The 49,576-nt window shown below is 33.6% G+C and carries 39 protein-coding genes, 2 tRNA genes and 1 pseudogene; 28 read left to right on the forward strand and 14 right to left on the reverse strand.

Translation table 11 applies throughout. The features are described from left to right. Positions 1 to 1,199: 1,199 nt before the first annotated feature. The 8 genes from AC4FRF_RS08235 to AC4FRF_RS08270 all read left to right on the forward strand — a co-directional run bounded on the left by AC4FRF_RS08235 (position 1,200) and on the right by AC4FRF_RS08270 (position 13,074). Complete coding sequence (locus AC4FRF_RS08235; RefSeq protein ID WP_491159005.1) at positions 1,200 to 2,633, forward strand: MBOAT family O-acyltransferase; 1,434 nt, start codon at positions 1,200 to 1,202, stop codon at positions 2,631 to 2,633. Between the two features lie 317 nt (positions 2,634 to 2,950). Next, positions 2,951 to 3,853: a hypothetical protein gene (locus tag AC4FRF_RS08240; protein WP_491159006.1), complete on the forward strand. Its 903-nt coding sequence runs from the start codon at positions 2,951 to 2,953 to the stop codon at positions 3,851 to 3,853. A 1,452-nt stretch (positions 3,854 to 5,305) separates the two neighbouring features. Further along, positions 5,306 to 6,463: a glycosyltransferase family 4 protein gene (locus AC4FRF_RS08245; protein WP_491159008.1), complete on the forward strand. Its 1,158-nt coding sequence runs from the start codon at positions 5,306 to 5,308 to the stop codon at positions 6,461 to 6,463. 661 nt (positions 6,464 to 7,124) lie between these two features. Continuing rightward, positions 7,125 to 8,651, forward strand: a complete 1,527-nt coding sequence (locus tag AC4FRF_RS08250) for a glycosyltransferase family 2 protein (RefSeq protein ID WP_491159009.1) — start codon at positions 7,125 to 7,127, stop codon at positions 8,649 to 8,651. A 401-nt stretch (positions 8,652 to 9,052) separates the two neighbouring features. Continuing rightward, positions 9,053 to 10,075 (forward strand): exostosin domain-containing protein, encoded by a 1,023-nt coding sequence (locus AC4FRF_RS08255; RefSeq protein ID WP_491159010.1) that lies wholly within the window; start codon positions 9,053 to 9,055, stop codon positions 10,073 to 10,075. Next, the gene (locus AC4FRF_RS08260) at positions 10,072 to 11,070 is read left to right on the forward strand and encodes a glycosyltransferase family 2 protein (protein WP_491159012.1); all 999 of its coding nucleotides are present in this window, start codon (positions 10,072 to 10,074) and stop codon (positions 11,068 to 11,070) included. Before AC4FRF_RS08255 ends, AC4FRF_RS08260 begins: the two co-directional genes overlap by 4 nt. After that, complete coding sequence (locus tag AC4FRF_RS08265; RefSeq protein WP_491159014.1) at positions 11,067 to 11,855, forward strand: hypothetical protein; 789 nt, start codon at positions 11,067 to 11,069, stop codon at positions 11,853 to 11,855. Before AC4FRF_RS08260 ends, AC4FRF_RS08265 begins: the two co-directional genes overlap by 4 nt. Before the next feature lie 835 nt (positions 11,856 to 12,690). Further along, entirely contained in the window at positions 12,691 to 13,074 is a 384-nt protein-coding gene (locus AC4FRF_RS08270; RefSeq protein ID WP_491159016.1) for an endonuclease domain-containing protein, read from the forward strand. Positions 13,075 to 13,889: 815 nt separating this feature from the next. On the opposite strand, the gene AC4FRF_RS08275 is transcribed toward AC4FRF_RS08270, so the two are convergent. Then, positions 13,890 to 14,639 carry a hypothetical protein gene (locus tag AC4FRF_RS08275; protein WP_491159017.1) on the reverse strand — a complete coding sequence of 250 codons (750 nt, stop codon included), beginning with the start codon at positions 14,637 to 14,639 and terminating at the stop codon, positions 13,890 to 13,892. Positions 14,640 to 15,062: 423 nt separating this feature from the next. Here AC4FRF_RS08275 and AC4FRF_RS08280 point away from each other — a divergent pair, with 423 nt between their 5' ends. The 5 genes from AC4FRF_RS08280 to AC4FRF_RS08300 all read left to right on the forward strand — a co-directional run bounded on the left by AC4FRF_RS08280 (position 15,063) and on the right by AC4FRF_RS08300 (position 20,480). Next, positions 15,063 to 15,266 carry a hypothetical protein gene (locus AC4FRF_RS08280; protein ID WP_491159019.1) on the forward strand — a complete coding sequence of 68 codons (204 nt, stop codon included), beginning with the start codon at positions 15,063 to 15,065 and terminating at the stop codon, positions 15,264 to 15,266. Positions 15,267 to 15,369: 103 nt separating this feature from the next. Next, positions 15,370 to 16,494: a glycosyltransferase family 4 protein gene (locus AC4FRF_RS08285; RefSeq protein WP_491159020.1), complete on the forward strand. Its 1,125-nt coding sequence runs from the start codon at positions 15,370 to 15,372 to the stop codon at positions 16,492 to 16,494. Next, complete coding sequence (locus tag AC4FRF_RS08290) at positions 16,491 to 17,576, forward strand: glycosyltransferase (protein ID WP_491159021.1); 1,086 nt, start codon at positions 16,491 to 16,493, stop codon at positions 17,574 to 17,576. The genes AC4FRF_RS08285 and AC4FRF_RS08290 overlap by 4 nt, the downstream gene beginning before the upstream one ends. Beyond that, the gene (locus AC4FRF_RS08295) at positions 17,569 to 18,909 is read left to right on the forward strand and encodes an O-antigen ligase family protein (RefSeq protein WP_491159022.1); all 1,341 of its coding nucleotides are present in this window, start codon (positions 17,569 to 17,571) and stop codon (positions 18,907 to 18,909) included. Before AC4FRF_RS08290 ends, AC4FRF_RS08295 begins: the two co-directional genes overlap by 8 nt. 176 nt (positions 18,910 to 19,085) lie before the next feature. Continuing rightward, positions 19,086 to 20,480, forward strand: a complete 1,395-nt coding sequence (locus AC4FRF_RS08300; protein ID WP_491159023.1) for an exopolysaccharide biosynthesis polyprenyl glycosylphosphotransferase — start codon at positions 19,086 to 19,088, stop codon at positions 20,478 to 20,480. A gap of 5 nt (positions 20,481 to 20,485) precedes the next feature. Here AC4FRF_RS08300 and AC4FRF_RS08305 read toward each other — a convergent pair whose 3' ends face one another. After that, on the reverse strand, positions 20,486 to 21,628 hold the full coding sequence (locus tag AC4FRF_RS08305; RefSeq protein WP_491159025.1) for a lipoprotein N-acyltransferase Lnb domain-containing protein: 1,143 nt from the start codon (positions 21,626 to 21,628) through the stop codon (positions 20,486 to 20,488). A gap of 173 nt (positions 21,629 to 21,801) precedes the next feature. Here AC4FRF_RS08305 and AC4FRF_RS08310 point away from each other — a divergent pair, with 173 nt between their 5' ends. Beyond that, positions 21,802 to 22,524 (forward strand): CDP-alcohol phosphatidyltransferase family protein, encoded by a 723-nt coding sequence (locus AC4FRF_RS08310; RefSeq protein WP_491159026.1) that lies wholly within the window; start codon positions 21,802 to 21,804, stop codon positions 22,522 to 22,524. Next, on the forward strand, positions 22,508 to 23,368 hold the full coding sequence (locus AC4FRF_RS08315) for a glycoside hydrolase family 25 protein (RefSeq protein ID WP_491159027.1): 861 nt from the start codon (positions 22,508 to 22,510) through the stop codon (positions 23,366 to 23,368). Before AC4FRF_RS08310 ends, AC4FRF_RS08315 begins: the two co-directional genes overlap by 17 nt. Positions 23,369 to 23,470: 102 nt before the next feature. Here the strand turns inward: AC4FRF_RS08315 and lptB are convergent, their stop codons facing one another. The 3 genes from lptB to AC4FRF_RS08330 form a co-directional block, all read right to left on the reverse strand. Then, a complete protein-coding gene (lptB, locus tag AC4FRF_RS08320; protein WP_491159028.1) occupies positions 23,471 to 24,211 on the reverse strand; it encodes an LPS export ABC transporter ATP-binding protein in 741 nt (246 codons plus the stop codon). A gap of 89 nt (positions 24,212 to 24,300) precedes the next feature. Beyond that, on the reverse strand, positions 24,301 to 25,107 hold the full coding sequence (gene tatC, locus AC4FRF_RS08325; protein WP_491159029.1) for a twin-arginine translocase subunit TatC: 807 nt from the start codon (positions 25,105 to 25,107) through the stop codon (positions 24,301 to 24,303). Beyond that, positions 25,107 to 26,072: a KpsF/GutQ family sugar-phosphate isomerase gene (locus AC4FRF_RS08330; protein ID WP_491159030.1), complete on the reverse strand. Its 966-nt coding sequence runs from the start codon at positions 26,070 to 26,072 to the stop codon at positions 25,107 to 25,109. The genes tatC and AC4FRF_RS08330 overlap by 1 nt, the downstream gene beginning before the upstream one ends. 85 nt (positions 26,073 to 26,157) lie before the next feature. Here AC4FRF_RS08330 and AC4FRF_RS08335 point away from each other — a divergent pair, with 85 nt between their 5' ends. Next, entirely contained in the window at positions 26,158 to 28,353 is a 2,196-nt protein-coding gene (locus AC4FRF_RS08335; RefSeq protein WP_491159031.1) for a RecQ family ATP-dependent DNA helicase, read from the forward strand. Between the two features lie 99 nt (positions 28,354 to 28,452). Here AC4FRF_RS08335 and AC4FRF_RS08340 read toward each other — a convergent pair whose 3' ends face one another. Next, a complete protein-coding gene (locus tag AC4FRF_RS08340) occupies positions 28,453 to 28,692 on the reverse strand; it encodes a hypothetical protein (protein WP_491159032.1) in 240 nt (79 codons plus the stop codon). A gap of 143 nt (positions 28,693 to 28,835) precedes the next feature. Here AC4FRF_RS08340 and AC4FRF_RS08345 point away from each other — a divergent pair, with 143 nt between their 5' ends. Then, positions 28,836 to 30,416 (forward strand): NAD(P)/FAD-dependent oxidoreductase, encoded by a 1,581-nt coding sequence (locus tag AC4FRF_RS08345; RefSeq protein ID WP_491159033.1) that lies wholly within the window; start codon positions 28,836 to 28,838, stop codon positions 30,414 to 30,416. A gap of 15 nt (positions 30,417 to 30,431) precedes the next feature. Here the strand turns inward: AC4FRF_RS08345 and msrA are convergent, their stop codons facing one another. Both msrA and msrB read right to left on the reverse strand, forming a co-directional pair. Continuing rightward, positions 30,432 to 31,046 carry a peptide-methionine (S)-S-oxide reductase MsrA gene (gene msrA / locus AC4FRF_RS08350; RefSeq protein WP_491159034.1) on the reverse strand — a complete coding sequence of 205 codons (615 nt, stop codon included), beginning with the start codon at positions 31,044 to 31,046 and terminating at the stop codon, positions 30,432 to 30,434. A gap of 25 nt (positions 31,047 to 31,071) precedes the next feature. Beyond that, positions 31,072 to 31,623 (reverse strand): peptide-methionine (R)-S-oxide reductase MsrB, encoded by a 552-nt coding sequence (msrB, locus tag AC4FRF_RS08355; protein WP_491159035.1) that lies wholly within the window; start codon positions 31,621 to 31,623, stop codon positions 31,072 to 31,074. A gap of 305 nt (positions 31,624 to 31,928) precedes the next feature. On the opposite strand from msrB, the gene idi reads away from it, so the two are divergent. From idi to AC4FRF_RS08390, 7 genes are all read left to right on the forward strand, one after another. Next, positions 31,929 to 32,456 carry an isopentenyl-diphosphate Delta-isomerase gene (gene idi / locus AC4FRF_RS08360; RefSeq protein WP_491159036.1) on the forward strand — a complete coding sequence of 176 codons (528 nt, stop codon included), beginning with the start codon at positions 31,929 to 31,931 and terminating at the stop codon, positions 32,454 to 32,456. A gap of 28 nt (positions 32,457 to 32,484) precedes the next feature. Further along, positions 32,485 to 32,895 (forward strand): 6-pyruvoyl trahydropterin synthase family protein, encoded by a 411-nt coding sequence (locus tag AC4FRF_RS08365; RefSeq protein WP_491159037.1) that lies wholly within the window; start codon positions 32,485 to 32,487, stop codon positions 32,893 to 32,895. After that, positions 32,895 to 33,344 (forward strand): peroxiredoxin, encoded by a 450-nt coding sequence (locus AC4FRF_RS08370; protein WP_491159038.1) that lies wholly within the window; start codon positions 32,895 to 32,897, stop codon positions 33,342 to 33,344. The genes AC4FRF_RS08365 and AC4FRF_RS08370 overlap by 1 nt, the downstream gene beginning before the upstream one ends. Positions 33,345 to 33,438: 94 nt before the next feature. Beyond that, positions 33,439 to 34,404 carry a type I phosphomannose isomerase catalytic subunit gene (locus AC4FRF_RS08375; RefSeq protein WP_491159039.1) on the forward strand — a complete coding sequence of 322 codons (966 nt, stop codon included), beginning with the start codon at positions 33,439 to 33,441 and terminating at the stop codon, positions 34,402 to 34,404. A 56-nt stretch (positions 34,405 to 34,460) separates the two neighbouring features. Next, a complete protein-coding gene (locus tag AC4FRF_RS08380; RefSeq protein WP_491159040.1) occupies positions 34,461 to 34,727 on the forward strand; it encodes a hypothetical protein in 267 nt (88 codons plus the stop codon). Between the two features lie 79 nt (positions 34,728 to 34,806). Further along, positions 34,807 to 34,880: transfer RNA gene (locus AC4FRF_RS08385), tRNA-Thr, on the forward strand. 64 nt (positions 34,881 to 34,944) lie between these two features. Then, positions 34,945 to 35,018: transfer RNA gene (locus AC4FRF_RS08390), tRNA-Thr, on the forward strand. Positions 35,019 to 35,141: 123 nt separating this feature from the next. Here the strand turns inward: AC4FRF_RS08390 and lgt are convergent. The 5 genes from lgt to AC4FRF_RS08415 all read right to left on the reverse strand — a co-directional run bounded on the left by lgt (position 35,142) and on the right by AC4FRF_RS08415 (position 40,032). Then, positions 35,142 to 36,071 carry a prolipoprotein diacylglyceryl transferase gene (gene lgt, locus AC4FRF_RS08395; RefSeq protein WP_491159041.1) on the reverse strand — a complete coding sequence of 310 codons (930 nt, stop codon included), beginning with the start codon at positions 36,069 to 36,071 and terminating at the stop codon, positions 35,142 to 35,144. Positions 36,072 to 36,136: 65 nt separating this feature from the next. After that, on the reverse strand, positions 36,137 to 36,391 hold the full coding sequence (yidD, locus tag AC4FRF_RS08400) for a membrane protein insertion efficiency factor YidD (RefSeq protein ID WP_491159042.1): 255 nt from the start codon (positions 36,389 to 36,391) through the stop codon (positions 36,137 to 36,139). Between the two features lie 14 nt (positions 36,392 to 36,405). Beyond that, on the reverse strand, positions 36,406 to 37,884 hold the full coding sequence (gene cysS, locus AC4FRF_RS08405; RefSeq protein ID WP_491159043.1) for a cysteine--tRNA ligase: 1,479 nt from the start codon (positions 37,882 to 37,884) through the stop codon (positions 36,406 to 36,408). Between the two features lie 80 nt (positions 37,885 to 37,964). Beyond that, positions 37,965 to 38,636 carry a GTP cyclohydrolase I FolE gene (gene folE, locus AC4FRF_RS08410; RefSeq protein WP_491159044.1) on the reverse strand — a complete coding sequence of 224 codons (672 nt, stop codon included), beginning with the start codon at positions 38,634 to 38,636 and terminating at the stop codon, positions 37,965 to 37,967. 199 nt (positions 38,637 to 38,835) lie between these two features. After that, on the reverse strand, positions 38,836 to 40,032 hold the full coding sequence (locus AC4FRF_RS08415) for a pyridoxal phosphate-dependent aminotransferase (RefSeq protein ID WP_491159045.1): 1,197 nt from the start codon (positions 40,030 to 40,032) through the stop codon (positions 38,836 to 38,838). Positions 40,033 to 40,156: 124 nt separating this feature from the next. On the opposite strand from AC4FRF_RS08415, the gene AC4FRF_RS08420 reads away from it, so the two are divergent. Beyond that, entirely contained in the window at positions 40,157 to 41,482 is a 1,326-nt protein-coding gene (locus AC4FRF_RS08420; RefSeq protein WP_491159046.1) for an aspartyl protease family protein, read from the forward strand. A 47-nt stretch (positions 41,483 to 41,529) separates the two neighbouring features. Here the strand turns inward: AC4FRF_RS08420 and AC4FRF_RS08425 are convergent, their stop codons facing one another. Then, positions 41,530 to 41,919 (reverse strand): DUF1573 domain-containing protein, encoded by a 390-nt coding sequence (locus AC4FRF_RS08425; RefSeq protein ID WP_491159047.1) that lies wholly within the window; start codon positions 41,917 to 41,919, stop codon positions 41,530 to 41,532. 195 nt (positions 41,920 to 42,114) lie between these two features. Between AC4FRF_RS08425 and AC4FRF_RS08430 the strand changes: the two genes are divergently transcribed. From AC4FRF_RS08430 to AC4FRF_RS08440, 3 genes and pseudogenes are all read left to right on the forward strand, one after another. After that, on the forward strand, positions 42,115 to 44,748 hold the full coding sequence (locus AC4FRF_RS08430; RefSeq protein ID WP_491159048.1) for a valine--tRNA ligase: 2,634 nt from the start codon (positions 42,115 to 42,117) through the stop codon (positions 44,746 to 44,748). Positions 44,749 to 45,741: 993 nt separating this feature from the next. Then, positions 45,742 to 46,947 (forward strand): 3-oxoacyl-[acyl-carrier-protein] synthase III C-terminal domain-containing protein, encoded by a 1,206-nt coding sequence (locus AC4FRF_RS08435; protein WP_491159049.1) that lies wholly within the window; start codon positions 45,742 to 45,744, stop codon positions 46,945 to 46,947. Positions 46,948 to 47,507: 560 nt separating this feature from the next. Next, a pseudogene (locus tag AC4FRF_RS08440) lies at positions 47,508 to 49,576 on the forward strand (hypothetical protein); the annotation flags it as partial.

The following is a 49,576-nucleotide window of genomic DNA, read 5'->3' on the forward strand; positions in this document are numbered from 1 at the left end:
TAAAAGTTTTCATTTACCACCATCGTATTCCCCTCTCGAGAGGGGTTAGGGGTGTGTAAGAAAATTAAATTATAAAACAAAAGCTCTCATGTAGCACAATCCTATTCCTCTCTAGAAATCGAAGATGCAATGATTCCTAAAAATAAAGCTGTTTATGTATAATAATCTGCTATTTCTTTTTCCACCCTTTAGGGATGGGGCAAGAAAAAGAAATATCAAAAGCGTCCTGCTTTTTTTTCCCTTTTAGGGGGTAGGAGTAAAAAAAGAAAGCAATAATCGTCCAGTTTTTTTCCAGGCTTTAGGGTGGGGAAAGAAAAAAGAAGTTTAACTATTTAGCATTAGTCGAAAATCTAAATGTTACCACCAAACGCATTCCTCTATTAAGAGGAGCTAGGGTCGTGTTCGCATCGTTTGTCTTAGTGGGATTTTCCCATTTTAAGAAAAACATAATAATTTGCACATTCGGATTCCCCTCTCGAGAGGGGTTAGGGGTGTGTAAGAAAATTAAATTATAAAACAAAAGCTCTCATGTAGCACAATCTTATTCCCCTCTAGAAATCGAAGATGCAATGATTCCTAAAAATAAAGCTGTTTATGTATAATAATCTGCTATTTCTTTTTCCACCCTTTAGGGATGGGGCAAGAAAAAGAAATATCAAAAGCGTCCTGCTTTTTTTTCCCTTTTAGGGGGTAGGAGTAAAAAAAGAAAGCAATAATCGTCCAGTTTTTTTCCAGGCTTTAGGGTGGGGAAAGAAAAAAGAAGTTTAACTATTTAGCATTAGTCGAAAATCTAAATGTTACCACCAAACGCATTCCTCTATTAAGAGGAGCTAGGGTCGTGTTCGCATCGTTTGTCTTAGTGGGATTTTCCCATTTTAAGAAAAACATAATAATTTGCACATTCGGATTCCCCTCTAGAGAGGGGCTAGGGGTGTGTTAAAAACGTAAAGGTATAAACCTAAAGCTCTCAATTAGCACAATCCTATTCCCCTCTGGAAATCGAAGATGCAAGAATTCCAAGAAAATAGTAAATAGAGTTATAAGGGTTAGGGCTGTGTTAGAATCCTAAGGATCATTTGTATCGTTTCAACAATTTATTCAACCATTTAAAAAAGAACAAAATTTTATCCTAGATTTGTCGCCTCAGATTGTCACCCTGAGCTTGTCGAAGGGTATAACCCATAACCCATAACTGATTAATGTTTTTCAACTCCTTGGCATTTGCCATTTTCCTCCCCATAGTATTTATACTGTATTGGTTTGTTTGCAATAAAAACAAAACCACACAGAATACTTTATTGATACTCGCCAGCTATTATTTCTATTCCTGTTGGGATTGGCGTTTTTTGTTCTTGTTGGTTTTTTCCACTTTCTTAGATTACTTTACGGGAATCCAAATTGAAAAAAGCCAGAAAGAAGGCAGTCGAAAATTTTGGTTTTGGCTCAGTATTGGTATCAATTTAGGCTTTCTGGGGATGTTCAAATACTATAATTTTTTCGCCGCTTCCTTTGCTGAGCTCATGCAAAGTTTTGGTTTAAAATCTTCGCCCTTTTTATTAGATGTCGTTTTGCCAGTGGGTATCTCATTCTATACCTTTCACGGTCTGTCGTACGTAATTGATATTTATTACAAAAGAATCAAAGCCGAGTACAATTTTGTCGATTATTCCCTGTTTGTGAGTTACTTTCCGCTTTTGGTAGCCGGTCCTATCGAAAGAGCAACTCATTTATTACCTGAAATAAAAGAAAAAAGAAGTTTTGATTTCGAACAGGCTAAAGCTGGAATCTACCAATTATTATGGGGATTAGTTAAAAAAGTAGTAATTGCAGATACCTGCGCGACTTATGCCAATGCAATTTTTGATCATTATGAAGCAATGAATGCATTATCGCTTATTTTAGGGGCTGTTTATTTTGCTTTTCAAATTTATGGAGATTTCTCCGGTTATTCGGATATGGCATTGGGGATGTCAAAATTGTTTGGATTAGAATTATTGCGAAACTTTAATTATCCTTATTTCTCTAGAGATATTGCCGAATTCTGGCGTCGTTGGCACATTTCGCTATCCTCATGGTTTCGGGATTATTTGTACATTCCATTAGGAGGAAGCAAGGGAGGCATGTGGATGAAAATCCGCAATACCTTTATCATCTTTTTGGTAAGCGGATTTTGGCATGGAGCCAATTGGACTTATGTAGCTTGGGGATTCATCAATGCGGTGTACTTTCTGCCTTTACTTTTGCGAAAGTCCAACAGAAACAATTTGGATACCGTGGTTTTGGATAAAAGTTGGGAATCAGTCAAAGTAGTGCTGCATATTGTACTCACTTTTGCACTAAGTTGTCTGGCTTGGGTCTTTTTCAGAGCTAAAACCATTACCGACGCTTTTTTGTATTTAAAAAAAATGCTGACCAATGGAGAATTCACTTCACAGTATTTAGACAATGAACGTTACAATTATGAACTAATACTCCTGATTTTGGTTTTTGTCATGGTCGAATGGAACAACCGTACCAAAGTCGAACCCATTTCAGGCAAGTACCAAACCATTAAATTAGCACTCTGTTTGGCAACCATTATAGCTTTAGGAACCTATACAGACTATAAAGAATTTATCTATTTTCAGTTTTAAGTTTAAATTTTCGTTTTTCCCCAGCCCTAAAGGGAGCTGAAAATTTATAAGTTTGGAAAGAACAAATATTATTCCTTTCTTTTTTCCACCCTTTAGGGAGGGGAAAGAAAAAAGAAATTACAAAAGCATTCTAGTTTCTTTTCCCTTTTAGGGATGAGGCAAGAAAAATTAATATTAATAACGTCCTGCTTTCTTTTTCCCTTTAGGGGTAGGGTAAAAAAAGAAAGTAACAAAAGTCCTGCTTTCTTTTTTCCTTTAGGGGCAGGGGTAGGAAAAGAAACTTAGAGTTTGGAAAGAAAAAAGAAAAATAATCAACAATGAAACAATTCCTAGTATTCACTATAAATACAATCATCACAATAGTGGTATTAGCAGTAATCCTAGATTACGCTTACACCACTGTTTACCTTCATTCCAACAATCGCAACAAAGTCGACTATGTTTTTAATTCAAAAGCAAAGAATTACGATGTTGTAATTCTAGGATCATCTCGTGCCAACAACCATTTTGTTAGTGAAATGTTCGAACAAAAAGGCTTGAAAACTTTCAATTATGGAATGAGTGGTGGCCATCTTTTTGAAGCCGATTTATTGTTGAAATTAATGTTGGAACGCAACTATAAAATCAAAACAGTCATTCTGGAAGCCGATTTGAATTTGTCGAACGAACATCAGGCCGAAGGTGTTGCTGCCAGATTTTTGCCTTATTTTCACGTTTCTGAAACCGTGAGAAAACATTTTGAAAATGAAGTCGATTTTAATGAAATGTATTATATTCCATTTTATCGTTATTTAAAATATGAAACAAGAATTGGTTTTAGAGAAATGTTTTTTAGTTTGATAAAAAGAAAATCAAAGTTGCTAAATCATGGAGGCTATTATGCTCTGGGTGATAAAAAAGGAAATATGAAAAACAATATTCAAAATTTAAAACCTTTGCCGCAAAACAAATATTATGAAGAAATCAAACGTATGTGTAAAGCCAATAACATTAATTTTATTGCTGTCATGACGCCCATGTGTGAGAACGTAATAGGAATGAATTATTTTGAAAAAGTACATCAAGCCTATCCCGAAATTCACAATTACGAGAATGTCGTAATTGAAAACAAGTACTTTTCTTCCTGTGGACATATGAACGATAGCGGAGCAAGAATATTTACAGCAAGAATTATCAATGATTTTTTATTGAATAAAAATAAAAGTGCTGGAATAAAGTAAAAAGCTGTTTATGTATAATAATCCCTTATTTCTTTTTTTTCCAGCCCTAAAGGGAGACGAAAATTTAGAAAACCTTGAGTGTTTATCGTTCATGATAAAGATTAACATCCTGCTTTCTTTCTCCCTTTAGAGGCAGGGCTAAAGAAAGAAAGCAATAATCATTCATTTTTTTCCACCCTTTAGGGAGGGGCAAGAAAAAAGAAATAACAAAAACATTTTAGTTTCTTTTCCCCTTTAGGGGCAGGGGTAAGAAAAGAAACTTAGGGCGGGGAAAGAAAAAAGGAATTGAACTATTTAGCATTAGTCGAAAATCTAAATGTTACCGCCAAACGAATCCCCCTCTCGAGAGGGGCTAGGGGTGTGTTAGCTGATTTTGTTTTTAGCAAAAAAAAACATCCTGAACGATTAGCCTATCAATACCACCAAACGAATTCCCCTCTAGAGAGGGGTTAGGGGTGTGTTAAAAGCGTAAAGGTATAAACCTAAAGCTCCCAATTAGCACAATCAAATTCCCCGCTGGAAATCGAAGATGCAACGATTCCTAAATATAAAATAGAGTTATAGGGGCTAGGGGTGTAAAATTAAAATCGCAAACAAGAATCGCCCTGCTTTCTTTCTCCCTTTAGGGGTAGGGGTAAAGAAAGAAAGCAATAATCATCCATTTTTTTCCACCCTTTAGGATGGGGCAAGAAAAAAGAAATAACAAAAACATTCTAGTTTCTTTTCCCCTTTAGGGGCAGGGGTAGGAAAAGAAACTTAGGGCGGAGAAAGAAAAAAGAAATTGAACTATTTAGTATTAATCGAAAATCTAAATGCTACCACCAAACACATTCCCCTCTCGAGAGGGGCTAGGGGTGTGTTAAAAGCGTAAAGGTATAAACCTAAAGCTCTCAATTAGCACAATCACATTCCCCTTTAGAAATCGAAGATGCAACGATTCCTAAAAATAAAATAGTAAATAGAGTTATAGGGGCTAGGGGGGTAAAATTAAAATCGCAAACAAGAATCGCCCTGCTTTCTTTCTCCCTTTAGGGGTAGGGGTAAAGAAAGAAAGCAATATTTAGGATGGGGAAAGAAAAAAGAAATAACAAAAAACATTCTAGTTTCTTTTCCCCTTTAGGGGCAGGGGTAAGAAAAGAAACTTAGGACAGGGGCAAGAAAAAAACAAAACCAAATCGGGATATAATGAAATAAATTGGAGTGAGTATAAAATGGAGAATAGTTTTCATTTAGCACCATCGCATTCCCCTCTCGAGAGGGGCAAGGGGTGTGTTAGCTGATTTTGTTTTTAGCAAAAAAAAACATCTTGAACGATTAGCCTATCAATACCACCAAACGAATTCCCCTCTCGAGAGGGGTTAGGGGTGTGTAAAAAGCAATAACACAACTTATTCGTTTTAATTATTATTTTACAACTAAGTTTCCTATAATTGTAAGATAGAAAATCCACTTATGCACATCGCCTTCTTAACCCCCGAATATCCTCATCCCAATGTAAATCATGCTGCGGGAATAGGAACCAGTATTAAAAATCTAACTTCGGCCTTAGTCAAAGAAGGAATTACGGTTACAGTATTGGTGTACGGACAAAAAACGGAGCAGGTTTTTGAAGAGAACGGAATTAAATTTCACCTAATCAAAAATAAAAAGTATAAATGCTTAGGTTGGTTGTTACACAGAAAACACATCAATAAGTATTGCCAAGCCGTTATTGAAAAAGAAAAAATAGATTTAATAGAAGCACCTGATTGGACAGGGATAACTGCTTTTATGAAATTTACAATTCCATTGGTCATTCGTTTGCATGGCAGTGATACCTATTTTTGTCATTTAGAACAACGCCCACAGAAAATTAAAAATTTTTACTTTGAAAAAATAGCCATGCAAACGGCAGACGCTTTTATTGCTCCCACGAATTTTGCTGCAAAGCTATCCCAAACCCTTTTTAAAATAAAAAATAAAACGATTAAGACCATTCCTCATGGATTAGACTTATCTCAGTTTGAAAACAAATCAGTTGAATCATACCAAAAAGGAGTACTACTTTATGTAGGGACCATAATACGCAAAAAAGGGGTTTTAGAACTTCCCCTCATATTCAATAAAGTTCGAAAAGACTATCTTGAAGCCCAATTGCTTTTAATTGGTAGTGATGCGACAGATAGTAAAACAAATTCCAAATCTACCTGGCAGTTGATGCAGACTCAATTTTCAAAAGACGATGTAGGTCATGTTAGTTATTTGGGTAAAAGGACTTATGAGGAGGTACAGGAATATATTAAAAAGGCTCATGTCTGTATATTTCCGACCTTTGCCGAAACCTTAGGGATGGTAACCATTGAGGCTATGGCCATGCAAAAGGCAGTAGTGAATTCTAGTATCGGCTGGTCACAAGAATTACTAATCGATGGCGAAAGCGGCTTTTTAGTACATCCTTCACAACATGATGCCTTTGCTGAAAAAATAGTAGAATTACTGCAAAATAATGTTTTATGCCAAAAAATAGGACTACAAGCAAGAGCAAGAGTAGAAGCCAAATTTGATATAAAAAAAATAGTAAAAGAAAATATCGAATACTATCAGCAACTGATAAAAAGTACCAAAGATTGAATTTTGATATAGGTTGACTTAAGTTTTCCTTATGTTGGGCTGTCATCCAGAGCCTGTTGAAGGGTGAGAGCTTTCTTGAAAATGCATCAAAATTACACCCTTTAGGGTTAGGGGAAATTAATTTTGATGAATTTTAAAGTCCTTAAAAATGAATAAATAACAAGCTAAAACAGATAACACAATCTACAAGTAGTGAATTCCTAATATTGTTTCATTTTGATTATTAGCTACTATTAATCTGTGAAAATCAGTGCAATCCGTGGTAAAACAAACAGTCACCCTTAGCCTGTTGAAGGGTGAGAGCTTTCTTGAAAATGCATCAAAATTACACCCTTTAGGGTTAGGGGAAATTAATTTTAATGAATTTATAAAGTCCTTAAAAATGAATAAATAACAAGCTAAAACAGATAACACAATCTACAAGTAGTGAATTCCTAATATTGTTCCATTTTGATTATTAGCTACTATTAATCTGTGAAAATCAGTGCAATCCCTGGCAAACTAAACGGTCACCCTTAGCCTGTAGAAGGGATAGAGCTTTCTTGAAAATGCATCAAAAGTACACTTTTAGATGTAGGGGAAAGTATTTTGCTGAAAGAGTGCCTATTAATCTGTGAAAATTAATGTAATTTGCAGTGAAAAAACAAAGGATTAGTTTAGGATGATTATAGCCTACCATGAAAAGAATAAACTGCTAAAAGTAACTAGAAATGAAGAACGTTTATCTTTTTCTTCTAATACAATTGCAGCGGCATTAGTAGACCTAGCTGATGCTTACCCGCAGGATTGGATCATTTGGTGTGCATCAGACTTGGAGTCCAAATTAAATAAAACTCATTTGCCAACCATTTTTCACCATCACAAAATTATGGCTTCTTATAATGTTGGCAGACAATATTATATTCCTACTGCTATAGGTTATGTAGAAGAATCCCCTTTTATCAAAGTCAATAAAAAAGTAAGCTATCCTACTTGGCTGATGAGTAGTGAAGTAGGAGGAGTACATGCTACTGTTTTAAAGAAAATGGGTACTAAACTAGTAGAGAATAATTTAGATTATTTCTTAAACTCTCTGGCCAAACTAGGAATGCTTGCAGGACTTTTTTGTTATTCAGAACCAGCTTTGTTAACTGCTATTCCCAATCCATTAAAGTCAAAATCAGCAAGCAGTAATTATGTGTTGTTCCGATTTGTAAAACAACATTACAAAAAGCGTTGGTTGTTATTATTGGCACTCAACTTAGCACTTTATGAAAAACGATTGCCAATACTTCCTTTTTGCTATGCGCTGTTTTTTAAAAATAGGAAAAACGCTGCTCTGAATGTAGCCGAAATCGCTGTTTGTTCTCATTTAAAAACAGTAGTACAAAAGACAATAGATGTAATTATTCCTACTATTGGACGAAAACAATACCTCTGTGATGTTTTAAAAGACTTAGCTCAACAAACCCATTTGCCCCATAAAGTAATTATTGTGGAGCAAAACCCGTTGGAAGCAAGCATTTCCGAATTGGATTATCTTACAACAGAAAGCTGGCCATTTACCATCAAACATATTTTTACCCACCAAGCAGGAGCTTGCAATGCCCGAAATTTGGCTTTAGCCGAAGTAGAAAGCGAATGGGTATTTATGGCTGATGATGATATTCGATTTGATTTTGATTTTTTTGAAAAAGTAATTGATAGAATAAGGAAGTATGGAATTAAAGTACTAACTACTTCCTGTCTTCAGCCAAATGAAATTCAAGTATACAAAACCACACACCAATCAGGAATTTTTGGTTCAGGCAATAGTTTTGTTAAAACAACTTGTTTGTCTAATATAAGTTTTGATAAAGCACTGGAGTTTGGTTATGGGGAAGATACCGATTTTGGTTTGCAGTTACGCAATCAAGGACATGATATTATATATTTCCCCGATTTGAAAATAACCCATCTCAAAGCCCCAATGGGAGGGTTTAGAATAAAAACACCCAAAAAATGGGAATCAGAGCACATACAACCCAAACCATCACCAACAGTATTGTATGTAATGCAAAAATACTACAGTGGACAGCAATTAAAAAGCTATAAATTGGTTTTGTTCTTAAAACTGTTAAAAAAAGAGTCACCGGCTAATTATGTTACTTTTTGTAAAACCTTCAGGCAAAAATGGAACTGTAGTGTTTATTGGGCTAACAAACTATAAGGATAGAGGATTTAATAAAAACTAATGTGTAGTTGTAAATTGTTTTGAAAATCCAAGTAGTATATGAAGTCATTTATGTCAGGCTGAGTTTGTCGAAGCCTTTTTAATTAAAAAGCAGTTTGATATATAATTTTATTTAAAAAACAATAATATAAATGGAAATATATAAATAAATTTAAGCACTTTTAATTCCCCTCTAGAGAGGGGTTAGGGGAGTGTTTTGCCGATGTTTATTAGCGATTCTCTTGAATAAACAACAATAAAAGTTGTTTTTGTGTAAATCAATAAAATAAAGAATATAATAGGAAGCAAATGAGGTATGAATTTCTAGTTTTAGAGACGATTCTTTAACAAAAGCTATCAAAAATCTAATACAAGGAATATAATTAATTTAAAATTAAATGCTAAAAATTTATACAGAACAAAAGTATCTAAGTGCACAAAACAGAAGAATTGTTTTTCCCTTGCTCTTTGATTTATGGTATTTGCCTAATAACAATTTATTAGAAAAATATCAAATCGTTGCAACTATTGAAGAGGCGGATATAGCTGTGGTTCCAGTTGATATTGCCTTTTATCACAAGAACAACAAACAACAGGAATTAGACAGTTTTATAACTAGTGCATTGGGTTTGGGCATAAAAGTATGGCAGTATTCAGCAGGAGATTATGGTAAGAGTGGCAATAATGCAGTGCATACTTTTAGGCTGGCTGGTTTTGACTCTAAATTGAATGCAAATACTTTTATCCTGCCTTCATTTATTAATGATCCCTATACAAAACACAATCAAAGTTTTCGTTCCTTAGCCAAAGAGGAACAACCACAAATAGCTTTTGTGGGGCATGCCTCAAATGCTTGGGACAAAAAACTAAAAGCATACCTGGTTTTTATAGTGTATAATGTCAAGCGTTGGATGAAAAAAGTGGATACCGATTATCAGCCTTTTTACCCTTCGGCCAGAAAGCGTTTTCAGTTGTTGTCATTATTAGAAAAAAGTACTGCTGTAAAAACCGATTTTATTTTGAGGAAACAATACAGGGCCGGGGTAAAAACAGCAGAACAAAAAAGGCAAACAACAAGGGAGTTTTTCGAAAACATGGAACGCAATCCCTATACTTTTTGCTTGAGAGGTCTCGGGAATTTTTCGGTACGTTTTTATGAAACCTTAGCTATGGGACGCATCCCCTTGGTTGTAGATACTGATTTTAGATTACCTTTGAACCAAAAAATCAATTGGTCAGAATATTGTATCATAGTTCAGGAAGATAAAATAATGGAGACTTTAATCGAGTTTCATCAAAAGATTAGTCCTGAAGATTTTGAAAGAATGCAAACCAACAATAGAACATTATGGAAAACGCATTTAGAAAGACAAGCTTATTTTTTAAATATCCATACCATTTTTAAAGAAAAGGCCCAATGAAGTTCTCTTTAATTATTTGTACGTACTTGCGTCCCAAACCTTTAATAGATTTATTAGAATCTGTTAAAGAACAGTCTCTTTATCCTGATGAAATCCTAATAATTGATGGCTCTACAAACCAAGCAACAGCAGCCCTTTTAAACGAAAAATCATTTTCAAATCTAAAGTATTTCCTGGTAACAGCCGAAAATAGAGGATTGACCAAACAACGGAATTTTGGAATATCAAAAGTAGCGGCACAATCCGATATCGTTTGTTTTTTAGATGATGATACAGTTTTAGAAACAAATTATTTTGAAGAAATTATAAAAACCTTTAAAACTAAAGAGGATGCTGTAGGTGTTGGTGGGCTGGCTATAAATGAATACAAATGGCAACTTCAAAACCCTAATACTAATTACAATAAGAAAAAATACTATTGCTTTGAAAACTATGTGTACAAAGAAGGTTTACGCAATAGACTTAGAAACTATTTAGGATTGGCTTCAAAACTTCCACCAGGAAGGATGCCAAGTTTTTCACATGGTAGAACTTCTGGATTTCCAATGACAGGAAAAACATATGAAGTAGATTTGTTAATAGGGATGTCTATGGCTTTTAGAAAAAGCATTTTTAAAGACATTCAATTTTCTAAATTCTTTGAAGGCTATGGCTTGTATGAAGACGCCGATTTTTCTTTGAGAGCCCTAGCCTATGGCAAAAATTACTGCAATACTAACGCAAGACTTTCTCATTTTCATGCCAAATCAGGCAGACCCAACCAATACCATTATGGAAAAATGGTAGTGAGAAACGGCTGGTACGTTTGGCGAGTAAAAAATCCCAATCCTAGCTTAAAAGACAAATGGAAATGGTATGCCATTACCATTTTATTAGCATTAATTAGATTGTCAAATGCAATGACAACAAAAAATAAAAAAGTAGCTTTTACGGAATCCATAGGGCGTTTGCTAGCCTGTGTGGATTTAATTTTTAATAAACCAATAAGTAAATGAAAGTATCAACTTTTTTTAGTATGCGTAATTACGAATATATGTTTTATATTATTAAACCTTTTCCAAAAAATGTAATTAAGCAGCAGAATTGTTTTAAAAGTTTTAAAAATCTTAATAGTATTATCGATTACATTAAAGTGAGAGATTATAATAAAATTGTAGTTGTTGCAAGCGGTCCTTCAGCTAAGGGGGTAAGGTTAGAAAAAGGTACCTTGTATTTTACAACTAATAATGCTTTAAAATTAGTTAAATCAATGCCTTTCATTTATGTTGTTAATGATTCGTATTATCTTATGAAATATTTAAAAACATTTAAAAGTCCAATAGAATGGCAAGGAACTTTTTTTTGGTATGTTTCTACCAAATCTAAAGTGAAAGAGTATAGTGTAAATTTTTTAAAAAAATATTTAATTTCAAAATCTAGAAGTAAAAAGGAATTTTTAATTACAAATGTTAATGAACCATATTGTTTAAAAGGTATTCATGATGAGATAGTAATGTATTTAAAGTCAAATTTAGATATTAACTATTATGGAGTAAATTCAGGATTCGTTACTTTAGTTTTGGCATATGTAATTTGTTCTATTACAAATACTGACATAGAAATTTACGGATTAGATATGGGGGAAAATGGTGGAGGTTATTTTGATAAAAACATAGAAGTAGGTAAAAGTATCAATAGTGAAGAAAATAAAAGAATTGTTCAAGAATTTTTATTAAAAATATACCAGTCTAATATTAAGATTACTAATTATTCTAATTTTATGAATTACCAAAAATATTGATTTATGTCAATGATAAGGAAACCATAAAGAAAGCAATTGACGACCTAATCTTTAATACAGATTTGAAGGCACAAATCGAATCTCAAAGCAGGAAATACTTTGAAGTATATCTCACTCCTGAGATGGTTATTAAAAGAATTGTAGCATATAACAAAAGTTAATGATATCAATTAAATCAGTATACCATAAGTCTATTAGAAGAATAAATCGCAATCCCTTATTCAATTCTAATACTGAAAACAGTTTGGATGGGGCTCAATAAATTTTCTATTCTTTAGGACAGAAAAAAAGAGTACTAAGTTTTCATTTTACCCAAGACCTAAAGAAAGCCGAGAAATCCCCAACATTCTAGATTAACAATAACGTTCTGATTTCTTTTCCCCTTTTAGAGGCAGGGGTAAAAAAGAAATGCAAAAAAAACTTTAGGGGCAGGGGTAAAAAAAGAAATAACAATTCACCCAGTTTTTTTCCACCCTTTAGGGGCAGGGGTAAGAAAAAACTTGAGGAGGAAGTGATAAAAAAAAAAGAGTACTAAGTTTTCATTTTACCCAAGACCTAAAGAAAGCCGAGAAATCCCCAACATTCTAGATTAACACTAACGTTTTGATTTCTTTTCCCCTTTAGGGGCAGGGGTAAAAAAGAAATCTACCTTTAGGGCGGGGGTAAGAAAAAAACTTTAGGGACAGGGGTAAAAAAAGAAATGCCAAAAACACCCAGTTTTTTTCCACCCTTTAGGGCGGGGCAAGAAAAAAAAATTAGGAAAAGTTAGAAGTAAGACTTTTAAGGTGAGAGAATAAAAGAATATTTTTTAATTTGTTTAAACTATTTTAGTGTTATGGACAAAAATAAAAATCAATCCGACAATATGTGGAAAGGCGCAACTCCACAGATTTTTTCAAATGCAAAAAAGTTAAGACAAAATCAAACAGAAGCCGAAGAGAAACTTTGGATAGCCGTAAAAGACAATCAAATAGATGGATATAAATTTAGAAGACAACATCCACTGAGTATTTATGTGGCTGATTTTTATTGTCATGCACTTAAATTAGTAATCGAAATCGATGGCGGATATCATTTGGATGAGGAACAATTACTTTTAGATAAAAAAAGAACAGCCGATTTAGAATTTCAGGGATTAAAAGTAATCCGATTTACAAATGAACAAATAATACATAATTTAGAAGAGGTATTAGAAAAAATTAAATTGTTTATAAAATAAAAATTCTTTATTTCTTTTCCCCTTTAGGGGCAGGGGTAAAAAAAGAAATAACAAAAACATCCAGTTTTTTCCACCCTTTAGGGCAGGGGCAAGAAAAAACTTGAAGAGGAAGTGATAAAAAAGAAAGAGTACTAAGTTTTCATTTTACCCAAAACCTAAAGAAAGCCGAGAAATCCCCAACATTCTAGATTAACACTAACGTTTTGATTTCTTTTCCCCTTTAGAGGCAGGGGTAAAAAGAGAAATAACAAAATCACCCAGTTTTTTTCCACCCTTTAGGGCAGGGGAAGAAAAAAACTTTAGGGGCAGGGGTAAAAAAGAAATAACAAAATCACCCAGTTTTTTTCCACCCTTTAGGGCGGGGGTAAGAAAAAAACTTTAAGGGCAGGGGTAAAAAAGAAATGTCAAAAACACCCAGTTTTTTTCCACCCTTTAGGGCAGGGGCAAGAAAAAAACTTTAAGGGTAGGGGTAAAAAAGAAATGCCAAAAACACCCAGTTTTTTCCACCCTTTAGGGCAGGGGAAGAAAAAAGCTTTAGGGGCAGGGGTAAAAAAGAAATAACAATTCAGCCAGTTTTTTTCCACCCTTTAGGGCAGGGGTAAGAAAAAAACTTTAGGTGCAGGGGTAAAAAAGAAATAACAAAATCACCCAGTTTTTTTCCACCCTTTAGGGCAGGGGAAAGAAAAAAACTTTAGGGCAGGGGCAAGATAAAATTTTTGAGTGCAGTCCATTCACACAACTCCCTATACCCACACCGTTAAAAAATAAAACCCCGCAAATTTTTGCGGGGTTTTGGAATACCAATTACCAAACTGTTACAGTACCTCAATCAGGTTAAGCACATTGTAATTGCCATTGCGCAACGAATACGGTAGGCCATTTACTTCTTGATAAAACTCAATCAGCAGCAGGTTAAACTGGAAAGCGCTGGCCGCTGGTACCACAGCAGGAGTCAGTACCACGGTAGAAGGCGTGTTGTCCAATGCAAGAATGGTATCAGGACTAAAACTATGGCTAAAGCTCCCGCTAACAAAATCTAGGGTACTTATTCCCGAGCGAAAACCCACATGGGTAGCGCCTTCAGGATACAACAGCTGCTCCTGAGTGACCAAATCGGCAATAGTCACTACGCCTGTAGCCGCATCCAGTGTGTAGGCCGCATGAAGTACTGTAGCCAGACTGGCTTTAGCATTAAAATCAAAGCCTTTTAAAAGCGACTTGCCGGCAGCAGTCTCCAATCCGTTGGGAACATTGCGCTTACCTCTTTTCGAACTGCTGTCCAAATCCTTAATCTGATTCAGCAATTGAAGCATTCTGCCCGATAACTTGGGGTCTTTGGCACGGTTGAGCAAAATCCCGATAGAATCCCGTATCAGTTTTCCCGATTTTGCAGTCGAACCAAATTCGCTGATGTTTTCTCGGGTTCGGGCAAAAGCAGGATCATTCATAATCCTTTTTTTGTTGATTCCCCCTTTTGAGCGTACCAGATAACCGCCTTGTGACTTGTAAAAAGTCAGATCATTCAAGGTACCTTCCAATTTGATAAAACTACTTACTTTTCCCATAATATAAATATTTAATAGGTTAATAATAGTCTAAAGGTAGGGGCTAATATATTTACAGTCAATGTTTTGGTACGATAATGAACGTTTAAAATGTTTTTGCTTTATTTGAGCCAATAGGTTTGTTTTAGAGCAATTAGTGCCCAAAGTGATATTTTAATAAAAAAGGTGTAATAAATCCTATTTTGTACAATAGGGAACAAAACAAACACTTTTTACCAACTTTTTTTATGGAGGATACTCCATACATACTCCATACATACTCCATACATACTCCATACATACTCCATACATACTCCATGACCCGTCCTGAAATGTATTTTTGGATGAATTATATATTGTTTTTAAGAAAAAGTTTATAAAAAAATAAACAACTAAGAAAAATATTGCTAAATTTGTGATTGTTAGATGATTAAAAAATTTGTTATGATAAGAATTGTAATTTATCCCAGTGATATTATGGCGCTTACTAATAAAAGCAATAGTTATGCGCGAAAAGAAATTCAACGTGTCAAGAAAGCGTTGAATAAGCAAAGTCATCACATGCTAACCATAAAAGAGTATTGCGAATACTATGCTTTTGATATCAATGAAGTAACTGCTTTATTAGATAGATTTGAAAGGAAATAAAGTTTACTCCTAACTTTTAACTCTTAACTCATAACCATTTTATAGCTATATTTGCTAAGCTGGTAAAAGACTGATACTAGCAAAATGATTACAAATTGAGTAGATGAAATTTGCCATAATAACCCATGTTGTTCATTCCCATAGCAAGAATCAATATTTTGCTTATACACCCTATGTACGGGAGATGAACATTTGGTTAAAATATGTTGATAAGCTAATAGTAGTAGCCCCAATAATAGTTCATAAGGAACCAACAGCAATTGAAAGCTCCTATGAACATCAGAATATTGATTTTAGAAGAGTTCCAAATTTCAACATAACCAGCTTTAGAAACGGATGCATAGCGGTTTGTAAATTTCCTAAAATTGGCCTAACAATTTTCAAAGCCATGCAACAGGCAGACCACATTCACCTGCGTTGTCCTGGGAATATTGGTTTATTGGCTTGTTTGCTTCAAATACTATTCCCTTCTAAACCTAAAACGGCCAAATATGCTGGAAATTGGGATCCTAAAGCTCCACAACCTTGGACTTATCGCTTGCAAAAATGGATATTGAAGAATACTTTTCTAACTAAAAACATGCAGGTTTTAGCCTATGGCCAATGGCCCAAACCATCTAAGAATATCAAAACTTTTTATACCGCTACTTATTCTGAAACAGAAAGAACAGCCATTCCTAAAACCATAACTTCTGATACAAAAATAAAATTCTTGTTCGTGGGGAGTTTGGTACAGGGTAAAAATCCGAGCTATGCCATTCAATTATTGGAACAACTCAAAACAAGCAATTCCAATGTAGTCTTGGATGTTTATGGAGAAGGAATACTGAGACAAGATTTAGAAAAATATATTCAGGTAAATAAACTTAGTAACGATGTTGTTTTACATGGAAATCAAAATCAGGAAATACTAAAAAAAGCCTATCAACAAAGTCATTTTGTAGTTTTGCCATCAGCCAGTGAAGGTTGGCCGAAGGCTATTGCGGAAGGGATGTTTTGGGGTTGCGTGCCTATCGCTACAGCCGTTTCCTGTGTACCTAATATGCTTGACTATGGCAATCGGGGGCTATTATTACAAATGGATCTGGACAGAGATACAGCTGCAATACAAACATTAATAACTAATACTGAAGATTATCAAAATAAAAGTACCGAAGCGATAAATTGGTCTCGGAAATATACTGTAGAGCGTTTTGAAACGGATATTCAAAAATTACTAAAACCATGAGAGTCTTGCAACTGATAGATTCCCTGGAAGCAGGTGGCGCCGAGCGCATGGCGGTGAATTACGCCAATGCACTGGCGGTTGAAATTGAATTTTCGGCTTTGGTAGCCACTAGAAAAGAAGGGATTTTGAAAAATCAATTGCTGGAAAATGTAGATTATTTATTTCTCGATAAAAGAAAAACGCTGGATTGGAAAGCAGTGGCAAAACTTCGGGAGTATATGTTAAAACAGCAGCTCAGCATTATACACGCGCACAGTTCTTCTTTCTTTTTAGCTGTTGTAGTAAAACTGACTTTGCCAAGTATTAAAATCATTTGGCATGATCATTATGGCAATAGTGAATTTCTGGAAGAAAGACCCAAATACATTTTGCAATTGGCATCCTTTTTTTTCAACGGAATAATTGCGGTAAATGAAAAATTGAAAAGTTGGGACTTAGCTTCTTTGCGTTGTGAAAACGGTATTTATTTAGCTAATTTTGCTGGGCATGAAAAGCAAATGAAATTACAAACTCAATTGCATGGTCAGGAAGGGAAAAGGATTGTTTGTTTAGCTAATTTGCGTCCACAAAAGAATCATTTCTTATTATTAGATGTGGCTTCTAAATTAAAAGTGTCCCACCCGGATTGGAGTTTTCATTTGGTAGGGAAGGATTTTCTGGATAATTATTCCCAACAATTGAAGGCCTGTATCCAACATCAGCAATTAAAAAATCAGGTATTCTGGTATGATTCCTGTACTAATGTAGCAGCAGTTTTAGAGCAAGCACAAATTGGAATTTTAACTTCTAATTCAGAGGGGTTGCCAGTAGCGCTTTTAGAATATGCTTTACATAAAAAAGCTGTTGTTGTAACAGCTGTAGGTCAAGTAGGGGATATTATAGAGGATAATCTAAATGGTTTTATAGTGCCATCAAATGCTAAAGAATTGTTTTATCAAAGACTGGTTGAACTAATAGAAGATAAAGCTCTCCAAGAAAATTTTGCTGAAAAATTGCATCAAAAGCTAATGGCCCAATTTGCATCAGCTTCCATTATAAAAAAATACATGCATTGGATAAGAACAACAATCGTACATGAATAAATCCGAAATTAATTATATTAGTCTATTGCTGCTTCATGTTGGTATAGCCTTCGTGATTTTTTACATTCCTTTTTTGTCTAAAATATATGCACTCGCAATTGCTATATTGGGAGGCTATTATATTATCTCGAACAACAATCGAAATAATGAAGTGCTCTATGTTTCGGCTTATCTTATTGGAGTCGAAGTTTTTTTAAGAATGACTGGTGGGAATCTGAACAATGAATATGTCAAGACAGTAGTGTCATTGTTAATGTTATTGGGTTTTGTATTGAGTGGTTTTTCTAAAAGTAGTATTGTGTATTGGTTTTATTTTTTGTTACTCATACCCGGAATGTTGGTGACCATGAGTAATCAGGATTTGGACGTAGAAATTCGTAAAGCCATAACTTTTAATATTTCAGGTCCTGTTTGTTTAGGATTATCAGCCTTATATTGTTATCAGCGTCAAGTTACTTTTAGTCAATTGCAAAATATAGTAGTCTTTTTTGGATTGCCCATTATTAGTACTTTAGTTTACTTGATTTTGTATCATCCCTCAGTTAGAGATGTAGTTACGGGCACCCAATCTAATTTTGCCACCTCGGGAGGTTTTGGTCCCAATCAAGTATCCACCGTTTTAGGCTTGGGAATGTTTGTCTTTTTCTGTCAGTTTGTTTTTATATCAAAATCAAGGAATATGACTATTTTAAATGGTTTTCTATTTGTTTTTGCAAGTTATCGAGCGCTGGTTACTTTTTCAAGGGGAGGAGTAATTACGGGCTTTGCTATGATAGTTTTTGTACTTATTGCTGCCTATTTATTTAGTAATGGCTCAGGAAAAAGAAAAGTGAAATGGATTATCATTCTTAGTGGTATTATGGTGTTGAGTATTTGGAGTTATAGTGTTATTCAAACAGATGGTTTGATATCCAAACGCTATGCCAATCAGGATGCTGCTGGTCGTGAAAAAAGTGATCGTTTGGGGGGGAGAGAAGCAGTATTAGGAACCGAATTGGATCTTTTTAAGGAGAATCCTATTATGGGGGTTGGTATAGGAATGGGAAAATCCTATCGCGAACAAATGCTGGGACAAGAAGTAGCTTCGCATAACGAAATTACCCGTTTGTTAGCGGAACATGGAATGTTTGGTGTGATTATTTTATTGATATTGTTTGGTACTCCTGTAATTCTCTATCTGAATAATTATCAAAATATTTATTTCTTTTCCTTTTATATTTTTTGGTTGTTGACCATCAATCATGCTGCTATGCGTCTGGCAGCTCCTGCTTTTTTATATGCTTTAACTTTATTGAAGGTTCAGATTAACCCCGTTCCTAAAGCTGTTAATTAATTTGAATTGGGCTTTTAAAAGTTGTTTGTTAGTATTTAAACTGAAATTCAGGTTGTTGAAAGAGTATATTTTAACATTTGTAAATAGTTTGTAAACTTCGTAAAGAATTAGGGCTTAAAACACATTTTAAGTTGAATTTTTTCACTATTAGAACTATATTGCTAACAAAAAATAGAATGCCAAAAAGTAAAATACATTTTGAGATTTCTGAAAGAAAAATGATTCTGCATCTCGTAGATGTCATTAGCATTCTATTGGCTTTGTACATCGTTGGTCATTTTTTTGAATTAACTTATTTAATAGCTTCAGTATCAAATTTTGTAAACGCGCTAGTTTTAATCCTATATCTAAAAGTAATAGGGACTATTTTTGAACTCTATAATCTTCAGGTGGCTAGTAATGAATTTCAAATTATCAGGAGTGCAATATTGACGGTTACTACAACTGTTTTAGCCTATTTTTTAACACCTGTTTATTCTCCGGAATTACCTAGTAACCGACTTCAAATTCTTACCTTTTTATTGGTTGTTTTCTTTTCATTGATTTTGTGGCGGGTATTTTATGTCCGGTTTTTAGCCTCAAATCGTTTCCTGCAAAATGCTTTATTGGTATGCGATGAAGAACAATTGGATGAATTGATTTCAGGATTAGAAAATATAGACCCTCATTATAAAATTGTCGCTTTTGTTAGTGATTTCAAACAAAGAAATGCTGATGAAACTTTTCATTCTTATGTAAAACGTGTTGCTACAGTGGATTTGATAACTTTTGTAAAAGAAAATCACATCACCGAAATTGTGGTAGCTACTCAAAAAACAGATCGTATTACTGCCGAATTGTACCAACAATTATTGAAATTGTTAGAATCAGGAAAGCTAATTAGAGAATATTCGCAAGTGTATGAGGCTAAGACGCAACGCCTTCCCGTACAGTATGTAGAACGTGATTTTTATCGTTTTTTTCCTTTTAGTCGAAGCAATCAAAACCGTTTGTATTTATGGATAGTTCGAATATTGGAAATCTTCATTTCTATACTTGGTCTAGTAATTACAATGTTATTGATTCCGTTTATCTTTTTAATCAATTTAATAGCTAATAGAGGAAGTTTGTTCTATACCCAAGAACGTGTGGGTAAAGACGGAAAACGGTTCAAGATTTTAAAGTTTAGAACAATGATTGAGCAAGCTGAATCGGAAACTGCTGTTTTTACCACTGTAAATGATAACCGAATTACCGCTTTTGGAAAGTTTATGCGAAAAACAAGAATGGATGAATTTCCTCAGTTTCTAAATATTTTAAAAGGCGATATGGCAGTTATTGGTCCACGTCCGGAGCGACCTTTTTTTGTAAAAGAAATTGCCGAAATAATGCCTTTTTATGAAACAAGGCATATTATAAAACCAGGTCTTACGGGTTGGGCTCAGGTCAATTATTCTTACGGAGAAACAATAGAGGATAGTTTGATTAAACTACAATACGATTTGTATTACATCAAGCACCGAAGTTTTTATTTAGATTTTAATATATCCTTAAAAACCATCACTACCATTTTGTTTTACAGAGGGCAATAAGCTTTTTAAATAATAATTGGAATTGCTTTTTTGTTCTTTAAAGCTATCTGAATTAAGAAGTAAATGGAGCTTAGTATCAAAGGCAATACGATTAACAAATGTGTTTTATTGATTAATACCACTAAATATACCAATAGACAAAACAGATTGAATAGGCTTAAACGATAGGACCAAAGGCTGTTTTTCTTGATGCAAAAAACAGCTAAAATCAATAATGTTGGATTAAATAAAAGCGTGTTGTAATTGTTAGCTAATTCCAAATGATTGGAATAAAACCCCATGAATAGGAAGAACAATCCTAATAGTCCCATTGTAGAAAAATAAAAATAATGGGTTCTTTTTTTATTCCAAATTACTAATAATGCAATGATTATCAGGTACGAATAAATGTTGTTCCACCAAGAAGTTGGATGTGTTTCCTCAAAATGTAAAATGTTTTTGTTTTTAGCTACCAGAGGCTGATTTTTATACTGAATGAGTGGTAAACTTTTTTGTAATTCTAAAGGTAAAAAGAGATGGGTGCCTAGTTGGTCTACCTTTGAACCAAAAATAATACTGGTTCCTAATTTTTCATAAAAATGATAATCAAAATAAGGGTATAAAATGCTTCGGTAAGTCAAGTTGGTGTCTGCTTTTTTAGTGATAACAGTACTTCCCAGTGTTTTGTTGATAATGTCAACTACCATTGAAGTACAGTTTTTGTCAATGAATTTATAAGTATAATGACTGTCACCTGAGGCTAATGAAGTATTTAGATTTTCAAAAAGTTGTTGTTTCAGTTCAAGAGGAATGTTGAGTTCTTGTTCATCAACCGAACGCTGTTCGTAAGCATATTGGTTAATAAAATCGGTATAGCGATTCACAACCGCAAAATATTGAAGGTCTCCTTTAGCAAATTTTGGAACAAAATTAGGTGTGTTAAAATCAAATGCACCATAATTATACACTGCATCCACAAAATTAGCATTGTCTTTAATTCGAATTGCGGTATGACCAAAAAGGGAATAGGATTCGTTGCCAAGTCCACAAGTAATCACACTTACTGTAGCCTCTTTGGATAATTGAATGTTTTGTGCCCAAATAGCATTGAAAAAACTAAGAAAGAATAAAAGAAATGCCGTTTTTTTTAATTGGAAAATATGCGCCATAGTGATTGTCTTTGCTTTTTTTTCAAAAGTATCATTTTTTAACGAGCTAATTTCTTTCTTGTTTTAAATAAATAGTGAATAAATGATGTTGTTGAAAATTGATGTTCTTGAAAAGCGTACATAATGCGGAATTATCTTAAATTTGCTAAGCTATTCTTAAAATCAAATAGAAAATGAATATTAAAAAACACGTCCCTAACAGCATTACCCTACTGAATCTATTTTGCGGTTGTATTGCCATGGTTTTTGTAAGCAATCAAGATTTTGAAATAGCTTTCTTCTTTGTGTTTTTGGGAATTTTCTTTGATTTTTTTGATGGTTTTTTTGCCCGTTTGTTTAAAGTTACGGGCGAATTAGGTTTGCAATTGGATTCTCTGGCTGATATGGTAACTAGTGGAGTGGTTCCTGGTTATGTGATGTATTTTTTATTATTGAATAGTCAACACGAAATTTCAAACTGTCTTTATATGCCTTTTTTAGGTTTTGTCATTACTATGGGATCTTGTTATCGCTTGGCATTTTTTAATATCGATACGCGTCAATCGGAATCGTTTATAGGTTTGCCAACTCCGGCTAATTCATTATTTATTCTAAGTTTGCCTTTGGTAATTAAATATTCTGATTCTTTATTTGTTTTAGAATTATTAAGCAGTCAGTGGTTTTTGTTAGTGATTACAGCTTTTAGTGCTTATATCTTAAATGCCGAAATTCCTTTGTTTTCCTTGAAAATCAAGAAGTTTACTTTAAAAGATAATTTGCTTCAAATTATTTTCTTGACTCTTTCAGTTCTATTGCTTGTGTTTTTTCAATATGCAGGAGTTCCAATGGTTATTGTTAGTTATGTGTTGTTGTCGGTTGTGAATAATAGGTTTTCTATAGATGGCAAAACAAAATAATCGTCGGCGTCCTGTTTCTCGAAAATCCTCAAAAAAGATTTCCATATTTCGGAAAAAAGTTATCCAAGGCTTAATTATCGTTTTTGTTTCTTTAGTTTTTTTAGGAATTGCGTATCATTATCGAAATGGATTAGCTTATTATTTGAGTTTTAAAACCGATAAGATTTTGGATAAAGCCGCGAGGGAAAAACAAATTTCCGATGTTCGTAATTATCAGGTTTTAGAGAAAAATGAAGTCAAAGCTATTGGTATTGATGTTTCTGAATACCAAGATGAAATAGAATGGAGTGAAGTAAAAACTTTAGATAATGATTATAAAATTTCCTTTGTTTTTATACGCGCTACTGTAGGTGATGATCGATTGGATAAACGATTTGAAGAAAATTGGCTCAAGGCCAAAGAAAATCACATGGTTCGAGGTGCTTATCATTATTATCGCCCCAATGAAAATTCATTGGAACAAGCCGAGCTTTTTATCAAAACCGTTCGTTTAGAAAAAGGCGATTTGCCTCCAGTTCTGGATATCGAGCGATTGCCCGAAAATCAGTCTATTGAACGTTTGAAAATTGGTCTTAGACGTTGGTTAATTGCAGTCGAGGAACATTATAAAGTAAAACCTATAATCTATACCGGAGAGCGTTATTATGATGATTTCTTAAAAAAAGAATTCTCTGATTATTTGTTTTGGATAGCCAATTATAATTTTTACAGAGAAAAAATGGAGGAAGATTGGCTTTTCTGGCAATTTACTGAAAAAGCATCTGTGTTAGGAATAAAAGGCAATGTAGATGTGAACATTTTTAATGGCGATTTGCAGCAACTGCAATATATTACAAAAGAATAGTAGATTCAGATTTCAGATTTCAGATTTCAGATTTCAGATTAAGAATGATAAACATCCTGTCTGTGTGCTGTTTTCTGTTTTCTGAATTCTTTTTTCTTTCTTCTAAAACTCCAGTTTCTTTTTTCTTAATTCGAAGTTTTGTCCTAGATAGACTCTTCGTACCATTTCGTCTTCTACTAATTCTTCTGGTTTTCCAGCTTTAAGTATTCCACCTTCAAACATTAAATAAGTTTTATCGGTGATAGCAAGGGTTTCTTGAACGTTGTGATCGGTAATTAAAATTCCGATATTTTTGTTCTTCAATTGGGCTACAATTCGTTGAATGTCTTCTACAGCCACAGGATCTACTCCTGCAAAAGGTTCATCAAGTAAAATAAATTTTGGATCGGTAGCCAGACAACGCGCAATTTCGGTTCTTCTACGTTCTCCTCCTGATAGTAAATCGCCTCGATTGGTTCTAATGTGTTCCAAACTAAACTCGGCAATCAGGCTTTCCATTTTAGCAATTTGCGCTTCTTTTGAAAGTTGAGTCAATTGCAAAACACTCAAAATATTGTCTTCAATACTAAGTTTTCTAAATACAGAAGCTTCTTGTGCTAGATAACCAATTCCTTGCTGAGCTCTCTTGTACATTGGAAAATGAGTAATATCAGTGTCGTCAAGGTAGATGTTTCCGGTATTTGGTTTGACCAATCCAACAATCATGTAGAAAGAAGTGGTTTTTCCGGCGCCATTAGGGCCTAGTAATCCAACAATTTCTCCTTGATTTACTTCTACCGAAATACCTTTTACAACACTTCTTTTTTTGTATGTTTTTACTAAATTATTGGCTCTTAAAATCATCTTATGCTTGGGTTTTAACTAACTGTATAACTGCTTCTTCGACAAATTAACGAATATCCTAATAAACAAATAGAGGTATTAACAATTAATTATTGTTTTTCTTTTTTGGATACAAAAACAGAAATAAAAATACTGGCTTCGTAAATTAAAAGCATCGGAATCGCTACTATGGTTTGGCTCACTACATCTGGAGGGGTAACAATAGCGGCTATAATTAATACAATTACTATGGCATATTTTCTATATTTTCTTAAAAAGGCGGGAGTAACCAGCCCTAATTTGGTAAGAAAATAGATAATTATAGGTAATTCAAAAAACAGACCACTGGCTATTATGGAGGTTTTTACCATCCCAATATAAGAATCCAAGGTGAATTGATTGATTACAGTAGGGCTAATGGTGAAAGTGGCTACGAAATTAACAGACATTGGGATTACTACGTAATAGCCAAAAATTACACCTAAAAAGAATAATAAAGAAGAAAAGAAGATAAATATTTTAGCATTCTTTTTTTCATTATTATATAGAGCAGGGCTGATAAATTTCCAAACTTCCCATAAAATATAAGGGAAACTCAATATGAAGCCAAAAAGTACACACATCCAAATGAATACATTGACCTGACCTTCCATTTCGGTATTTTGAATGATAAAAGGCATTTCGGTAATGCAGATGCTATCGGCAAAACCTAGGCTATGTGATAGTTCGCAAAAATAAACATACGTAAAAAAGCTAGGTCTTGTAGGGCCAAAAATGATCGTATCAAATAGATAGTCACTTATAAAATAAGTCAAAATTGCCATTGTAATTACAGCAATAGTACTTCGAACTAATAACCATCTTAAATCTTCAAGATGATCTAAAAACGACATCTCGTTTGTGTTTTTTTTTGCCATTATAGAATTCCTTCTTTTAATATGTCATGTAAATGTAAGACTCCTTTGTATTCATCATTGTCAATAACAATGAGTTGGGTAATGGAGTGGTTTTCCAAAATTTGTAAAGCATCAATAGCCATGGTCTCTGATGAGGTTGATTTTGGATTTTTAGTCATAATGTCTTTCGCAGTCAAATCAGTAAATGTATCTCGGTCGTTTAACATTCTACGAATATCGCCATCGGTAATAATTCCAACTACTTTGTCGTTTTCTATTACGGCTGTCACCCCAAGTCTTTTCTCAGAAATTTCAAAAATAACTTTTTTAATAGCAGTATCTGGACTAACAGTTGGTTTCTGACTGTGTTCAATCATATCTTTCACTCTTAGTAATAGTTTTTTGCCTAAAGCACCTCCTGGATGGTATTTGGCAAAATCTTCGGCCTTAAAATCACGCATTTCCATCAAGCAAATAGCAAGTGCATCTCCCATAACTAATTGAGCCGTGGTGCTGTTTGTAGGAGCTAAGTTAATAGGACAGGCTTCAGCATCAACAGTGGTGTTTAGAACATAATCGGATCCTTTTGCAAGAGCAGAACTACTGTTTCCACTAATTGCTATTAACGGATTTCCATCTCTTTTTAATAATGGAATAAGCGCTTTGATTTCAGGACTGTTTCCGCTTTTAGAAATGCAAATGATGACATCGTCTTTTTGAATCATTCCTAAATCGCCATGAATGGCTTCGGCAGCGTGAAGAAACATCGAAGGTGTTCCGGTAGAGTTGAAGGTGGCTACCATTTTTTGACCAATAATAGCGCTTTTCCCAATCCCAGTAACCACTAATCGGCCTTTGGATTGAAAGATAATTTCTACAGCTTTTGAGAAGTTTTCATCTAAGTAATTTATAAGCTTTACAATGGCTTCACTTTCAGATAATATGGTTTTTTTGGCAATGGCCAATATGTTTTCTTTGGATATCAAAACAGAATGTTTAAAATTTGCGTGTGTAAAAGAAATTTGTATCTTTATGTGATGCAAATTTATACAAAATACCAGATAATAAAGAATGAATTCAAACGAAATTGATATCCATAAAGAATTAAAGAAATATTTTGGCTTTAGTCAATTTAAGGGATTACAAGAGCAAGTGATTACGAGCTTAATGAAGAAGCAAAATACATTTGTGATAATGCCTACAGGTGGAGGGAAATCGTTGTGTTATCAACTACCTGCTTTAATTCAAGAAGGAACTGCGGTAGTAGTTTCTCCATTAATTGCTTTAATGAAAAATCAAGTTGATGCAATTCGAAGTTTGTCTTCTGAAAATGGCATCGCTCATGTTTTAAATTCTTCACTTACCAAAACCGAAACAGCTCAGGTAAAAAAAGACATCACTTCAGGACTAACTAAATTGCTTTATGTAGCTCCTGAATCCTTGACTAAAGAGGAAAATGTTACTTTTTTAAAAAGTGTTACTATTTCTTTTGTTGCAATAGACGAGGCGCATTGTATCTCAGAATGGGGACATGATTTTAGACCAGAATATCGAAATCTAAAAAATATAATCAAACAATTAGGTAATGTTCCAGTTATAGGACTCACCGCAACAGCTACTCCTAAAGTGCAAGAGGACATTTTGAAAAATTTAGAAATGTCTAATGCGGTTACTTTTAAAGCATCTTTTAACAGACCGAATTTGTATTATGAAGTACGGACGAAGACTAAAAACGTGGAATCGGATATTATTCGTTTTATTCGTCAGCATAAAGGTAAATCAGGGGTTATTTATTGTTTGAGTCGCAAAAAAGTAGAAGCCATTGCCGAGGTATTAAAAGTCAATGGTATAAGCGCGGTTCCTTATCACGCTGGACTGGATGCTAAAACCAGAGCCAAACATCAGGACATGTTTTTGATGGAAGATGTAGAAGTGGTGGTGGCTACGATTGCCTTCGGAATGGGAATTGATAAACCAGACGTTCGATTCGTAATTCATCATGATATTCCTAAATCATTAGAAAGTTATTATCAGGAAACAGGACGTGCAGGACGTGATGGTGGCGAGGGACATTGTCTTGCTTATTATTCTTATAAAGATGTAGAGAAATTAGAAAAATTTATGTCAGGTAAACCAGTTGCCGAGCAGGAAATTGGTTTTGCTTTGTTACAAGAAGTAGTGGCTTATGCAGAGACGTCTATGTCCCGAAGAAAATTTTTACTGCATTATTTTGGGGAAGAATTTGATAGCGAAACTGGAGAGGGAGCTGATATGGATGATAATGTCAGAAATCCAAAAACCAAAGTTGAGGCGAAAGATGAAGTGGTTAAGCTCTTGGAAGTAGTTCGTGATACCAAACATTTATATAAGTCTAAAGAAATTGTTTTTACCTTAATAGGGCGTGTTAATGCTGTTATAAAAGCGCACCGTACCGATTCGCAATCTTTTTTTGGTTGTGGGGTAAAACATGACGAAAAATACTGGATGGCTTTGTTAAGGCAAGTTTTAGTAGAAGGCTTTCTGTCAAAAGATATTGAGACTTATGGTATTGTAAAAATCACCCAGAAAGGGTTGGATTTTATTGCTAATCCAACTTCATTTATGATGTCAGAAGATCATGAATACAGTGATGCGGAAGACGAAGCGATAGTAACTGCAGCTAAATCTGCTGGTACTGCCGATGAAGCCTTGATGGAAATGTTGCGTGACTTACGTAAAAAAGTAGCTAAAAAATTAGGGGTACCTCCTTTTGTGGTTTTTCAGGAGCCTTCATTAGAAGATATGGCTTTGAAGTATCCAATTTCTCAAGCTGAGTTGATTAATATTCATGGTGTTGGGGAAGGAAAAGCTAAAAAATATGGTGCCGAATTCATTGCTTTAATCAATAGGTATGTTGAAGATAATGACATTATAAGACCAGATGATCTGGTTGTTAAATCTACTGGGACTAATTCGGCTAATAAGTTATATATTATTCAAAATATTGACAGAAAATTATCTTTAGATGATATTGCTAAGGCAAAAGGCTTAACAATGGATGCGCTGATTAAGGAAATGGAGCAAATTGTATATTCGGGAACTAAATTGAATATTAAGTACTGGATTGATGATATGCTTGATGAAGATCAGCAGGAAGAAATTCATGACTATTTCATGGAATCCAAAACCGATAAAATAGAAGAAGCCTTAAAAGAATTTGAAGGAGATTACGATATTGACGAATTGCGATTAATGCGTATCAAATTTATCAGTGAAGTAGCAAATTAGATTTATATTGCGGTCTTAAAATTTTAGATTTCAGATTAATTCCTTTTAATAAAGTGTTAATCTGATTTTTTTTGCCTTCTGCTTTCTAAAATCTGCGCTCTATTCGGTAAAAAGTTCCCCACGATGTGGTTTTAAGGCATCTCTTACCTGGATCATATTTTCATCAGTAACTACCATGAAAGCTATGGCTTGCATTTCGCCATGTACCTCAAATCCGGTAATGTTTAAAGGAAGTTTCTCTATCGCAATATATTCTTTTAAATGTATTTCGTGGTGTTCTGCCGTTTTTGCAGCAGCAGGTCCGCGGAAATCCCAAATCAATTTTATTTTTCTAGACATTTTTTATGGTAATAGTTTCAATTTAGCAAAGGTACAAAGTCTATTTTGAAAATGCTGTTTGTATAAGTCGACTAATTTCGGTTCAAAGTGTTATTTTTGCAACTTCTTTCATAAAAAGAAAGCTAATAGATAAATAAGATATCATGCCCAAAGAACTTTTACTTCAGGTAACTCCAGAAATTGCTGCAAATGAATTGTTGCTTAAAGACTATTTGTCCAAACAAATAAAAGTGATTCCGCAGGAAATTGAGCATGTTAGTATTTTAAAGCGTTCGATTGATGCACGACAAAAAGCGGTTAAAATCAATTTGAAAGTACTTATTTATCTTAAAGGAGATACTTTTCAGGAAAATATATTACAACTTCCTGATTATCCTAATGTTTCCAATGCTCAGGAAGTAATTGTGGTAGGTGCAGGACCGGCGGGACTTTTTGCAGCATTACAACTGATAGAATTGGGTTTGAAACCAATTGTTATTGAACGTGGAAAAGAAGTGCGTGGACGTCGTCGTGACTTAAAAGCAATTAATAGGGATCATATTGTAGATGAGGATTCTAATTATTGTTTTGGAGAAGGAGGAGCCGGAACCTATTCGGATGGAAAATTATATACCCGTTCTAAAAAAAGAGGCGATGTCAACCGGATTTTAGAATTATTAGTAGCTTACGGAGCTACTCCTGATATTTTAGTCGATGCACATCCGCACATTGGAACTAATAAATTGCCTAAAATTATAGAAGATATCCGTGAGAAAATTAAAGAATGTGGCGGTCAGGTCTTGTTTGAAACACGGGTAACCGATATCTTAATTAAGAATAATGAGGTAGAAGGTGTTGTTGTTCAGAACGGGGATCGAATTTTAGCCAATAAATTAATTTTGGCTACGGGGCATTCAGCTAGAGATATTTTTGAATTATTGGATAGAAAAAAAATATTTATAGAAGCAAAACCTTTTGCTTTAGGCGTAAGAGCCGAACATCCGCAATCCTTAATTGACAGCATTCAGTATAGCTGCGATTTTCGTGGAGAATTGTTGCCACCCGCGCCTTATAGTATCGTAAAGCAAGTAGGCGGTAGAGGAATGTATTCTTTTTGTATGTGCCCCGGTGGTGTTATAGCGCCTTGTGCGACAAGTCCCGGTGAAGTAGTGACTAATGGATGGTCGCCTTCTAAACGAGATCAGGCAACAGCTAATTCGGGGATTGTAGTTGAATTAAAATTAGAAGATTTTAAACCATTTGCTAAGTTTGGGGCTTTGGCAGGAATGGAATTTCAAAAAAGTATTGAACAAAAAGCATGGCATCTGGCAGGGCAGACTCAAAAAGTTCCTGCGCAAAAAATGATTGATTTTACCCAGTCTAAAGTTTCAAAAGATATTCCTAAAACATCTTATGTTCCTGGAACTACGCCAGTAGAGTTAGGACAGGTTTTTCCCGGTTTTTTAACGCAAATATTACGTGAAGGGTTTACTGCTTTTGGGAAATCCATGCGTGGCTATCTGACTAATGAGGCTATTTTACATGCTCCTGAATCGAGAACATCGTCGCCAGTAAGAATTCCAAGAGACGGAATCACATTGGAACATCTGCAAATAAAAGGGTTGTATCCCTGTGGTGAAGGAGCTGGTTATGCGGGTGGGATTATTTCGGCAGCTATTGATGGTGAAAAATGCGCTTTAAAAATTGGCGAATCTTTAAATAAAAATCCCCGAATAATTACTTAGTCGGGGATTGTGAAATTATTTCTTTTTCAATCGGTCTTTAAAAACCTTTTCAAATTTTTCTAATTTGGGTTGGATTACTAATCTACAATACGGTTTGTTTTTGTTGTATTCGTAATAATCCTGATGATAATCTTCGGCTTTGTAGAATTTTCTAAAAGGTTCTATTTTGGTTACAATTGGGTTATTGTATACTTTGTTTTTGTTTAAATCATTGATGATGTCTGTGGCTGTCTTTCTTTGTTCGTCATTTCTATAAAAAATTACCGAGCGATATTGTGTTCCTACATCTGCCCCCTGACGATTCAATGTGGTTGGGTCGTGAACGGTAAAAAACACTTTTAGAATTTCGTCTAAATTGGTTTTGCTTTTATCAAAAGTAATTTGAACTACTTCGGCATGTCCTGTTTTTCCAGTACATACTTCATCGTAACTTGGGTTAACTGTTGTTCCTCCTGAAAAACCGGAGACGACAGTTTTTACCCCGTCAAGATTTTCAAAAATAGCTTCAATGCACCAATAACAACCTCCCCCAAGAGTTATGGTTTCTGTGCTAGAAGTGTGTTTTTTATTACTATTTTGTCCTATCATGCTTATAGAAAGCAGTAAGAATATTAAAAGTGAATTTTTCATGATTCGTTTTTCTTATATATTTGAATTATTTGCTGTCAGGAATAAAATCTAATGCAATAGAGTTCATGCAATATCTTTTTCCTGTAGGAGGAGGTCCATCATCAAAAAGATGTCCTAAATGACCGCCGCATCTGCCGCAAAGCACTTCAATACGTTCCATATTGTAAGACAAATCTTTTTTGTAAATCACGCTTTTTTTGTTTTCTTGTTCAAAAAAACTAGGCCATCCACAGCTGCTGGAGAATTTTGCTGTAGAGCGAAATAGTAAATTACCGCAGGAGGCACAATAGTAAGTTCCTTTTTCATCTGTATTCCAATATTTTCCTGTAAAAGCTCTTTCTGTTTCGGCATGGCGCATGACTAAATAGACGTCTTCAGGAAGTACTTTTTTCCACTCGGAATCACTAAGTTTTAGTTTTGTAGTGTCGGTGTTAGAATAGTAAGGATTTCCGGGTTTGCTAATTTTATTATCAGGTGTTATTTTAATTTTTTCAGCGTCTTTTTTGTTTTGTCCGCAAGCGGTAAACATAAATACAGGCAATAATAAAAGCAGATTAATTAAGGTTTTTGTTTTCATCGTTTTTGTCTTTAATGTGTTTTTTGTAATTTAAATATTGCTGTGTAATGGTTTGACAATAACAAAGATAACGGTCGTTTTTAATTTTTAATGTCGGGTTGGTTACATTTTAACAGCTATTTAGGGCTTGTTTAACTTATTGTATTTACGGTTTAAATGAAATTTTGGTTTTATGCGCCAATAATTATTACAAATAAGATTTCTTTTTTATTGGATTTTTTTGATTGAGTTATAATTTGAAAGAGAACGTTAAAGCCTTATGGTTTCCTTATCTTTTTTGTATTTTTGTCTAGCTATAAAAAAATATGATAGAAGAAAACGTAATACTAGTTAATGAAAATGATGAGCAAATTGGTTTGATGCCAAAATTAGAAGCTCATGAAAAAGCGGTATTACACCGTGCCTTTTCGGTTTTTATTTTAAACAATAACAACCAATTGATGTTGCAGCAGCGAGCGCATCATAAATACCATTCTCCCATGCTATGGACGAATACTTGTTGTAGTCATCAGCGTGAGGGTGAAACTAATCTTCAGGCAGGAAATAGAAGGCTTCATGAAGAAATGGGGTTTCAGACTGAACTTAAAGAATTATTTCATTTCATTTATAAAGCGCCTTTTGATAACGGTTTAACGGAGCACGAGTTAGATCATGTGATGATTGGTTATTATAATGAGGCTCCTTTGATTAATTTAGATGAAGTAGAATCTTGGAAATGGATGGATATTGAGGCGGTAAAAGAAGATATTGCTATTAATCCGGATATTTATACGGTTTGGTTTAAAATTATTTTCGAGGAATTTTATCATTATTTAGAAGCACATAAAGTTTAAAACTAATTTTTGAATCTAAAATTGGATTATGAGAGTAACAATAAGTAGAAAAGCTCATTTTAATGCAGCACATCGCTTGTATCGCAAAGATTGGTCTTTTGAACAAAATAATGCTGTTTTTGGCAAATGTAATAATCCTAATTTTCATGGTCATAATTATGAATTAATAGCAAGCGTTACCGGGGCTATTAATCCAGAAACTGGTTTTGTAATGGATGCTAAGGTTTTGGCAGATATTATAAAAGAAGAGGTAGAAGAGGCATTTGATCATAAAAATCTAAATTTAGATGTGCCAGAATTTGAGCATCTAAATCCAACTGCTGAGAATATTGTTGTGCTTATATGGAACAAACTCAGAAAACGTATAGAATCTAAGTTTGATTTAGAGGTAGTGCTTTATGAAACACCTCGAAATTTTGTAACTTATAAAGGATTGTAATGGGATTAAAAGTAGGAGATGTTGTTCCAGAATTTACAGCTAAGGATGCTATTGGAAATGTTTTTGATAGTCAATCCATAATTGGTCAAAAAGCTGTAATTATTTATTTTTATCCCAAAGATGATACGCCACAATGTACTGCTCAAGCTTGTGGTTTTAGAGATCATTATTCCGATTTTTTAAACTTAGGAGTTGAGGTCATTGGAATTAGTTCGGATAGTGTGCAATCACATCAAGAGTTTGCTCAAAAATACCATTTGCCCTTTATTTTGTTATCCGATACAGATAAATCAATACGTGAGCTTTTTGGTGTTCCTTCAAAAATATTTGGTTTGCTTCCCGGTCGGGTGACCTATCTTGTGGATAAGTATGGAGTAATTCAAGAGGTTTTTGATAGTATGCTAGGAAAGAAGCATGTTTCTAAAATGATATCCAAAATGATAAAATAACAGCTAAGATTGGATAGAATGTACTTGTGTTCAGTGCTAAGCTAAGTTATATTTGTCTTTTATAAATAAACACTACACTAAAAATAAATTAAAAATGAAGAATGTCTATCCGTTGCAATTTGTGCCCATTTTGAAAGAAAGAATTTGGGGAGGAGAAAAATTAAAAACTGTTTTAGGAAAATCAATCGAATCATCAACTGTAGGAGAGAGTTGGGAGCTGTCTACTGTAGAAGGAGATGTGAGTATTGTTGCAAATGGTGAATTTAAAGGGATTTCTTTAACACAATTAATTGATGAAGCGCCAAATGAAATCCTGGGGACAGCGGTTTATGAGCAATTTGGAAAACAATTTCCATTATTGTTTAAATATTTAGACGCTCGTGAAGATTTGTCGATTCAGGTACATCCTAATGATGCATTGGCTAAAGAACGTCATAATTCTTTTGGAAAAACCGAGATGTGGTATATTATGCAGGCCGATGAAGATGCGCGTATCATTGTTGGTTTCAAAGAAAAGTCAAATGCTGAAGAATATGTGTCTAATTTGAAAAATAAAACCTTGCTTTCTATTCTTGATGATGTTAAAGTAAAAGCAGGTGATGTTTTTTTTCTTGAAACAGGTACGGTTCATGCTATTGGAGCAGGTTTAGTGGTTGCTGAAATCCAACAAACATCTGATATTACATATCGTATTTATGATTTTGATAGGGTAGATGCGCAAGGAAACGGAAGAGAATTGCATATTGACTTGGCTTTAGATGCTATTAATTATGATAAAGTTGATACTTATAAGCAGTATACTAAAACAATTAATCAATCTAATTCAGTTGTTGACTGTCCTTATTTTACAACTAACTTTGTTCCTTTAGATGGCGCATTATCAGTGCGAAAAAACGGAAGTTCTTTTACCGTTTATATGTGTGTGGAAGGAGCGTTTGATTTGGATTATAATGGTGAAAAATTCAGTTATAAAAAAGGAGATACAGTTTTGATTCCGGCAGCGATTACTAGTTTTACTTTGAATGGAAAAGCTTCTCTTTTAGAAATTTACATTTCATAGTGACTAATAAAAAGTTTATGTGTACTTTTGCAGACGCAAATTAAAATTAAATAAAAATGGCAAACGTTAAGAATTTAAAAAAAGACATCAACTACGTTTTAGGAGATATTATTGAAGCAGTTTACTTGTTTGAACTTTCAACTACAGGAAAACCTACTGATGAAACGAATAATTTAATTGATGAAGCTATTGCTGCTTTTGATAATTTAATCGCAAAAGTGAATGCTAAGAATGTAGAAAACAAAAAAGCTCACTTTAAACAAATCAATGCAGAATTGGAACAAACTGCAAATCAATTGATTGCTAAAATCAACGAATTGTAGTCTGTAAAAAGAGAAAAAAAGTGCAAATTTACTTTGGAAAATTAAAATTCAGATGTATATTTGCACTCGTAATAATGACGCCGATGTAGCTCAGCTGGCTAGAGCAGCTGATTTGTAATCAGCAGGTCGTGGGTTCGAGTCCCTCTATCGGCTCAAAAGAAACCATCTAATTTTTTAGGTGGTTTTTTATTGAGTTTTCAATTACCAAAATATTATTGCCGATGTAGCTCAGCTGGCTAGAGCAGCTGATTTGTAATCAGCAGGTCGTGGGTTCGAGTCCCTCTATCGGCTCAAAATAACCATCTAATTTTTATTAGGTGGTTTTTTGTTTTTATAAGGTTTTTGTTTATGGGTTTTTATATAAAAAATGCCGTCTAATTTAGACAGCATTTGTATATAAAGAGTATGGTGTAATTATATTTCTTCTAAAGGTTTTTCGGCTGTGAATATAAAATAAAAGCCAATTAATATAAATGGAATACTTAACCATTGTCCTGTAGAAAGTAGGCCTAATGCGCTTTCAAATCCACCTTGACTTTCTTTTACTGATTCGACAACCATTCGAACTGAGAATAAAAGCACAAGGAATAATCCAAATAAAAATCCTGCTTTTTTTCTTGCTTCTGTTTTCCAATACAGGAAAAATAAGATGGCAAATACAAATACGTAGCAAAATGCTTCGTATAATTGTGTAGGATGTTTTACGGGCACCTGAGCTAGTAAATTAGCAAATTTAGGATCTGTTGCTATGGCTGTGTAGGCTTCTTTAGGATTGGGAATTTGTGTGGCATTAACAGCATCTGCTTTGCTGTAATAATCGTGTAGAAACTTAATACCAAAAGGAGAATTAGTTACTTTTCCAACTATTTCTGAATTGAAAAAATTACCCAATCTGACAAAAATAGCTCCACTAGCAACAGCAATTACCACGCGGTCTAAAATCCAAAGTAAAGGTCTTTTTAAGATGTTTTTACTGTAAAAATACATGGCAACGATGATAGAAATAGCTGCTCCATGACTGGCTAAACCTTGGTAACCTGTAAATTCAAATTTTGGTGTGAATCTAAACGGTAAAAAGATTTCGGCTAAATGATTTCTAAAGTATTCCCAATCGTAGAAAAAAACGTGTCCTAGTCTAGCGCCAATTAAGGTTGCTAGTACTGACCATACAAATAAAGAGTCTAGTTTCTCTAAGGATTCATTTTCGCGTTCGAAAATGTTTTTCATAATGTACCAGCCTAATCCAAAAGCTACAACAAACATTAAGCTGTAATATCTAATTACAAAAAAGCCTAAATCAATACCTTCGGATGGATTCCATACGATGTTTAAAGCCTGTGTCATGTATTTTTGTTTTTTATATCGTTGTAAAATTAAATATTTAAACTAAAACCAGTACTAATTAAAGGTTAATGTTTCTGGTTGCATTTTTTTTTAGGAACAGGGTCGTAACCACTTTTTCCCCAAGGATGGCAACTTAGGATTCTTTTTAATCCTAGGTATCCTCCGTAAAATAAACCATGTGTTTTTAAAGCTTCTATCATATATGCCGAACAACTTGGAGTAAATCGGCAAGTTGCAGGTGTTAATGGCGATATTACTAATTGGTAAAATCGAACCAATAAGACAAATGGGAATATGATGATTTTTGAAAACTTTTTCAATATATGGATTCCTGTTAGATGCTGAAGCTTGTTCCTTCTTTACTGTCTTTAAGTTGAATTCCTAATGCTAGTAGTTGGTCTCTAATGTGGTCAGACATGGCAAAATCTTTATCGGCACGTGCTTTGTTGCGCATGTCGATTAACATGTTTATGGTGCCTTCTAATTTATCATTGCTACTATCAGCAGTTTTTTGATTTTCAAGACCTAGAACATCAAAAACAAATGATTGTATTGTTGTGCTAAGTGTTTCTAAATCGGCAGTATTGATAGTTTCTTTGTTTTCTTTTAGTAAGTTGATGTAACGAACTCCTTCAAATAAATGAGCAATAAGGATAGGAGTGTTGAAATCATCATTCATGGCGTCGTAACAAAGTTGTTTCCATGAAGCAATATCTAGTGAACTGTTGTTGCTTGCTTTTATTTGCTTAAGCGAATCTAAAGCTTCCATTAGTCGTTTGTATCCTTTTTCGGCAGCTACTATGGCTTCATCAGAAAAATCAAGGATGCTTCTATAATGTGCTTGTAGCATGAAAAAACGAGCTACTGAAGCAGGAAAAGCTTTGCTGAGAATATTGTTTTTTCCGGATAAAATTTCTCCCGGTAAAATGTTATTTCCTGTTGATTTTGCCATTTTTTTACCGTTTAAAGTAAGCATATTGGCGTGTAACCAGTAATTTACTGGAGTTTGTCCAGTACAAGCTTCATTTTGGGCAATTTCGCATTCATGATGTGGGAATTTCAAATCCATTCCGCCTCCATGAATATCAAAATGATTGCCAAGATATTTGGTGCTCATAGCTGTACATTCTAAATGCCAACCTGGAAACCCATCACTCCACGGAGAAGGCCAACGCATGATGTGTTGCGGTTCGGCTTTTTTCCATAAAGCAAAGTCTTGAGGATTTCTCTTGTCTGACTGTCCATCAAGATCTCTGGTGTTAGCAAGCATGTCTTCAATATTACGTCCACTTAACTTTCCGTAATGATTGGTTTTGTTGAATTTGACCACATCAAAATAAACAGAGCCATTTGCTTCGTAGCCAATTCCTGAATCAATTATTTTTTTGATAATTTCAATTTGTTCAATAATATGACCTGTTGCTGTAGGTTCAATACTAGGAGGTAAAAAGTTAAATGCTTTTAGAATTTCATGAAAATCCACCGTATAACGCTGAACTACTTCCATAGGTTCTAATTGCTCTAAGCGCGCTTTTTTAGCAATTTTATCTTCTCCTTCATCAACATCATCTACAATGTGTCCTACGTCAGTGATGTTTCTAACATATCTTACTTTGTAACCTAAATGGATAAAATATCTAAAAATTACATCAAATGACATAAAGGTTCTTAGGTTTCCAAGATGTACATTACTATAAACTGTTGGTCCGCAAACATACATTCCAATGCTACCTTCGTTTATAGGTACAAATGTTTCTTTTTCTCCAGTAAGAGAATTGTATATTTTTAGTGTTTGAGTATTGTAAATAGACATGTTTTAAAATTTTGGGAGCTGTTTTTCAGTTTGTTTTCTTTTAAGAAAGGACTGAGTTTTTATGCAAATAACAGTGTTTGTTAGAATTTAGTTTCTAATTTGATATAGTCTAAAAATTCTCTTCTACATTGTTGATCTTTGAATTTTCCTCCAAATTCAGAAGTTACTGTACTACTTTCAATATCGCTAATTCCTCTGGAATTTACACAAAGGTGTTTAGCGTCAATAACGCAGGCTACATCTTCTGTCCCTAAAGCTTGTTGTAATTCTTGAACAATTTGCATAGTAAGACGCTCTTGAACTTGAGGTCTTTTAGAGTAATATTCCACAATACGGTTCATCTTTGATAAACCTATTACAGTTCCATTAGAGATATAAGCTACGTGAGCTCTACCAATAATAGGTAATAAATGATGTTCACAAGTAGAATAAACAATAATGTTTTTTTCAACTAACATTTCACCGTATTTGTAGTTGTTGTCAAAGGTAGAAGCTTTTGGTTTTCTAGCAGGATTTAATCCTCCAAAAATTTCTTTTACAAACATTTTTGCTACACGATTGGGTGTGCCTTTTAAGCTATCGTCGGTAAGATCCATCCCAAGAGTTTGTAGAATGTTTTCGACGTCTTTTTTTATTTTTTCAATTTTTTCATCATCCGAGATTGCAAAAGCATCTTCTCGCATCGGATTTTTTGCACTTGAACCAACATGATTGTCTCCTATTTCGTCGTGCATTTCTTCGTTTTGTATCATTTAAATACTACTATTATAGTGGGTGTATATTTTTAAGGCTGTAAAGATAATTAATATAAACTAAAGATTTTCTATAGCTTTTAATAAAAAAATAGGCACTCTTAGGTGTTATTTGTGGTATTATTTAAAATCACAAAGACAATAACTTTTATAATTCGTTATTGTCTTTGTCTTGTGTTTTTAAAAGAAGGTTCTTGTTTTATCTTGCATTGTATGTTGCAATAGCATCTTTTAATATATTAACTGCCTTTATTAAATCTTCTTTGTTCAGTACATAAGCAATACGAACTTGGTTTAATCCCATTCCAGGAGTAGAGTAAAATCCAGCTGCCGGTGCTACCATCACGGTTTCGCCATTTAGATTATAACTTTCTAATAACCATTGTGCAAAGGTTTCGGTGTTGTCTACTGGAAGTTCGGCAATGCAATAGAATGCAGCTTTAGGCGGCGTTACTTTTACACCTTCAATTTTATGTAATTCGGTTATTAAAGTATCTCTTCGCTCTTTGTATTCTTTGATTACTTCATCAAAATAGCTTTGAGGCGTATCAATGGCTGCTTCACAAGCAATTTGTTCAATTGTAGGCGGACATAAACGTGCTTGCGCAAATTTCATTGCGGTTGCTATCACTTGTTTGTTTTTAGTAACCATACAACCAATACGAGCTCCACACATACTGTAACGCTTAGAAACCGAATCAATCATGATTACGTTTTGTTCTAAACCGATTAGATTCATTACAGAATAATGGAGGTCTTTTTCATCGTAAATAAATTCGCGATAGACTTCATCAGCAATTAAAAACAAATCGTGTTTTTTTACTAATTCACCTAATTGTTGGATTTCAGATTCGGAATACAAGTTACCTGTTGGATTACTTGGATTGCAAATTAATATAGCCTTTGTCTTTGGTGTAATTAATTTTTCGAAAGCTTCAATTGAAGGTAAAGTAAAACCACTTTCAAAATCAGAGTTTACAGGGATTACTGTAGCACTTGATTCTTCGGAAAAAGCATGATAATTAGCATAAAAAGGCTCAGGAATAATTACTTCGTCTCCCGGATCCATGATACTTCCTAATGCAAACAATAAGGCTTCAGAACCACCAGTGGTGATCATGATATCACTGTAATCAACCCTTACATTTTGATTGGTATAAAATTGGGCTAATTTTTTTCGGTAGCTTTCATATCCTGCCGATGGACCATATTCTATTATGTCCATTTTAATATTCTTAATGGCTTGTATGGCTATCTCTGGACTTTTTATATCTGGTTGGCCTATATTTAAGTGATATACTTTCAGGCCTTTCTTGTTTGCTATTTCAGCATATGGCGCCAATTTACGAATTGGCGATTCAGGCATTTTTCGGCCTCGTATCGAAATCTCAGGCATGTTGATTAAAATTTGATGCAAATTTGCGATTTTTTTTTTGAACTCAGCTATCGATAGTTTTACTATTTGAAATTATAACGATATAAAAGCAGGATTTTTATTAACTTTATATAAACTGCAAATCATGAAAAAAATATTCCTGTTTTTTTTCTTCTTTGTTTTTGCGATTCCTAGCCTTTCGCAAGAAGGATTTGAATTTGTAAAAACGCAAAGCAGTAGACTTAAAATTCCGGTCAAGATTATTAATAATTTAGTTTTTATTCCTGTTAAGGTTAATGGAGTTGAACTACTGTTTTTACTGGATACAGGTGTTGAAGAAACGATTTTATTTACTTTAGATGAGACCAAAGAATTAAGTTTAAACCAAGTTGTAAAAATAAATATTAGAGGTTTAGGTGGAAATGAAGCGGTTGAAGGATTGAAATCTTCGGGGAATTTATTGGAAATAAGTAAAATGCAGTCCAAAAATCATTTGCTATATATGGTCTTAGATACTTCATTTAATCTATCCAGTTTTGTTGGTGTTCCAGTAAGTGGGATTATAGGTTCGGCGGCTTTTAAAAATTTTTTGGTTGAAATTGATTATATTAAAAAAGTAGTTTATTTCTACAAGCTGAATTCAAAGTACCATCAAAATATAACTAAAAAATTTAGTAAAGTGCCTCTCATGATTGAAAAATCAAAACCCTATGTCTATTCAAAGGTTATGCTAGATGATACAGAGCTTGTGGTAAAACTACTTATTGATACAGGAAATAGTGATGCAGTTTGGCTTTTTGACCATCTTTCAGAAAAAATATATGTACCCCAGAATTATTTTGAGGATTATTTGGGGCAGGGTTTAAGTGGAGCTATTGAAGGGAAAAGGGCTCGGATTTCGCAATTTTCTATTGCTAATTATACCTTTAATTCTCCTATAATAGCTTTTCCAGAAGCTGCTTCTATAAAAAATATAAGTTTACAATCTGGGCGTTTGGGTTCTTTGGGAGGAGAAATATTAAGGCGGTTTTTGGTTGTTTTTGATTATACCAATAGCGCTCTGTATTTGAAAAAAAATAAGCAGTATTCTTCTTCTTTTTATTATAACAAAAGTGGTATTGAAATTTGGAATACAGGATTGCAATTGGTACAACAAATAGTGGCTGTTCCTGATAATTCAATTGTTGTATTACATGAAGATAGCCAATCAGAAAAAAGCAATTCTAAATATAGATTGGTTTTAAAACCTGTTTATGAAATTGGTTCTATTAGAGAAGATTCAAATGCTGCTCGCTGTGGTTTACAAGCAGGAGATATTCTTGTTGCTATTGACGGAAAACCAGCATATAATTTTTCCTTGCAAGAAGTTAATGCCCATTTATGGTCTGAAGATGAAATTTGGATTACATTGAGAATTTTAAGAGAAGGGAAAATGTTAAACTTTAAATTTCAACTAAAGAATATTTTATAAAAAAAAAAGCTTCTTTGTTTGCATAAAGAAGCATTTTTGATAAAGGTTTAGATGGAGACTACTTCACCTTTTATTTTTAATGGAATTCGACCTTCGTCATAATTAATGGCATTGGATTCTACTGTAATTGTTTTTCGTATTGGTCCAGGAACCATATTGTATTTCACATCTATTTTACTGGATTTACCAGGTTGTACCGTTTCATTTTGTTTGGATAAAATGGTACAGCTCGTCGTAGATTGGACAGAATAAATAATTAATGGAGCATCGCCAGTATTGGTGTATTCAAATGAGCGGATGCCATTATCATTTTGTTTATTTATTGTTCCAAAATCAATAGTATTGTTTTTAGCTTTGAACTCTATTTTAGCTCCTTTTTGAGCAAATCCAATACTGCTAAATAACAAGATTGCTAGGATTGTGGCAATTTTTTTCATGGTTTAGGTTGTTATATGAGGTAAATATACTTTGTTTTAATTAGTACACAAATTTTTATTTCTCTTTTTATAGTGTACTTTATTATTTACTTTTGCTCCCGATATAAAATACAAAAATCAGACCAAAAGAAAAGTTTGTTTGTTTAATCGTTAAATCGATTAAACAAATAACAGATTAAACAAATAAACAATACAATGATAATTCCTGCACAATTTGACGCTAAAGCAATAGAGCAAAAATGGTATGACTACTGGATGAAGAATAATTATTTTCACTCAGAACCAGACCATAGAACACCTTACACTATTGTAATTCCTCCTCCCAATGTAACAGGAGTTTTACATATGGGACACATGTTGAATAATACGATTCAAGATGTTTTAATCAGAAGAGCCCGTTTAAAGGGATTCAACGCTTGTTGGGTTCCAGGTACGGATCATGCATCTATTGCTACAGAGGCAAAAGTGGTAGCGAAATTAAAAGAAGAAGGCATAAGTAAAAATGATCTTACACGCGAAGAATTTTTAAAGCACGCTTGGGAATGGACCGATAAATACGGAGGAACCATTTTAGAGCAACTTAAAAAATTAGGTGCTTCTTGTGATTGGGAACGTACTAAGTTTACAATGGATCCTGACATGTCGGCTTCAGTAATTAAATCTTTTGTTGATTTGTATAATAAAGGTTTGATTTATCGCGGTTATCGCATGGTAAACTGGGATCCAGAAGCTAAAACAACCTTGTCAGACGAAGAGGTTATTTACGAAGAACAACAAGGAAAATTATTTTTCTTAAAATATAAAATTGAAGGTTCAGAGGAATTTTTAACGGTAGCAACTACACGTCCTGAAACTATTTTTGGAGATACTGCCATTTGTATTAACCCAAATGATGAACGTTTTACGCATTTGAAAGGGAAAAAGGCGATTGTCCCAATTTGTGGTCGTGTGATTCCAATTATCGAAGATGAGTATGTAGATGTTGAATTCGGTACAGGATGTTTAAAAGTGACTCCTGCTCACGATATGAACGATAAAACCTTAGGGGAAAAACACAATCTTGAAATTGTTGATATTTTTAATGAAGATGCTACGTTAAATAGTTTTGGATTGCATTATCAGGGAAAAGACCGTTTTGTAGTTCGTACAGAAATTGCTAAAGAATTAGAAGCAATTGGAGCTTTAGCAAAAACGGAAATCCATTTGAATAAAGTAGGAACTTCTGAAAGAACAAAAGCGGTAATTGAGCCAAGATTATCAGACCAATGGTTTTTAAAAATGGAGGATTTGGTAAAACCAGCTATAAAATCAGTTTTAGAAGACGGAGATATTAAATTACATCCAGCTCGTTTTAACAACACTTATGCACATTGGTTGAACAATATTCGCGACTGGAATATTTCTCGTCAGTTGTGGTGGGGGCAACAAATTCCAGCTTATTATTATGGTGATGGAAAAGAAGATTTTGTTGTTGCTGAAAACATCGAAGATGCTTTAAAATTAGCTCAGGAAAAAACTTCTAACTCCCAACTTCAAACTTCCGACTTAAAACAGGATGTTGACGCTTTAGATACTTGGTTTTCTTCTTGGCTGTGGCCAATGTCAGTTTTTGGAGGAATAATGAATCCAGAAAGTGAAGATTTTAAATATTATTATCCAACCAATGATTTGGTTACAGGCCCGGATATTTTATTTTTCTGGGTTGCCAGAATGATTATTGCAGGTTATGAATATGCAGGAGAAAAACCATTTACCAATGTATATTTAACAGGTTTAGTACGTGACAAACAACGTCGAAAAATGTCTAAATCATTAGGGAATTCACCAGATCCATTAGATTTAATTGATAAATTTGGTGCCGATGGTGTTCGTGTAGGATTGTTACTAAGCGCTTCTGCAGGAAACGATATCATGTTTGATGAGGAATTGTGTAATCAAGGAAAAGGATTTTCAAACAAGATTTGGAATGCTTTCAAACTGATTAAAGGTTGGGAAGTTTCTGAAACGATTCCACAGCCAGAATCATCAAAAGTAGCTATTGAATGGTACGAAGCTAAATTGCAACAAACATTAGTAGATATTGAAGATAATTTTGAGAAATACAGAATTTCTGATGCTTTAATGGGGATTTATAAATTGGTTTGGGATGATTTCTGTTCTTGGTTTTTAGAAATGATTAAACCAGCATACCAACAGCCAATTGATAAAGTTACTTTTGACAAAGCAATTGAAATGTTAGAAAGCAACTTGAAATTATTGCATCCATTTATGCCTTTCTTGACTGAAGAAATTTGGCAACACATTGCAGAAAGAACGGCAGAAGAGGCTTTAATAGTTGCTACTTGGCCAGAATTAAAACCGTTTAATGCAGATTTAATTGCCGATTTTGAAAATACCATTGAAGTGATTTCTGGAGTTAGAACGATTCGTAAAGACAAGAATATTCCGTTTAAAGATACCATTGAATTGAAGTCGATTAATAATGAAAAATGGGCTACTTATTTTGATTCGATTATCATTAAATTAGGAAACATTTCAGCTTTTGAATATGTTTCAGAGAAAGTAGATGGAGCATTATCTTTCCGTGTGAAATCAAATGAATATTTTATCCCTATCTCTGGAAATATTGATGTTGATGCAGAGATTGCTAAGCTGACCGATGAGTTAACATATATTAAAGGTTTCTTAAAATCGGTTCAAGCTAAATTATCTAATGAAAAGTTTGTAAACGGTGCACCAGAGAAGGTAATTGCTAACGAAAAACAAAAAGAAGCTGATGCTTTAGCTAAAATTGAAACAATTGAGCAAAGTTTAGCTGGATTAAAATAAGAAAAACACCTTTTTTATTACAAAGCCAAAGTAGATTTTAGGTTTACTTTGGCTTTTATTTTTAATAAGATTTAAATGATTAATAAATAAATGTCTATCTTATTTCTTACACTAAAACGTCTTTCGTCGTATAAATTTACCGATAAGCTATTTTATGTTTTTTTTAACATTTGGTTCTTTTTTTAAGATTTAACTTTGATGTTCAGGCTGTTAAATAGATGTAAGTTAAACACTTGTGTTCTTTGTTTTAATTGTGCTTTTTTTATAAAAGTATTGTTTTGAATTTTTTTTAGAGTTTCCCCAAAACTCATTTTTAACCTATATGTTGTTTTATTTTAGATTAATTATAATTTTTTTTAAAGGCATATTGGTTCACCAAAATATTTAGACTTGTTATTTCATGAGTAGCAATAAATAATTGGTTACTTCATAAAATTTATGAAGATTGTTTTTACAAGATTTCTTTCCCCAAATTTTGAAATACTTGCTTTTGACCCATTCGTTTTTTTAATTATTAAAACTATTTTTAAAATAGGTTTAAGTTAGTGATAAGGATATTATTTATCTTTTGATTGGTGCTAAACTTTGTAGTGATTTACTATAAAGCTGCTTTTGTTATTCTCTTTTCTCAGATTAATTTCCCCAAGTTTTTAATTTTCTACTAAATGATTTATGAAATAAAAATACATTAGGTTATAGAAAATAATACAATTCGATTTAAAATTCTAGAAATGTTTTTTGTTAAAAATAATTTCGCTATTTATTGTATTAGAAACAGCTATTACTGTAGTTGTATTTTATAAATATAAATGCTCAATTTGTTGATTGTGCTGTGTTTGTAGGAAGCATGAAGTAAGTAAATAGTGCTGCTAACTAAGAATAATCACTTTTGTTGTATTGCTATACAACTTAAAGGAAAGGGAAATAATAAGAATACTATTTTTTAATGATTTTTTATTTAAAAACATAAATAGTGAACTAAATTTTAAGCTTATGAAAAGCATTATTATTTCCAATTTTCATCCCATTCTAGTTGGTAAATTATTCGAGCAGGAAAAGCTTAATCAGTATACCAAGTTTTTATATTATCATTTTCAAAACATAGAAAAATCTAATAAAATTGAGGGTGAAATAGTTAATTTTCAAAATGTATCAGAACATGTAGATAAATATTCGGTCTCTTCTGAGAGTATTGATAAAAGGCAAATTATCATCTTTGAGGGAGTTAGAGATTTTATTGAAGATATAATGAATGTTAGCTCCCCTTTAGATTATCATTTTCCGGAAGGATTTGAAGTAAGTGAAGGTAAATCTTTTGGACCAAAAATTGAAGTAAGAATGGAATGGTTTAAAACAAAAATGGGCTACGTTTTTGACCAATTTTATACAAAAACAGAGTCAAGACCTGAAAATCTTGTTCATGTTACCTGCTCAGGCTATTCTTCACCAAGTGTAGCTCAAGAAGCGATAATTGAAAGAAATTGGAATAGTGTTCAGGTAACACATTCATATCATATGGGGTGTTATGGTGCATTTCCAGCAATACGCACCGGAAGCAGTTTGATACATGCAAGTTTAACTAATGGAAGAACCGATGTTGTACATACCGAATTATTATCGGCTCATTTGAATTTAACTGAATTCTCGCCTGCAAACACTATGATTTGTTCTTTATTTGCTGACGGTTTTATAGGGTATTCATTGTATGAAGAATCATCATTTATGAATGATAATTCAATTCAAGAAAAAAAAGGATTACGTATTTTGGCTTCTCATGAAGTTATTATTCCAGATTCATTAGAAGACATGTCTTGGGATTTAGGCGAGTATAATTTTTTAATGACACTATCTAAGAGAGTTCCTGTTTTTATTCGAAAAAATATTAAATCTTTTTTAGAAAGTCTTTGTGAGAAATGTGGAATTAATCTAGAAGAACAAAAATCCAATATGTATTTTGCCATACATCCAGGCGGTCCCAAAATTATTGATTATGTTGTAAGTGAACTTGGGATTTCTAATGAACAGGCATATTGGTCTTATCAAGTATTGCGAAATCATGGCAATATGTCTTCGGCAACAATACCTTATATTTTAAATAATATTGTTGAGGATACAATAATAAAATCTGGAACCAAAGTAATTGCAATGGCATTTGGTCCAGGACTTACAGCTACAGCATTGTTGTTTGAAAAAATATAACATAAATTCTTACTTTTTTAATAGCATTTCACAATCTAAAATAGGAATTTTTTAAATGTATAAATAGATTTTTTTTTTAACAATTAAAGGTTATTGATCAGGTTCACTTCAATGTTTTTTGAAGTTTCTTATGTTGAAAATCATTTTTTAAATGTTCTAATTCTAATTTTTAAAAGCTTTTTTTGAATTTAATTTTACGCTTCTTAAACTAACTTAAAAATGGAAAAAAATCAATATTGTTCCCAGCAATAGATTTTTTTTAAGAAAGCACACTTCATAAACGTTTATGAAGGTCAAACTCCCACATGTTTTCTTTCCCCAAAATCTGAAAACAATTGTTGTTAACTGATTGTATCGTATTAATACTTAAAACTATTTTTATTAATAGATTTTCGTTTAGTAAAAGGATAAGTATTGTTATATATCAAAATTATTCTTGCTAATGATGGACAACTTCATAGAATTATTCTTTGAAGATATTTGCGATGTTTTTTTCATACTTCCCCAAATTTTCTATTTCCTACATATAATATAACTTATGGATATAAATACTTTGTATCATGGAAAATAATACACTTTTTAAATTTTCAGATGTTTTTTCTATTAAAAGAATATGCCAATATTTAGAAAAAAGAACGATTTCTTTATTAAATTTTAAAAAAAATAATGAGGAAAATTTAATGGATTGCATATTGAAATTTGGGAACGGGTTTTGGCGACAGTCATTTACTCATTTTTCAATTTTTTGTGCAATTCTGATGACGGCTTATACGGTACAAGCACAAAATATCAAAGGAATTGTGCCGGTACAGTTTCCTATTAGTGGTTCCGGGGTTGATGGAGATGCCTGGGCACATGAGCCTATTAGCACTATTTATGAGAATGTAGGGGATTTGTTTGATAGACAGTTTGGTAATCCTATGTATCCTGGGGATGTTGTAAATAATGGAGTCCTTGATTTTTCGAATGGGTCACTTCTTTATCCGGGGTTTACATTCTTTTTGCAGGATCGTTATACTAATGATTTAACCATTTTTACTTCTTCTAATAAAATTAATGATAATCCAAACACCTATACTTGGGGTCCTGGTTCATCGCCTAACAAAAATGAGATTCAAAATGCAGGAGCTCATTTTAGTTATGGTAGTGCTTCTGTGATTGGAGGGGTAAGTGTTGATGGATTAACGTTTGTTAACGGAACAAGTAGAGCTGGTAATCCAAATGATTTATGGTGTCTTTTTGCTGGTGATCGTCAGGTTACTAACGGAAGTAGCTATATTGATTTTGAATTTTTACAAAAACCGTTAACGATAACTGGTGCTACATTTGGTCCTCTGGATTTAAATACAGGGATTGCTCCAATTACAGGTGGTAGTGGGGCTTTTTCAAGTTTGGGGACTGATGGAGGTCGAACAGTAGGAGATGTATTAATTACGATTGAGTTTACTCAGGGTGGAGGTGATGCTAATGTTGTAATTAGAGTCTGGAAAGCAAAAGCAGGAGGTGGATTTGAATATGTTGTTGTTCCTAATGATACTTTTCCTGGAAATGTTTTCTGTACTAATAATAGTGTAACAACTACCGTTCCCTTTGATGCCTATGGAGTTACTCCTGGAACTTATGCACCTAATCAATGGGCTGAGGGAGCAATTAATTTAACAGAAGTTTTTAAAAATACAAGTCCTAATGATCCTTGTTTTAATATTAGTACATTGTTTATTAGAACCCGTTCTTCAGGGAATTCATCTCAATCGGAGTTGAAAGATTTTCCTGGAGCTCCTATTCAATTGAATTTAAATTTAATTCCAATAGCTAATGCTGGAGCCGACTTTACTAAAACTTGTACCACAAATCCAAGTGGCAAAGAAATAGGTGAAGCTCCACAAGCAGGATTTACCTATTCTTGGTCGCCAACTACTGGCTTGAGCAATCCAAATATTGCAAATCCAATTGCAAATCCTTTAGTAAATACTACTTATACAGTAACTAAAACTAAAACAGGTACCGTCTGTAGTGCTACAGATAGTGTAGATGTAACAGTAAATATAACACCACCAAATGCGGCAGCTGGAGATGACAAAATACTGAATTGTACAGTAACTTCAATTGCTTTGAGTGGTTCTTCAAGTACCCAAGGAGCAACTTTTGCATGGGTTGCCAGCAATGGTGGACATATCGTTTCAGGAGCTAATACTGCAACACCAACAGTTGATATGGCAGGTACGTATACTTTGACCGTAACCAATCCAGCCAATGGATGTACTGCAACCGATGTGGCTTTAGTTACTTTAAATAATACCCCACCAAATGCAAATGCAGGAGCAGACAAAGAATTAACATGTACTGTAACATCAATTGCTTTGAGCGGTTCATCAAGTACTCAAGGAGCAACTTTTGCATGGGTTGCCAGCAATGGCGGACATATTGTTTCAGGTGCTAACACTGCCACTCCAACAGTTGATATGGCAGGTACGTATACTTTGACCGTAACCAATCCAGCCAATGGATGTACTGCAACCGATGTGGCTTTAGTTACTTTAAATAATACCCCACCAAATGCAAATGCAGGAGCAGACAAAGAATTAACATGTACTGTAACATCAATTGCTTTGAGCGGTTCATCAAGTAC

This window comes from Flavobacterium sp. ST-158 (assembly GCF_058309975.1).

Excerpts from the sequence above, each read along its gene's own strand:
- AC4FRF_RS08260 (WP_491159012.1), top strand. The coding sequence starts at position 10,072 with ATGAAGTTCTCTTTAATTATTTGTACGTACTTGCGTCCCAAACCTTTA.
- AC4FRF_RS08425 (WP_491159047.1), bottom strand. The coding sequence starts at position 41,919 with ATGAAAAAAATTGCCACAATCCTAGCAATCTTGTTATTTAGCAGTATT.
- AC4FRF_RS08380 (WP_491159040.1), top strand. The coding sequence starts at position 34,461 with ATGGCAAACGTTAAGAATTTAAAAAAAGACATCAACTACGTTTTAGGA.
- AC4FRF_RS08430 (WP_491159048.1), top strand. The coding sequence starts at position 42,115 with ATGATAATTCCTGCACAATTTGACGCTAAAGCAATAGAGCAAAAATGG.
- tatC (WP_491159029.1), bottom strand. The coding sequence starts at position 25,107 with ATGGCAAAAAAAAACACAAACGAGATGTCGTTTTTAGATCATCTTGAA.
- AC4FRF_RS08305 (WP_491159025.1), bottom strand. The coding sequence starts at position 21,628 with ATGGCGCATATTTTCCAATTAAAAAAAACGGCATTTCTTTTATTCTTT.
- msrA (WP_491159034.1), bottom strand. The coding sequence starts at position 31,046 with ATGAAAAATTCACTTTTAATATTCTTACTGCTTTCTATAAGCATGATA.
- AC4FRF_RS08435 (WP_491159049.1), top strand. The coding sequence starts at position 45,742 with ATGAAAAGCATTATTATTTCCAATTTTCATCCCATTCTAGTTGGTAAA.
- AC4FRF_RS08235 (WP_491159005.1), top strand. The coding sequence starts at position 1,200 with ATGTTTTTCAACTCCTTGGCATTTGCCATTTTCCTCCCCATAGTATTT.
- AC4FRF_RS08310 (WP_491159026.1), top strand. The coding sequence starts at position 21,802 with ATGAATATTAAAAAACACGTCCCTAACAGCATTACCCTACTGAATCTA.
- AC4FRF_RS08315 (WP_491159027.1), top strand. The coding sequence starts at position 22,508 with ATGGCAAAACAAAATAATCGTCGGCGTCCTGTTTCTCGAAAATCCTCA.
- AC4FRF_RS08370 (WP_491159038.1), top strand. The coding sequence starts at position 32,895 with ATGGGATTAAAAGTAGGAGATGTTGTTCCAGAATTTACAGCTAAGGAT.
- AC4FRF_RS08375 (WP_491159039.1), top strand. The coding sequence starts at position 33,439 with ATGAAGAATGTCTATCCGTTGCAATTTGTGCCCATTTTGAAAGAAAGA.
- cysS (WP_491159043.1), bottom strand. The coding sequence starts at position 37,884 with ATGTCTATTTACAATACTCAAACACTAAAAATATACAATTCTCTTACT.
- AC4FRF_RS08420 (WP_491159046.1), top strand. The coding sequence starts at position 40,157 with ATGAAAAAAATATTCCTGTTTTTTTTCTTCTTTGTTTTTGCGATTCCT.
- AC4FRF_RS08245 (WP_491159008.1), top strand. The coding sequence starts at position 5,306 with ATGCACATCGCCTTCTTAACCCCCGAATATCCTCATCCCAATGTAAAT.
- AC4FRF_RS08300 (WP_491159023.1), top strand. The coding sequence starts at position 19,086 with ATGCCAAAAAGTAAAATACATTTTGAGATTTCTGAAAGAAAAATGATT.
- lptB (WP_491159028.1), bottom strand. The coding sequence starts at position 24,211 with ATGATTTTAAGAGCCAATAATTTAGTAAAAACATACAAAAAAAGAAGT.
- AC4FRF_RS08255 (WP_491159010.1), top strand. The coding sequence starts at position 9,053 with ATGCTAAAAATTTATACAGAACAAAAGTATCTAAGTGCACAAAACAGA.
- AC4FRF_RS08275 (WP_491159017.1), bottom strand. The coding sequence starts at position 14,639 with ATGGGAAAAGTAAGTAGTTTTATCAAATTGGAAGGTACCTTGAATGAT.
- idi (WP_491159036.1), top strand. The coding sequence starts at position 31,929 with ATGATAGAAGAAAACGTAATACTAGTTAATGAAAATGATGAGCAAATT.
- AC4FRF_RS08265 (WP_491159014.1), top strand. The coding sequence starts at position 11,067 with ATGAAAGTATCAACTTTTTTTAGTATGCGTAATTACGAATATATGTTT.
- AC4FRF_RS08345 (WP_491159033.1), top strand. The coding sequence starts at position 28,836 with ATGCCCAAAGAACTTTTACTTCAGGTAACTCCAGAAATTGCTGCAAAT.
- AC4FRF_RS08250 (WP_491159009.1), top strand. The coding sequence starts at position 7,125 with ATGATTATAGCCTACCATGAAAAGAATAAACTGCTAAAAGTAACTAGA.
- lgt (WP_491159041.1), bottom strand. The coding sequence starts at position 36,071 with ATGACACAGGCTTTAAACATCGTATGGAATCCATCCGAAGGTATTGAT.
- AC4FRF_RS08335 (WP_491159031.1), top strand. The coding sequence starts at position 26,158 with ATGAATTCAAACGAAATTGATATCCATAAAGAATTAAAGAAATATTTT.
- folE (WP_491159044.1), bottom strand. The coding sequence starts at position 38,636 with ATGATACAAAACGAAGAAATGCACGACGAAATAGGAGACAATCATGTT.
- AC4FRF_RS08340 (WP_491159032.1), bottom strand. The coding sequence starts at position 28,692 with ATGTCTAGAAAAATAAAATTGATTTGGGATTTCCGCGGACCTGCTGCT.
- AC4FRF_RS08270 (WP_491159016.1), top strand. The coding sequence starts at position 12,691 with ATGGACAAAAATAAAAATCAATCCGACAATATGTGGAAAGGCGCAACT.
- AC4FRF_RS08280 (WP_491159019.1), top strand. The coding sequence starts at position 15,063 with ATGATAAGAATTGTAATTTATCCCAGTGATATTATGGCGCTTACTAAT.
- AC4FRF_RS08240 (WP_491159006.1), top strand. The coding sequence starts at position 2,951 with ATGAAACAATTCCTAGTATTCACTATAAATACAATCATCACAATAGTG.
- AC4FRF_RS08365 (WP_491159037.1), top strand. The coding sequence starts at position 32,485 with ATGAGAGTAACAATAAGTAGAAAAGCTCATTTTAATGCAGCACATCGC.
- AC4FRF_RS08290 (WP_491159021.1), top strand. The coding sequence starts at position 16,491 with ATGAGAGTCTTGCAACTGATAGATTCCCTGGAAGCAGGTGGCGCCGAG.
- msrB (WP_491159035.1), bottom strand. The coding sequence starts at position 31,623 with ATGAAAACAAAAACCTTAATTAATCTGCTTTTATTATTGCCTGTATTT.
- AC4FRF_RS08415 (WP_491159045.1), bottom strand. The coding sequence starts at position 40,032 with ATGCCTGAGATTTCGATACGAGGCCGAAAAATGCCTGAATCGCCAATT.
- AC4FRF_RS08295 (WP_491159022.1), top strand. The coding sequence starts at position 17,569 with ATGAATAAATCCGAAATTAATTATATTAGTCTATTGCTGCTTCATGTT.
- AC4FRF_RS08285 (WP_491159020.1), top strand. The coding sequence starts at position 15,370 with ATGAAATTTGCCATAATAACCCATGTTGTTCATTCCCATAGCAAGAAT.